General features: G+C 40.5%; 28 protein-coding genes and 1 pseudogene (2 of these 29 cut by a window edge). 17 read left to right on the forward strand and 12 right to left on the reverse strand.

All coding sequences use genetic code 11. From position 1 onward, the window contains the following. The 6 genes from F580_RS0102290 to fucP all read right to left on the reverse strand — a co-directional run. A protein-coding gene (locus tag F580_RS0102290; protein ID WP_019026080.1) for a UxaA family hydrolase crosses the window boundary here: on the reverse strand, window positions 1–713 show its start. Its footprint begins 802 nt before the window's first position; only the first 713 of its 1,515 coding nucleotides appear in the window; it begins with the start codon at window positions 711–713; its stop codon lies beyond the left edge, outside the window. Window positions 714–843: 130 nt separating this feature from the next. Further along, a complete protein-coding gene (locus tag F580_RS0102295) occupies window positions 844–1,674 on the reverse strand; it encodes an amidohydrolase family protein (protein ID WP_019026081.1) in 831 nt (276 codons plus the stop codon). Window positions 1,675–1,771: 97 nt separating this feature from the next. Further along, window positions 1,772–2,788 (reverse strand): zinc-binding alcohol dehydrogenase family protein, encoded by a 1,017-nt coding sequence (locus F580_RS0102300; RefSeq protein ID WP_019026082.1) that lies wholly within the window; start codon window positions 2,786–2,788, stop codon window positions 1,772–1,774. A 1,089-nt stretch (window positions 2,789–3,877) separates the two neighbouring features. Further along, a complete protein-coding gene (locus F580_RS0102305; RefSeq protein ID WP_019026083.1) occupies window positions 3,878–5,107 on the reverse strand; it encodes a malic enzyme-like NAD(P)-binding protein in 1,230 nt (409 codons plus the stop codon). A gap of 213 nt (window positions 5,108–5,320) precedes the next feature. After that, on the reverse strand, window positions 5,321–6,841 hold the full coding sequence (locus F580_RS0102310) for a sulfatase family protein (protein ID WP_019026084.1): 1,521 nt from the start codon (window positions 6,839–6,841) through the stop codon (window positions 5,321–5,323). A 240-nt stretch (window positions 6,842–7,081) separates the two neighbouring features. Then, window positions 7,082–8,512 carry an L-fucose:H+ symporter permease gene (gene fucP / locus F580_RS0102315; protein ID WP_019026085.1) on the reverse strand — a complete coding sequence of 477 codons (1,431 nt, stop codon included), beginning with the start codon at window positions 8,510–8,512 and terminating at the stop codon, window positions 7,082–7,084. A gap of 943 nt (window positions 8,513–9,455) precedes the next feature. On the opposite strand from fucP, the gene F580_RS0102320 reads away from it, so the two are divergent. The 6 genes and pseudogenes from F580_RS0102320 (at window position 9,456) to F580_RS0102355 (ending at window position 18,049) form a co-directional block, all read left to right on the forward strand. Next, on the forward strand, window positions 9,456–11,159 hold the full coding sequence (locus F580_RS0102320; protein ID WP_019026086.1) for an alpha-L-fucosidase: 1,704 nt from the start codon (window positions 9,456–9,458) through the stop codon (window positions 11,157–11,159). Window positions 11,160–11,392: 233 nt separating this feature from the next. Further along, window positions 11,393–12,310, forward strand: coding sequence for an endonuclease/exonuclease/phosphatase family protein (locus F580_RS0102325; protein ID WP_019026087.1), 918 nt, complete (start codon window positions 11,393–11,395; stop codon window positions 12,308–12,310). A gap of 194 nt (window positions 12,311–12,504) precedes the next feature. Further along, entirely contained in the window at window positions 12,505–14,031 is a 1,527-nt protein-coding gene (locus F580_RS0102330) for a tetratricopeptide repeat protein (RefSeq protein WP_019026088.1), read from the forward strand. 417 nt (window positions 14,032–14,448) lie between these two features. Then, window positions 14,449–16,035, forward strand: coding sequence for an alpha-L-fucosidase (locus F580_RS0102335; protein WP_019026089.1), 1,587 nt, complete (start codon window positions 14,449–14,451; stop codon window positions 16,033–16,035). 295 nt (window positions 16,036–16,330) lie between these two features. Continuing rightward, a pseudogene (locus F580_RS26790) lies at window positions 16,331–17,266 on the forward strand (alpha-L-fucosidase). Between the two features lie 6 nt (window positions 17,267–17,272). After that, window positions 17,273–18,049: an alpha-L-fucosidase gene (locus F580_RS0102355; protein ID WP_019026092.1), complete on the forward strand. Its 777-nt coding sequence runs from the start codon at window positions 17,273–17,275 to the stop codon at window positions 18,047–18,049. 937 nt (window positions 18,050–18,986) lie between these two features. On the opposite strand, the gene F580_RS23800 is transcribed toward F580_RS0102355, so the two are convergent. After that, entirely contained in the window at window positions 18,987–20,621 is a 1,635-nt protein-coding gene (locus F580_RS23800; RefSeq protein WP_019026094.1) for an alpha-L-fucosidase, read from the reverse strand. Between the two features lie 206 nt (window positions 20,622–20,827). Continuing rightward, window positions 20,828–27,013, reverse strand: a complete 6,186-nt coding sequence (locus tag F580_RS0102370) for a DUF5011 domain-containing protein (RefSeq protein ID WP_019026095.1) — start codon at window positions 27,011–27,013, stop codon at window positions 20,828–20,830. A gap of 742 nt (window positions 27,014–27,755) precedes the next feature. Between F580_RS0102370 and F580_RS0102375 the strand changes: the two genes are divergently transcribed. The 5 genes from F580_RS0102375 to F580_RS0102395 all read left to right on the forward strand — a co-directional run bounded on the left by F580_RS0102375 (window position 27,756) and on the right by F580_RS0102395 (window position 36,617). Beyond that, on the forward strand, window positions 27,756–29,324 hold the full coding sequence (locus F580_RS0102375; protein WP_019026096.1) for a sulfatase family protein: 1,569 nt from the start codon (window positions 27,756–27,758) through the stop codon (window positions 29,322–29,324). 45 nt (window positions 29,325–29,369) lie between these two features. Further along, window positions 29,370–31,055 (forward strand): sulfatase family protein, encoded by a 1,686-nt coding sequence (locus F580_RS0102380; protein ID WP_019026097.1) that lies wholly within the window; start codon window positions 29,370–29,372, stop codon window positions 31,053–31,055. Window positions 31,056–31,191: 136 nt separating this feature from the next. Then, window positions 31,192–33,351, forward strand: coding sequence for a hypothetical protein (locus tag F580_RS0102385; protein ID WP_019026098.1), 2,160 nt, complete (start codon window positions 31,192–31,194; stop codon window positions 33,349–33,351). 97 nt (window positions 33,352–33,448) lie between these two features. Next, window positions 33,449–35,806, forward strand: coding sequence for a right-handed parallel beta-helix repeat-containing protein (locus tag F580_RS0102390; RefSeq protein ID WP_019026099.1), 2,358 nt, complete (start codon window positions 33,449–33,451; stop codon window positions 35,804–35,806). 538 nt (window positions 35,807–36,344) lie between these two features. Further along, window positions 36,345–36,617, forward strand: coding sequence for a hypothetical protein (locus F580_RS0102395; RefSeq protein WP_019026100.1), 273 nt, complete (start codon window positions 36,345–36,347; stop codon window positions 36,615–36,617). Window positions 36,618–36,875: 258 nt separating this feature from the next. Here F580_RS0102395 and F580_RS23805 read toward each other — a convergent pair whose 3' ends face one another. Beyond that, complete coding sequence (locus F580_RS23805) at window positions 36,876–38,459, reverse strand: sulfatase family protein (RefSeq protein WP_019026101.1); 1,584 nt, start codon at window positions 38,457–38,459, stop codon at window positions 36,876–36,878. A 336-nt stretch (window positions 38,460–38,795) separates the two neighbouring features. Between F580_RS23805 and F580_RS25320 the strand changes: the two genes are divergently transcribed. The 5 genes from F580_RS25320 (at window position 38,796) to F580_RS0102425 (ending at window position 52,554) form a co-directional block, all read left to right on the forward strand. Continuing rightward, on the forward strand, window positions 38,796–42,425 hold the full coding sequence (locus F580_RS25320) for a CBM96 family carbohydrate-binding protein (RefSeq protein ID WP_019026102.1): 3,630 nt from the start codon (window positions 38,796–38,798) through the stop codon (window positions 42,423–42,425). A gap of 594 nt (window positions 42,426–43,019) precedes the next feature. Beyond that, window positions 43,020–45,824, forward strand: coding sequence for a PKD domain-containing protein (locus F580_RS0102410; RefSeq protein ID WP_019026103.1), 2,805 nt, complete (start codon window positions 43,020–43,022; stop codon window positions 45,822–45,824). After that, complete coding sequence (locus tag F580_RS0102415) at window positions 45,824–48,688, forward strand: TonB-dependent receptor (protein ID WP_019026104.1); 2,865 nt, start codon at window positions 45,824–45,826, stop codon at window positions 48,686–48,688. The genes F580_RS0102410 and F580_RS0102415 overlap by 1 nt, the downstream gene beginning before the upstream one ends. A 294-nt stretch (window positions 48,689–48,982) precedes the next feature. Continuing rightward, window positions 48,983–50,602: a sulfatase family protein gene (locus F580_RS0102420; protein WP_019026105.1), complete on the forward strand. Its 1,620-nt coding sequence runs from the start codon at window positions 48,983–48,985 to the stop codon at window positions 50,600–50,602. A 107-nt stretch (window positions 50,603–50,709) separates the two neighbouring features. Continuing rightward, window positions 50,710–52,554: an arylsulfatase gene (locus F580_RS0102425; protein WP_019026106.1), complete on the forward strand. Its 1,845-nt coding sequence runs from the start codon at window positions 50,710–50,712 to the stop codon at window positions 52,552–52,554. 4 nt (window positions 52,555–52,558) lie between these two features. On the opposite strand, the gene F580_RS27075 is transcribed toward F580_RS0102425, so the two are convergent. Continuing rightward, window positions 52,559–52,693 (reverse strand): hypothetical protein, encoded by a 135-nt coding sequence (locus F580_RS27075; protein ID WP_019026107.1) that lies wholly within the window; start codon window positions 52,691–52,693, stop codon window positions 52,559–52,561. Between the two features lie 168 nt (window positions 52,694–52,861). Between F580_RS27075 and F580_RS0102435 the strand changes: the two genes are divergently transcribed. Then, complete coding sequence (locus F580_RS0102435) at window positions 52,862–53,899, forward strand: glycosyl hydrolase family 18 protein (protein ID WP_019026108.1); 1,038 nt, start codon at window positions 52,862–52,864, stop codon at window positions 53,897–53,899. A gap of 903 nt (window positions 53,900–54,802) precedes the next feature. Here the strand turns inward: F580_RS0102435 and F580_RS0102445 are convergent. Together F580_RS0102445 and F580_RS0102450 are read right to left on the reverse strand one after the other, a co-directional pair. Continuing rightward, window positions 54,803–56,635: an arylsulfatase gene (locus F580_RS0102445; protein WP_019026110.1), complete on the reverse strand. Its 1,833-nt coding sequence runs from the start codon at window positions 56,633–56,635 to the stop codon at window positions 54,803–54,805. A gap of 223 nt (window positions 56,636–56,858) precedes the next feature. Next, a protein-coding gene (locus tag F580_RS0102450) for a BatD family protein (RefSeq protein ID WP_019026111.1) crosses the window boundary here: on the reverse strand, window positions 56,859–57,671 show its end. It continues 1,995 nt past the right edge of the window; the window shows 813 of its 2,808 coding nt (coding positions 1,996–2,808); its start codon lies off the right edge, out of view; the stop codon is at window positions 56,859–56,861.

The following is a 57,671-nucleotide window of genomic DNA, read 5'->3' on the forward strand; positions in this document are numbered from 1 at the left end:
TCTTCATCATCAACTTCTTGGGCGTTGAAGTAAGATATACGTTCGCTCATTTCGCTGGGTAAATCGGCAACCAGGGCAGATAATTGATTGTTTTCACAGCCTAAACCTAAAAACAAAACGGCACCGGCATTGGGGTTTGACGCCAGTGATGCTAGTAGGTTTTTGGTTTGTGCTAAGTCATCGCCTAATTGCGAGCAGCCAAAAGGGTGGGTAACCGCGAGAAAATCATCGGCTAGTTCACTAAATTGCGCTTTACACTGGCGTACTAATGCTTGTGCTAGGCTGTTAACACAGCCAACACTGTTGATTATCCATAATTCATTACGAATACCTACTAAGCCGTTACTGCGTGGGTAGCCCATAAAGGTCGGCATATCTTCACTAGCATTAGCCAGAACATGATTCGCTGGTTGGTAAGAAAATTTATCGTCATCACTTAGCAACGTTTTTAAGTTGTGACTATGTACCCAATCACCGGCTTGAATAGCTGATGTCAGATAGCCAATTGAATAACCATATTTGATGATTTGGTCATTTTCCAGTTGATTGCTTAACGCAATTTTGTGGCCACGACCTATGTCTTCATTCAAGGTGATATCTTGATTGTTTATTGAAATAACCGAGCCTTTCGCTAAGTCCTCAAGCGCCACGGCAACAGTATCTTTACTATGGACTTGAATAAAACGTCTTACTTGTGGCTGTTCTATGCTCATGATGTGTTCTCTTAACTTATTTCTTAACTTTCTAGCTTTCTAATTTGTAGCGTTATTAGACTGGCTAAAGCATGTTGTTAAAAGCGCTACCTTCAGAGGTTAGGCTTTAAATTTGGCAATATAGTTTGATCTACAACTGGTAAAATTCTTGGGCGTTTTTCCCTAAAATTAAGTCTTTAGCGTGAGGGGAATTATTGTTGATAAAATCAAGTACTAGCGTTTTCACTTGGCTATACTCAGCTGCGACTAAACATACTGGCCAGTCAGAGCCAAACATAATTCTGTTTTGGCCGAATAAGTCCAAAACAGTTTGCATAAAGGGATGAAAGTCATCACTGTGCCAGTTAAGCCAGTCAGCTTCGGTAACCATGCCTGAGAGCTTGCAGTAACACTTTGCATTGTGAGCAAGTACCGCCATATCTTGTTGCCAGCTATTAAAGTCATTTCTTGATTTGATGTTTGGTTTGGCAATATGGTCGATGACTACGTGTAAATTTGGTACTTGTTCGAGCATTTCTGCTGCGGCAGGTAATTGTGAGGCTAAAATTAATAAATCATAGCGGTAGCCTCTATCGGCGATCATTTTTAAGCCACGAATAAAGTCTGGGTTTTGCATGAACTTCGGATCAGCTTCCCCTTGAAGAACATGACGAAAACCGACCAATTTTTTGTGCTTGGCAAGTTCATCTAATTGTTGTGCTAAGGTATCACTTTGTAGATCTATCCAACCAACAACGCCTTTAATCAGTTCTGTTTGCTCAGCAAGCGTTAATAACCACAGAGTTTCTTCCATAGACTGGCGTGCTTGCACGACAATACTGGAGGAAAAGCCATTTAGGTGTAGGGCTTTCTCAAGATCTTTGATAAGAAAGTCTTTCTTCAAAACAGCCATAGAGTCATCAATCCAGTCATATTCAACGGGATCATAATTCCATAAATGGTGATGGGCATCGATATACATACAGACCTCTGAGAGCTTATTATCCGCTTAAACAAGTTGAGATTAATAATGTTAATCTCAACTAATTTAAGCTAAATTCAATTAGTATTAACTAATTTTAGTTAATTTCAATAACTGCTTTAACAACACCTGATTCGGGTTTTACCCACTCAGGGAATATAGCAGGGAAGTTATCAAAGCTGGTTTTGTGAGTAACCATAGCGGTTGATTTTGCCGTGCCGTTACTTAAACAAGCAACTACGTGTTCAAAATCTTCTTTAGTGGCATTACGACTGCCTTTCAGGGTGGTTTCACGTTTGTGGAACTCAGGATCATTAAAGGTAATATCGGCTTTAACAACACTAACAAAGACCAAAGTACCGCCATGTGCCAACCAACCAAAGGTTGACTGCATTGCTGCCGGATTACCCGTACAGTCAATAATAACTGTGGGGAAGTCGCCATCAGTAAGCGCTGCAAGTTGTGCTTTAACATCGTCTTTACAATCAACGGTAGCATCAATGTTTAATTCACGTTTTGCAAAGGCTAAGCGATCATCGTTGACATCAGCAACAAAGACTTTAGCTCCGGCAACTTTAGCAAATTGAGCAGCACCTAAGCCAATAGGGCCAGCGCCTAATACCAGTACGGTATCGTTTTTAGAGACTTCACCACGGCGAACCGAGTGAGCGCCAATGGCTAAACATTCAACTATAGCTAATTGATCAAAAGGTACACCTTCAGTAATCACCACGTGAGATGCAGGTAAACATAAGTATTCACACATACCACCGTCACGATGCACACCAATGACTTCAATATCAGTACAACAGTTAGTTTTACCAGCGCGACAAGCAACACATTTGCCACATTCTAAATAAGGAATAACATAAGCGGCTTTGCCTAGCGGTAGATCAACACCTTCACCTAACGCTTCAATTTCACCTGAAAGTTCATGACCAAGTACGCGTGGGTAAGTAAAAAATGGCTGATTACCACCATAGGCATGGATATCAGTACCACAAACGCCAATAGCGCGAATTTTAAGTAATACTTCACCTGCTTTCGGTTGTGGTTTTTTACTTGTTTGAAAATTAAGCTCGCCGGGTTGTTGGCAAACGATCGACTTCATCATAATTATTCCTCTTGGCAGCTATAAGAATCAGTATATTTATAGCTTTAGTAAATCACTGTTGTGTCCTTTAGATATAATATACACCTCATTTTTGTTTTAATAAAGAGGTTTTTGAGGTTTTTAAGTGCTATTAAGTCAATGAAAGTCTTTAAATTATAAGAGAACCAAGTCGCTGCTATATTTTATAGTATTGATTTTAATTAGGTTATCAATACAATTCGACAGTTTAAAAGGTAGCAAGATGGTTCTATAAGTGTGCTTTATATGTAAATGACACTTATATCATGACATCATAAATCTACACCTTATAAGTCTTAATCAGCGGGAGGGGACTCAGTAACTGCACTAACACTGCCTTTTGAATTACAAAACTGTTAATTACAAAGTATGTTTTCATAGGAGCTTAACTATTAAAATCAGCGTTTATAAAGTGGCACTGTATTAAAATTGACTATATTTTGAGCATGCTTGATATAATCGTACGCCTTCAGGCTTTGAGCAGACTATTAAATCGTTATTCACAGAGTTATCCACAATAAATGTGGAAAGCCTGCGGCAAACCACTGTTCAACCAGTGAACAATAAATGAGTGAAAAATAGGCGAACAGTTACTTATTTATCGAATTATTTAATATTTTCTTGAAAAAACAGTAAAGTGTACTAAATTTTATCAATTGATTTTCTGCTTACTTTAGCTTTTCTTATTTCAAAAAACTTTTCCACAACACTTAGCTCACACTATCTAGCCAGATAAAGACACACTGAATAAACTGGCCAATTGATACAATCCGTCTTCTTTCTGAATAATCAATTTGCTTTTATAGGGCTTTGAATGGCAGCGGAATTTACTTAAATGGAAAAGTGAAGTTATAGCGGAATAAGCACCAGTAATTACCTACCTTGTGCAATTCAGGGATACTTGGGCTTTGATATATTTTAACTAAGCAGGGCGGCTAAGCTATTTTAGTAGTTATTGAAGAGGTAGTGAGGTGATTGGCCGTTAGTGGCATAGATGAACAGAATTCTGCATAGAAACTTATTTACAGCTCTTTTATTAGAGACAGTAACAGAATACTGTTCATTCAATGGTTAACTTTTAGCTGGCAGCCTAGCAACACCTGAGTCTATGGCAGCTTTGGCAACGGCTTTGGCAACACGTTGACAAAGACGAGGATCCATAGGTTTAGGGATAATATAACCCCTACCAAAGCTTAATTCTTCATCACCACACGCTGCTAATACTTCCTTTGGCACCGGCTCTTTAGCAATTGCACTAATGGCATATACTGCAGCAATTTTCATTTCATCGTTAATGGTACTGGCTCTAACATCTAACGCGCCACGGAAAATAAACGGGAAACACAAAACATTGTTTACTTGGTTTGGATAATCTGAGCGACCTGTTGCCATAATTAAGTCATCACGCACTGAATGGGCAAGCTCTGGTCTTATTTCAGGATCAGGGTTTGAACAAGCAAATACGATTGGTTTGTCTGCCATAGTTGTTAGCAGTTCAGGGCTAAGTAGGTTAGGCCCGGAAACACCAATAAAAATATCAGCGCCATCCATAACATCGGCCAAGGTACGTAAATCTGTATTGTTAGCAAATAGCTTTTTATATTCGTTTAAATCATCACGGCGAGTATGAATAACTCCTTTGGTATCTAACATGTATATTTTTTCACGCTGAGCGCCACATTTGATCAGTAGCTCCATGCAAGAAATTGCCGCAGCACCAGCGCCTAAGCAGACAATTTTAGCTTGTTTGAGCTCTTTTCCTTGTACTTCTAAGGCGTTGATAAGACCTGCGGCTGTTACGATGGCTGTACCATGTTGGTCATCATGAAATACCGGAATGTTACAACGCTCTATTAGCGCTTTTTCAATGACAAAACATTCCGGTGCTTTAATATCCTCCAAGTTAATACCACCAAAACTATCAGCAATGTTAGCCACAGTGTTAATAAACTCTTCTACGGTTTTATGTGTTACTTCAATGTCGAAAGAGTCGATATTGGCAAAGCGTTTAAAAAGCAGTGCTTTACCTTCCATCACCGGCTTTGAAGCCATAGGTCCAAGGTTACCAAGACCTAAAACGGCGGTACCGTTACTGATCACCGCAACCGTATTACCTTTACCGGTATATTTATAAACTGCGTCAGGGTCCTTAGCTATTTCTCGACATGGCTCGGCCACCCCTGGGCTGTAAGCAAGTGACAAATCATGGCTTGTTTCAGCGGGTTTGGTGATGGTAATACCAATTTTTCCTGGGGTAGGGTAAGCATGGTAATCAAGCGCCTGTTGACGAATATCTTTCATGTTAATGTCCAAAAAATCAATTAATGGGGGAGCAATGCTCTTTGTATTTTTAAATAAAAACAGCGCAGGTATTTTTATTTAAAAATGCAAAGCTTCTGTGTTGAGGGGTTGGGTATATACCTTGATAAGGCGTTGTAAAAAAGTGCTTACCCAGCTAATGGTTGGGACCTACGGGTAAGCACTGGTAAATTTTCGTGTCAGTTATTGCTCAGCTTAATGTTCAGTGAAGACCGTTTGCTTAATACCAATTTTGTCTTTTTGAAAGCCAGGTCTAATTTTGCCGGTAAACGGCTGATAGCTGTTAGCTGGATCATCATTGTTTAGCGGATCGCCTACTTCAACTTTCAATTCTTCCAATTTAGCGGTTAACTTTTTAATGATAATATCGCTGCCTTCTTGCCCTGAGATGTCGTGCATTTCTCCTGGATCATTGCTTAAATCAAATAATACATTACGTTTAAGTAGTGGATAATAAACCAACTTGTATCTATGGCTACGTGCCATACGTTGAAAGTGACGGTAACTGCCGTAGATATAATCATTCATCACTGTTTTTTCACCACGAACAATGGGCATGATACTTGGACCTTGTACCGAATCAGGTATGTCGATACCCGCTAACTCAGCTGTGGTGGCAAAAATACTGTTTAAATAAAACATCCCCTTAGCGCGGCTATTCGCAGGAATACCGTCACCCACCATGATAAATGGGGCGCGAATACTGTGATCATAAACATTTTGCTTGCCAGCTAGGCCATGTTTACCGACAGCTAAACCGTGATCTGAGGTGAAAATGATATACGTGTTTTTAGCGTAAGGTGATTTTTCAAGGCTGTCTAGAATTCGACCGATCTGAGTATCCATATGCTCAACCATGGCGTAGTATTCACCAATGAACTCTTTAGTTTGTTTTTCAGTGCGTGGGAAGGTCATTAACGCTTCATCACGAATGTTATAATCTCCCGCATCTATTTCAGGCATAGGTACAAAACTTGCTGGTAATATCATGCTTTCGGCAGGGTACTTATCTACATAGGACTGCGGAGATTGACGCGGATCATGTGGGGCTGTAAATGCCACATACATCATAAATGGCTTGTCGTTTCTTTTTTCTTTTGTTTCGATGTAGCTAATGGCTGCATCGGCAAAGGCTTCACTGGTATGTTGATTCTTTTGCTTTTTAGCCCATTTAATATTCTCGCCAAAATCAGTTAACCAAGGCTGCCATTGACCACCTTTGCTGATAGGCGCCATACCGCCTTCATGTACGGCACGGCCAATATTAAAAGAGCGCTTTAATGCGTCGTTACCAACATGCCATTTACCTGTGATAAAGGTTTCGTAACCTGCGTCTCTAAAGGTTTCGCCCATTAACGGGTGCGTTGTTTTGTTGGACTTAGGAGAAAAACCAGTCATATGCAAATTACGACCGGTATTAATCATTTGACGGCTTGGCGCACAAACAGCGCCAGACCATGAGCCCTGATTAAATACATGGGTAAATGCCATGCCTGAATGTGCAAGTCGATCAATATTAGGTGTGTGAATTTTTTCATTGCCGAGGGCATGAATGGTATCAATAGATTGGTCATCAGTAATGATCAATAAAATATTAGGGCGTTTAGTTTCATTGGCATGGCTAGTTGAGATGGCCACTGTGCTAATTGCGCATGCTAGCACAAAACAATGCTTTACAAACTTGAGGGATAACCAAATGCTTGAATGGATTTTCATAGTAAACCTTCTTATAGTTGATGGTTTATTATAAATAAAAGCCAGTCAATGGCAACAGTTAAAACAAATTTATTGGAAAGTTTAGGCTAGATTTTTGTTTTCTCTTTTCAACATAGGGCATTTTATAATTCAGTGTATATAAATTTGATGTAAAAAAACGAACCAATTGGCTCGTTTTATATTCAGGTTTATCGCTTGTCGCTCGATAAAGATGCGACAGGTTTACGATTTAAAAAGCGATTAGGTATTATGTATTTTATGCGCTCTATAGCCAAAAATAGCAATCACTACAAAACAAATCATTGGCAATACAAAAGATGTTTGCACCGATGGAATACCAGCAATAAGTGCTCCACCATCAATCAAGATACCTTGCAGTGGTGGCATTAGCGCGCCACCGACAATGGCCATAACTAAACCAGCAGACGCTAAACTGGCATCGTTACCGGTATCTTTAAGTGCGATACCATAGATAGTTGGAAACATTAATGACATACAAGCAGATGTGGCCACTAAGCAATACAGACCTGTCATACCGCCGATGAATATAGTACCAAAGGATAGAGTAATACCACCGAGTGCTAGCAACAATAATAATCGCCCAGGACGAATAAGCCCTAGCAATAAGGTACAAATAAAGCGACTGGCAAGGAAAATACCCATAGCGAGCATATTATATTGTTGTGCTTCTGCCGCTGTTAAACCAACAGATGTCATGCCGTAGTGGATAATAAAGGTCCAAGACATAATTTGGGCACCCACGTAAAATGCTTGGGCAATAACGCCTTCACGGTAACGGGCATTTGAAATTAAACGAATAAAGGTTTCTTTTAACACTTTACTTGTTAGCGGTTCATCATGAGCAACTGTGTCTGGTAATTTGCGGAATAAAAAGAATACAAATAACAGCGCGACAACAGAAGCAATAGCTATGTATGGCCCACGAACGGTGATTAAATCGGCCGCTTGCATTGCTTGGTGAGCAACAGGGTCGGCAACCGAGAAGTCGACTAATGCTTGGGTTAACTTACCGTCAACCACCGACGGCAACATGTCGGCATATTCAGGGTGAGCTAATTTTTCTGTAGCGCGAAACTCTTCAACTTTTAGCTCACTAAGAATGTAGTTTGAGGCAACAAACATTCCACCTAATGAGCCAATAGGATTAAAAGCTTGCGCTAAATTTAAACGCTGTGTTGAAGTCTCTGGTGAACCCATTGATAACACATAAGGGTTAGCTGTGGTTTCTAATAAGGCTAAGCCACAAGTAATTACGCAAAGCGCTAATAAGAAAGCATTAAATTCGGCGGTCATACTGGCGGGTAAAAATAATAACGCGCCAATGGCATAAAGCGCTAAGCCTAATAATATTCCTGCCTTATAAGAGAAACGACGGATAAAAATTGCTGCTGGAATTGCCATAATTCCGTAACCGAGATAAAAGGCAAATTGCACCATAGAGCTTTGGGCATTCGAGATTAAAAAGATATCTTTAAAAGCTTTTACCAACGGGTTAGTAATATCATTAGCAAAGCCCCATAACGGGAAAAGTGCCGCAACCATCATAAAGGGAATAATATATTCTTTTGCCAAAATAGGCGTTTTTGCCTCGCCCTTGGCTTGGGTTGGTTGATTTGTAATTTCAACGCTTTCTTCAATTGCTGTTGTCATGTTGACCTCTTTATACTGTATTCCACTTTTTAATTATTGTAATAAATACTTTTTTGTGGATATTATAGGTAAAGGGCACATTACTGGTTGGCGTTGTTTGTGTCAATAATAGTTTGTTAAAAAGTCGATAATAACTTATCACCTATCAGGGGGAGTTGCAGGTTGGGCGATGGTAGAGATAATTTTAGCAGACTTAATTATCCTAAGATTGTTCGTTGTCTTGCTCATAATCATAGTCACATAAGTAACTATTTTATCTGCTAATAGTACTCACCATCAACCAGGTGAGAAATACCCTAATGGTTGTATTCAGCTCAGATAAACTTAATCACTAATCTATCACTTAGAAACTAGCTTTTACCGAAGTGTAGAATCCCTGACAAAACCCTTGTCGCGTGGATATTAACGCTAATGGCTATCATTGCCTAACTAGCATTATTTCTCCGTTTATTAGCTAGGTTGCTTATTATTTTAGCATCGCTCTAACGCAAGTTTCCCGTAAGTCATCACCTTATGACCAAAAAGTACTCATTTCTTATATCATTTTGAATACTTTCCTCGAAGCTTCACACAAACTTGTACTATTTTTGTTGTAATTTATTATAAGGTGTCTACTATATTGAAAGTACAGTCGCTTAAGGCGTTTGTTCTAAACTTGGACTCCCAACCAAGTTTATTGTCAGGCCTTAGGGCCTGGCATTTCCTCTGGGGACAACAGGAAATAAAAATAATCATACTTGTTGTTTAACCTATTGTACTCGGAATTTTCTCGTTTCCAAAGGGGAGGGGGGTATTTAGTTGCATCGAGGTGAGCAATGGCAATAGCTAGTTCACTCTTCAACCTACATTTTATACTTAACGCTATTTCTTGACCCTAGTTAAAGCTCATATTAATATGAAGTGATTAAAATTAATAAAAACCACGATAGAGTGAGTATCAAACATGAAAATAAACACCAAGTTTTCACCGTTAATGTTAGCTGTAGTGGCTGCAACAAGCTTAACTGCTTGTAGCGAGTCGAGCCAAATTACCGCTGAAGAAAACACTAACAAAACAGTTATCACCAAAGCAGTTACAGATAAAAATAAATATGAGGCAACTTGGGAGTCATTAAGTACTGCACCTGTACCTGAATGGTTAAAAGATGCAAAATTTGGTGTTTATACTCATTGGGGTTTGTATTCTGTCCCCGCACATTTAACCAATGTTTATGGTGACTTTATGTACCGTAAAGAAGGTAATGACCGTGGAGTACGTGCATATCATGAAAAAAATTATGGGCCAATAGAAGAGTTTGGCTATAAAGACTTCTTGCCTCTGTTCACCGCACCTAAATTTAATGCCGATGAATGGGTTGCCGTGATGGAAGATGCGGGCGCAAAATATGCTGGTATTCATGTAGTACACCATGATGGCTATTGTCTTTGGGACAGTGAATATACAAAATTTGATAGTATGGATACTGGGCCTAAAAAAGACATTTTTGGTGAGATCGCTGAGTCCGTTAGAAAAAGTGATATGAAGCTGGTGGCAACTTTCCATCATGCACGTACTTATGGATTTGGTTTTAAAGATGCGGATAAATATACCGAGGAAGAAAAGTCAAAATTAGATCTTTTTGATCCTAAATACGATTATATTTATCGTAACCCTGAAACGGTGAGTATTGAAGAATTCAGTAATGAATGGCATAACAAAATTGATGAAGTGATTGAAAAGTACCAACCAGATTTATTATGGTTTGATGGCCTAGCTAAAGCGAAAAAAAATGGCATTGTTAATGAGAAACGCTTATTAAAAACATTTGCAGACTTTTTAAATAATGGTAATGACTATACCGATGAAACCTACTTGTTTAATAAGCTTCCAGCTTCAATGCGCTGGAATTTTCCGATGGGCTTTGGTTATAGAACTTATGAAAATGGTCGTGATATGGAAGTTGATGTCCGAGGTGATTGGAACATTGATCGCTCTATTGGTTACCCTTGGACTTGGGTAAAAGATAAAGAATATCCCCACAGTCATGATTATCATATCCTCAGCTTAGTTGATATTGTTGCCCGTGGCGGTAGTTTCTTACTTTCTTTAACACCTAAAGGTGATGGCTCTATACCCGAAAGAGAAAAAGAAATTATGGCTGGTATCGGCCGTTGGTTGCGTATCAATGGTGATGCAATCTATAAAACCCGTCCTTGGAAATCAGTTGGTGAAGGATTAGATGCTGATGTACTTCGTGTTGATGCTTTTCGAATGAACGGCGAGCCGAAAACAAATTGGGATTACACCATCCTAAGCCAAGCGAAAGGCGATGTGGTCAGGTTTACTAAAAATGGTAACGACCTTTATGCGATTGTTATGGGCGAGCCTGCATCAGGTGAAATTACTATTCCTACGCTTGCTTTAGGTAATGTTGAAAAGTCAGGAAAAGGTATTTCATCGATTAGCTTATTGGGTAGTGATGAAGTGATTGATTGGCAGCAAACAAAGGCAGGGTTAACGTTGAAATTCCCTAAACAGTTACCCGGTGAAATAGCTTATAGTTTCAAAATTAAGGTTAAAGGTGAGCTTGATCAAAGCGTGAGACCAACCTTTGATGATGGCATTGGTCGCAATGGTAACTGGCCAATCTATAAGACAAAGATCTAGTTAACTCGCACTTGTTCCTTTAATACGCTATTTGCTCGAGCGTCTTGAAGGAATAAGCTGGCCTACTCAGGCTTACCATTCAGTTTAGTTGTAAGTACTTTTGGCATTAGCGCGGTTAATTACCTAAAGCTATTGCCGCAAAAGTAGAATGAATAATTGATAAGAATAAGCAAGATAAATAATCAACAAAAATAAGCACAAATAAATACAGACAATAGCATGGAATATTCGTTATGAAATACAGTTTATCTCGATTGACTCGACAACTCTATATCGTGCTTATGTTACTGATTATTTCGCTAACAGGTACGGCGCAAGCTATCACACTCAAAGTGATGTCTTACAATGTTCTCTATGGTTTTAATCACGGTAAGCAGCTAGCCGCTGGATCTGAATGGATTGCTAGTCAGCAACCTGATTTTCTTGCCTTGCAAGAAATGAAAGGCTTTAGTTCTGAGCGTCTGAGCGAGGTCGCCAAACGCTGGGGGCACAAGCACAGTTATTTTTACCAACGCAAGCCCGGCCTACCACTTGCCTTTACTTCACGCTTGCCAATTAGTCAGATTGAGCATTTGGATAAGCGGATTAAACGTGGCTTCTTGCACTTAGAAAGTGGCGGTATAAATTTTATTGTGGTACACATGACCTCGCAAAAACTAACCGCTCGGCAAGCTGAAACGGCGTATATCAGTGGCATAATTAAACAACTCATCACCGATGGAAAAAAGCTTATTGTGCTGGGTGATTTTAATGCCATGAGCCCGCTAGATGTTAAACGAATTGTTAGTTTACAACCCTTACTAAAAGAAATGCGCGACAGTGTGAAAAAACGCCGCAACTTAAATAACAATCAATTTGATACTTCGATTTTACAGAGTTACTACGACCTAGGGCTACATGACAGTAGCTACCACCAACTCAGGGGAACAGACAAAGCACATAAGTTAATGGGTACTTTTCCAACCCTTGTCGCTAAAAAATCTACCGATCGTCAAGTCCAAAAGCAGCGTCTACAACGTATTGATTATATTCTCTCGAGTCCTAATCTCGCCAATAAAATTTTTGCTGCAGATATCGTAAATTGGCATGACGCTAAAATACTGGATCAGATTTCAGATCATTATCCAGTGGTGATGGTGTTAGATTTATAGGTTTTTAATTAACGCTAATGGTATGTCCAATTTTGGCAGTACGGGCAAAGTCCCGTGGAAAAACAGCAACCACGATTGCTTATCAAAGCTATTTTGTCAGTTCTTTATGTCGAGTAATATAGTGTAAAGATGTTAGACATAAGGCAATTTCAAGTGATATTTTCATCACCTATAAATAAAAAGAAGGGGGTCTTGTGATCCTAAGTAAAGCAAAATTTAAATTTAAGCAATTGATAATTATTTTACTGCTTATAATTACCCTTCCTACATGGGCAGGAAATATTTTTGATGGCGATAACTATTTCTTACAAAAACAGTATGACTTAGCATTGAAAGAGTATATGACTGCGGCCGAGGTAGGTAATCCAAGAGCATGTTATCAACTGGGTGTCATTTATTACCATGGTTTAGGCACTAAAATAGATAACTTTAAAGCGTTGATTTGGTTTTCTTTAGCCGCAGATCATTCTTATGAAAATGCTACTGAAATTGTTGATGAAATATTGGCTAATGTGCCGGCAGAGAAAAAAGAAAAAGTTATCAAATTAGTAAAAACTTTTCAAAAATCTTTTGGGAAAAAAAGTATCGATAGCAAATATTACCCAGAATTATTGACAAAAAATATAAACCATAAAATTAATTTTGGCGATAAAAAAGACCTTGAGAAAGTTGACGTTTCAATTGATGATTATTTTGATATGGACTTGTCAACGGCTGAAAACCTTGATGAAGATAGTTTTGACGACCCTTTTGTTGATGATGATTTAGAAGGTAGTCCGAAACTTCAAGATAACTCCAATCAAGACAACTATAATCGTTTACTTAATGGACCATATTTTTTGATCGCTGATTATGATATTGCTCCCGATGGCTCAATTCGTAATATCAGCCCTATTCAAAGCTTAGGTATGCCTGAAAGAGCTCTCTATAATTTAGCGATGACATCGCTACCCAAACCTCAGTTTCTCAATAGGGGTGTTCATTTTGTTAACCGCTCTTACTTGGGAGTAGCAAGTTATGATAAATTTAGAGTAAGAAAGGAGCATAAGCGCTTATATTTCCGTATCAGGCGCATGGCAGATAAATTAGCAAAAAGCGACTTACCTCAAGATGATTATAAACGTGCCATGCTCTTGATGAATTTCCCTTGGTTAAGCCAAGAAACTGGCGAGGTTGACAAGTTATTAAAAAATGCCGCTGAGCAAGGGCATAATTTAGCTAAATACGAATATGGTTTGAAGCTTTATCGTGAGCAGCAAGATATCAAACAAGCAATTTATTGGCTTTCAGCTGCAACTAAGCAAGGCAACAGTCAGGCTCAGTATCGTTTAGCGCGTATTTTACTTGATAGCCCTTGGGTTGTGAATGATGATGAAAAAGCCTTATTTTGGTTAGAAGCCGCAACAAAGCAAAAACATCAGCATGCAAAATTAAAATTGGCGGAAATAAGGTTGCTTGCTAAAAATCACAAATTACATGATGTAGACAATGCAGTGCGCTACCTTAATGAGTTAAGCCATGAGCTAGAAAACAATCCTCAGTATCATTATTTACAAGCTATGGCTCATGTGAAAATGGAGCCGAGGAAACTTTCTGAAGCGGTTAATTATATTCGTGCAGCAATTGAACTAGGTGAAGATTATCATTGGGATGTAATCCCTTGGCAGCAGCAATTAAAAAAGTGGACTTCAGGTGGCACTGTAACCATCCAGGAATTATAATTTTTCGATAATAAATGAAAGGCCAGCTTAGTTATAGGCTGGCCTTTCCATATCACATCTGCGCTGCAGATAAGCGAACTTTGCCAACATCGCTACTATGTTTAATTTCACCTTGTTACAAACATCTTATCCAAAACTCTTATCCAAAGTTCAGGTTATTTAGCAAACACTATTGTCCGTAGTAGCCAGTTATCCCTCATTTTTTTATCACTGCATTCTTGAGTGATAACTTAACGATAATGTTACCTTTTTAGCAATGTTTAAACTATGAGAAAACAGATAGTAAGGGCGAAAACAAAAATAGCCAGTGTAAATTAATGTAAAGAAGGTCATTTGATGTTTATTATTTAAAATGTACATGCTAGATTGTGTTTAATAAATAATTACTCGTGAAATAAACCGTTAAGTAGGTATAAGATGAAAAAAACATGTTTAAGTTCTTATCTGAGCTTGGTACTAGCCGCAGGCGCTTTCAGTCAATCAGCTCAAGCGATTGAACAACACAAGTTTGAAGCAGATTGGGATTCTATTGCAACTAAGCAAATTCCTGAATGGTTAATTGATGCCAAATTTGGTGTTTATACCCATTGGGGAATATTTTCTGTGCCTGCTCACGGTGGTCCTGATTATCTTCGTCAGATGTATTCACCAGAAAACAAAAAAGGTGTTAATGCCTACCACACTAAAAAGTATGGTTCGTTGGAAGACTTCGGCTATACCGATTTTATCCCACAGTTTACCGCGCCTAAATTTAATGCTAGCGAATGGGTTGGCTTAATGAATGAGGCCGGTGCTAAATTTGGTGGTATTTCACTGGTACATCACGATGGTTTCTTATTATGGGATTCTAAATATAGCCGCTGGAATGCTAAAAATATGGGCCCCAAAAAAGATATTTATGGCGAAATTTCTGCGGAAGTTGCTAAATACCCAGACATGAAACTTGTGGCAACATTTCACCATGGCAGAACATTCAATTACGCTTATGGCGAGTTACCTGGCAAAGGAAAAGATGCATCGAAAATTAATAAAAATTGGGAGCTTTCGGATCCTGAACTGGGTGATTTTTTCTGGAAAACAGGACGTGACTCTCCTGAGAAATTTAATTCTGATTGGTATGGGAAAATTACTGAAGTTGTTGATAATTACAAACCTGATTTTATTTGGTTTGATGGTTTAACCACATCGATGAAAGGTGGTCATCCGACGGAACAAACCGTAAAAGATGCCATTTCTTATTTTTATAATGAATCGACAGCACGTGGTCAAGATGTTGTGGTAGCGAATAAATTAGCGGCCAACTTTAACTTTCCTGAACATGTTGGTTTAAAAAGTTATGAAAACGGCCGGGATATGCCTGAGCACCAAAAAGGTTACTGGTTAGCTGACCGAGCGATTGGTTACCCATGGAGTTGGGTAAACAATAAAAAGTATCGTGACGGACCAAATTATCAAGTAGATAGTATTATCGACTTTACTAGCCGTGGCGGCATTATGTTTTTATCCTTAACGCCAAAAGGTGATGGCTCAATTGCTGATGCAGAAATTGCTATCATGAAAGGTATTGGTCGGTGGATGAAAGTCAATGGTGAGTCAATTTATGGCACTCGCCGATTCAGTGTCTTTGGCGAAGGTCCTACAAAAGTTACCAGAAATGTAAAAATTAAAGGCAAAATGAAAGTTAAATGGGATCACCGTAAATTAGGTGCTGAAGATATTCGTTTTACCCAAAAAGATAACATGCTTTATGCGATTGCTTTAGGTTGGCCGAAAAATGGTAAACTAACAATTAATACTTTAGACAGTAACTACGCTATCTCTTCAAAAGGTAAAATTGATAATATTTCATTATTAGGCAGTGATGAAAAATTAACTTGGACCCGTGATGAAAAAGGCTTACATGTACAGTTTCCAAAAGAACAATTTGGTGAATTTGCTTATGCACTTAAAATTGATGTGGCAGGTGACTTAATTGTAACTGAGCCTGATGCTGCTAATTTATAGTCATTATATACTTTGAAGATATACTTTGAAGGTATGCTTTAAAGTCATAATGAAATAGCACTCTTAAAGAACCCGGCATGTCCGGGTTTTTTTATGTTCACTGTAAACTGGTAAGTCCAAACTTTGCTGAACTTTCGAAATGATTTTTTTTGAATTTTCGGTGGGGGGGATACAAGGCTGGGCCTTTGCAACCTTGCGAGTTACAGGCACTCATTTCAAACAAGTAATACTTGCGTGATGCGTGGTTTTATTATATAAAAGACACAAGAAGAGTATCTAGCAGTAAGGTCATTAAATGAAGTTTAATTCAATAGTCAAAGCATTAGCCATCGCCTCTGTTGTTGGTCTGGCAACAGCCCCGGCAATCGCAGCTAAAGAAAAGAGAAATACCCATCCTGATCCTGAAGTGGGTAGTCAATTAGTTAAAGCAGAAGCGGATTACGTTGCGACCTTAGATGGAAAATACAGAAACCCTCACTTTAAAGAAGCAGGTAAAGGCTTTGAAGATGACTGGAAAGAAATTGCCGCACACGGTATTCCTGAATGGCTAATCGATGCTAAATTCGGTTTATATACCCACTGGGGTTTATATTCTCAGGCTCAGTTTATTGGTAATACTTATTTCCAACATATGTATAACCCCAAAGACAAAAAAGCTATTCGTGGTAAAAATAAAGAAACTCACTACGACTATCATCGCCGTGTTTTTGGACCTCAAGAAGAGTTTGGTTATTCAAAATTAGCCGAAACGTTTACCGCTAAAGGCTATGATGCTGAATAATATGTTGATGTGATGATAGATGCCAGCGCCAAATTTGGTGGCCTGGGTGTTGTGCATCACGAAGGTTTTTTAATGTGGTCAAGTAAACTTAACCGTTAGAACGTAGGTCAAACAGGACCTAAACGTGATATTTACGGTGAATTTATTGATGCAGCAAATAAGAAAGATTTTAAAACCGTTGCGACATTTCATCATGCCCGTTCATACGATTACGCGCTTAAATCCCTACGGAACAAGGGCAAAGAAAAGCAACTTGCCGCGATTGTAAATAACAAGAATTTAGATATTGCTAACCCAGAATACGATGATTTGTTTTTCCCTGCCGATCGGGTAACACCGCCAGAATTTGCCAAACAGTGGCATGCTAAAATTGTTGAAGTTATTGATAACTACTCACCAGATTTTTTATGGTTTGATGGCATAGGTATAGTAAATGGTAACTCACCTTAATATCTTGTGGTTGATTTCCTAAAACGTTTTTACGACAACGCTGAAAAACAAGGTAAAGAAGTTGCCCTAGTAAACAAACTTCCGGGCGCTGATAAATCAGGCCTTGCGCGCTTTAACTTCCCACAAGGTACGGGCATGCGAGGTTATGAAAATAGCCGAAATATGCCACCAAATAATGACGGCTACTGGTTATGGGATCGCGCAATCAGCTATCCTTGGTCTTATGTATTAAACAAAGACTATAACTTAACCAGTACTAACCATCTTCATAGCCTTATTGACATTGTTGCTCGTGGTGGGGTGTTCTTCTTGTCGCTCACACCTAAAGGTGACGGCACTATTCCTGCCGAAGAAAAACGTATTTTGGCTGAAATGGGCGACTGGTTAGCCGTGAATGGTGAAGCTATTTATTCAACGCGCCGTTGGGATATTCCTGGGGAAGGCGGTAACTATGAAAAATTTTCCCCGTATAAGTACCGTGAAGCACGTAAAGGCTTATGGTGGGACTATAAGAAAACTGATCCAAACCGTATCAGTTTTACCCGTAGTAAAGACAACAAAACCTTATACGCGATGATTTTTGGCTGGCCTAAATCAGGTAAGTTAATCATAGAAAGTCTTAAACAAGGCTCTCAGTATATGGCTGATGATATCAACAATGTTGAATTGTTAGGCAGCAAAGAAAAAATTGAATATAAACGTACCAGCAAGGGCTTGGAAATTACCTTTCCTAAGCAAAAGTCCTGTGAGGTAGCTTGTTCAATTAAAATTAGCCATGGCTAAGCTAGCGATATGCTAATTATATAATATACAAATAATCCCTCGTTAAACTTTTTGTTTACGGGGGATTTTTTTTAATTAAAAAATTATTCAAGGAGTAAAAATGCAGGTTTTGAAACACAGTTCAAAATTATATTTTTTCTCTTGCTCAGCGCATGCTCAAGTTATGACTTAGCTAATGTTCCTGAGTTTAATTTAACTGATGAAGAAGTAGAAGTTCATCGTTTAAACTTTAAAAAATCTAGCTACACCATTTATTATCTTCTAATGATAGATAAGGAAGGCAAGGTTGTTAGAGTTAAAATAATTGATAAAGATTCCAGTTTCGCATCCAATTCAATAGCAGGGAGACTTGGATTAAAAATGATAGGAAAAAAAGCAACTGTATATAAACTTTCTGAAAATGAAAGTAAAGCTGACTACGTGATAAAGCCTTATGGCGTTAGGTATTATAAACGTACAAAGCGTTAACTAAATAGTTGGGTCATAAGTAATATTTTGATTGTATTGTTATCAGTACTTATAATTTGTCTGGAACTGAAATCGTGACATTATACCATTTCGTATAAAGAAGTGATCACTTAGAACGGTATGGGCGACATTAGAACAATCAAAATAGGCGTAGTTATAGTTACTCTACATCAAGCCTATTTTGTGACGTTATCATGGTGCTCCATGTGTTCCCAAAGGGCGAGTTTTAAAGGCTTATATACTGCGTTATTGATTTTGCTAAGGGAACAACCATTAGCTGCATTCAATGCCTTGCCTATAAACCTTTAAATTCTCGCCAAGTGATCACTTTCTTATACGAATTGGTATTAGATCCCTGTAAATAAAAAGGTGCAAGCATTGTTTGCACCTTTACCATTCACATCTTCACACTTCAGATTATCCCTACAATAAACGTTGTCAGCTAGTAGCAAGATTGAAAACGTTTAGATTAATCGGAGATAACCACTTTGATTTCATCTTCTGCTTCTAGGGTGAATTTGTTCAATCTTTCGAGCTTTAATCTATTTTCAACATCTGGCTCGTTGACAATTAATTTACCGGCCACCTTAATTCTGAAGGCATGAGCAAACTCACCTTGGTAACCTTTTGGGAATTTAATGTGCAAGCCGTCTTTGTCTCGGCTCCAGGCAATTATTTCATCACTGTCTAGCAATTCAATACTGGTGATTTTATTTTCACTAGAGATATCATAATCACTGTTGAGTGTTTTGATAGTTAATATACGGCTTTTGGGCATACCTAATACAATGGTGTATAAGTTATTTTGCTTTTGGGTGAAACGAATATCATCAGCGCCTAAGTTACGATAATCCCATGCATAAATGGTTTTATTTTTCTTAAGCTTTTTATAAATTAAATGTTTACCTTCACCATAGACTGAGTATCTCCGGGTGCCATAAATAGCTTCGCCGTTGGCGCTTAACCAACGACCAATACCTTGAGTAATTTCGAGTTCACCTGCGGGAATAGAACCGTCACCTTTAGGTGTCAGAGACATTAAATAAATGCCGCCACGAGAGACGTTATCCACTAAAAAACCGACATGAAAGCGAGCACCATCGCTATAGGTTTTATTATTAACATAAGACCAAGGGTAACCGATAGCGCGGTCAGTGAGGTAGTAACCTTTAATATGCTCTGGCATGTCGCGACCGCCTTCATAAGAGCGTAAACCTACCTCTTTAGGGAAGTTAAAATTACCGGCATGTTTGTTGGCTAATACAACTTCTTGGTTTCTTTTGTCTGCTTCATTAAAGTAATAACTGAGGGTCTCTAATACCGTTTTTTCTGAAGGGTGGCTTTTTTTCATTGCTTGTCTTAAACCATCAAACCATAATAAATCGGGTTGATAATTATCGATAATTTCGTAAACTTTCTTTTGCCAATCTTGTTCGAATTTCTTAATTACGGCGGGATCATTTTTGTCCCAGAAAAAATCATTGAATTCAGGATTATTCATATCCCATTTTTTTGCTTCATCTCGTGAGTCTTTAGGTAAAAATTTGCTTTTCCAACCCGGAGAACGACCGTGATGCATAGTCGCCACTAGCTTCATGTCATTAGCACGTACTGCTTTGGCTATTTCACCGTAAATATCACGTTTAGGTCCCATTTGTTTCGCATTCCAACGGCTTACTTTTGAGTCCCAAAGCAAGAATCCATCATGATGAACAACACTGATGCCGGCAAACTTGGCTCCCGCGTTATGCATTACCCCCGCCCAATCATCGGCATTGAATTTTGGCGCGGTAAATTTTTTAACTAGATCGGTATAACCCACTTTATCTAAATCACCATATTTTTCTTTGTGGTATGAGTAGACACCTTTGACGTCCCTTTTATGGCTGTATAAATTAGGCGCATAATCAGGGCCACCGTGCGCGGGCACAGAATAAACACCCCAGTGGGTATAAATACCAAACTTAGCATCAACTATCCACTCAGGTAAGACTTGTGTTGATAGCGAGTCCCAACTAGCTTCATATTTGTCAGCGCTAGCATTCAGTGAGGTGATACTGGCGGTTATTAATAAACTCACTAGCGTTAATTTTGAAAATTTCATTTTGTGTTTTCCTTAGATATTGATAAAGAAGCTAATACCAAGTCCATTAAGTTCGTTTTGTTCTTATTAGGCTTCTTATGTTACTGCTTAATCTTTCTGGCTTGCGCTAACTGTCTTAAACGCATGGGTATAAATAAAAATACCTGACAGTGATTAACTGTCAGGTATGATATTTTTAGATGTGTTTTCTAGATTCTAGAAATTGATTACTTCTTGAAAAATCTACGGCGTGCTAAACCGGCAAGACCCATTAAGCTAAGTAACCAACCAAAAGAGCCACCGCTGTCATCATTCTGAGGGCTGCTGTAAAGGTTATAAGGCGCTTGGTAAACCACTACTTCAACCGTTTGAGACGATGTGTCGGTACCATTACTTGCTAACACCTCAAAAGTTAATGTCGTTTGATGTTGTACTTCAGGAGCAGTGAAGCTTATCGTGCTTGAGCTTGCTCCGCTTAGTTCAACGTCTGGACCCGATAATTGCAGCCAGGTATAGCTAACATCGTCGCCTTCATAATCAGTTGTTAACGCGCTAAGAGTCACCTGTGATGTACTAAAGGTAGATAAATTGTTGAGTGTTATCTCTGGCAAAGTATTTACATGATCAACAGCAAGCACACCCGGATCTGCTATCTCACCGTTAACTAAGCCGTCACCATCATTAGCACCGCCATCTTCAATAGTTAACTGGATACAGCCGTGACCAAAAGTTAAGCCTGGCGTGTATTTGCTTGATGAGGGGGCAGGACAGTTACCGCTAAAGTGTCTGACTGCCGAACTTAGGCTGTTGTTTTCATCTTCAACAAAGTTAAACCAACTTTTTGACTCGGTAAACTTACGATAGACAGCACCTTTTGGAATAATTAAGCCTTGTGCTAATGGCAATACCACCTGCACAGACTCACCACTGACATTTAAACCTTTGATATTAAAGTTTGTAATAGATGAAACAGAGTCAAATTCAACATCAGCCATCAGCGCATCTGCAGCAATACTTGCGAAATCAAGGCCTCGAGCATGTTCACCTAATACCAATTTTAAACCCGCTTGTACTTGCAGTGGTTGTTCATCTACTGCCACAGGTAAGCGAGAGGTATCACTGTCAGTGTCTATTGAATCAGGTATACCATCTTGATCGCTATCGGCAACAATCTCGGTTAGTGCTTCATCAATATACAAGGAGGTGAACACTTCAGTACTCAATAGATCAACACTATTGGTTTCAGTCACAGTAACTTTTACCTGATATGTACCGGTAGCCAAATTGGCGGGGTCAAAAGTGAAGCTATTGAGTAACTCACCAGAAACCTCACCACTAAAGGCACTATCAACCACTTCGAAACTAACACTGTGTTCATCACTGCTATTTATATCGCTAATGTCAGCGGTAATTGAAACTAAGCCTGATGTTGGCGACACCGTACTAATATTTTGTTCCGCTTGTTTAACACTAATATCAACCGTAGGCGCAAAATTATCGGCGCTAACTTTAACGGTTAAGGCCATCGCTTCAGGAATAGCCGCGTTCATAAGGTACGGTTTATCAGCAAAGCTATCAGCAAAGCTGTCAATAACTATTTCATCACCCGCTTGTGCTTCGCTGTCAATGACCAACACCAATTCAGTGGCTAGACTATCTTCTTCGAAGGTAACTTGTCCCGTCGTACTGCCTGTTGGTGTATTGATAAGGTAATCAATTATCACAGGATACTCAGGTGCCGGGCCACTTAACTTAACCGGTATACGTAAAGTACTACCGGCTTCAGCGATAACATCTGTACCTAGTGAAACCAATGGTCGTATACGATACGATATTTCTTTCGTAGCCGTATTGCCAGCGGCATCGGTGGCACTAAAGGTAATTATATGTAGACCAGACGGTAGCAGTAAATTTTCTGTCTCTAATACCGGGGTAATTGGGCCGTCGAAGGCATCGGTTACGGAAACAGTATGGCCAATTTTATTGCCGTCAATCAATCCCTCTACTATCCCTGATATATCCGTTAATATCCCGTGAGCATTTGACGTGACAGTGACATTTTTGTCAGTAAATACCGGCGGTAAAACATCCGTTATATCAGTATCGATATTATCACCAATACCATCACCATCAATATCTACTGTTTCACTGGCATCATTTGGAAAGGCATCACTGTTGTCACCCACACCATCACCATCACTATCTACCGTTTCAGTAGCATCAGTTGGAAAGGCATCACTGTTGTCACCGACACCATCTTCATCGGTATCAGTTGTTTCATTCGGATCTTCAGGGAATGCATCGTCAATATCAACAACGCCATCGCCATCAGTATCGGTATCGGCATTAGCAACAATACGTACTAATAAGGCCGCGGCGTGATTTTGGTTGAGATTAAAACCAGTAACCGCTACAACATCAGCGAATTTTTCTTGCTCTACGGCATATTTCAGCATGGGCGCTTCAACCGTTTCATCTACTACATTGGTATCTTTTGTTGCCACTGTCCATTTTGAATCTTTACCTTCTTTTACCCAAGTCGACCATTGCTCGCCATTTAACGTTAAGAAAGCAGTAATGTTCTCAGGTGATTCATCAGCATCAAAGAAGCCATGTATGGCAGTGAACTGCTCAGGTGTAGACCATTGCCACTCTGGGTTATCCGCCAACCAGGCTTCAACATGGGAGAAGTCTGCAATGCCAACTTCATCTTCTGCTGTTAAAGTTAAGCTAGCACTTACAGGCAGACGCATAACATCGAGACGTTCGCCTAAAATGTCGTAGGCAGTCCAATAATCTTGTTCAGCACTATTTTTATAAGAATCGGTGTTTGACAATTTTGAACCGGTTAGAACTACATCAGCAGCCAGTACAACTACTTGACGAGTTACTTGAATGGCCGCATTACTAGCCGTATCGGTTACATTGTAAGTAAGCTGATAAGTACCAGCGGTTGTAGTATCAAGCGTATCTGAAACCATCACATTAGCTGTGACATCACCATCAACATTATCCATGGCAGTAAAGCCAGGTTCTAGATAACTATCACCAACTTGTAGCTCAACTGCAGCATCTATAAGCGTGATAACGGGAACACTTTGATCTGCTATGGTAACCGTAGCTTGAGTGCTACCAGTATTTTCAGCACTATCTGTTGCCGAGAATGTGACCGTAGTAACACCGATTGGAAACACATTCGGTGCATCATCAGTAATACTAACATTACCATCTACCGCATCATTGGCAGTGGCAGCAGCTAAGAAGGCACTAATTGCACTGTCTGAAATCGCTGTACCATCGCTGTCAGTTGCGGCAACAGTAATATTGGCTGGTGCAGTTAGTACTGGCGCACTGGCATCTTGTACGGTAACCACTCGAGTTACTGGTTCTGCATGGTTGCCTTCGTTATCAACTGCGGTATACGTTAGGGTATAAGTCGCTTGTACCGAGGTATCAACCGTATCACCACCAATGACAACAGTAACGTTTGCATCAACAATATCTGTTGCTGTCGCCCCGGGTTCAGTATATTCACTGTTCGGTGCTAGTGTTATTGCGCTCTCGCCATTCAAGGTGATAACGGGGACCGTCGTGTCCACAACGGTTATTGTCGCTTCGCTAGTACCGGTATAGCTTTCACTATCTGTCGATTCGAAAGTAACTGGTGTATCACCTAAGGCAAAGAATTCAGGTACATCAACAGCACTAGGGATAAGCGTGCCATCCACAGCATCTTCAGCCGTGGCAGCAAGTAAGAACGCGACTATGCTTGCATCGCTATTTTCAGTACCTGCAGGGCTAGTCGCCTCAACAGTGATACTTTCTGGCGCGATAACGACTGGCGCTGCAGCATCTTGAACTGTGACGGTACGGCTGGCTGTTCCTACAAGGCCTTTTTTATCAGACACGGTATAAGTAACGGTATAAGTACCCTCGGTAGTGATATCAACCCCACTTTCATCTATTTCTATATCACCGGTGACATCACCATCAACATTATCCAGTGCTGTAGCCCCTTCATCCATATAGGTACCATTAAGTGCCACTGTTTGCGTACTCTCACCAATTAAGGTAATAACCGGTGCGGTTTGGTCAGTAATCGTTATGGTTGCTTGCGCTGTTACCGTGTTATTACCAGTGTCTGTGGCAGTAAAGGTTACTAAGGTATCACCAAGCGCAAAGGTATCAGGCGCATCATGGCTTACGGTAATACTACCATCGTCAATATCGCTAGCGCTTGCCGCGGTTAAAAATGCCGCTATAGTTGCATTTGTTTTACTAGTACCGGTACTGTCTAAGGCCGCTACAGTAATATCAACAGGAGCCGTTACAACAGGAGCCGTATCTACGCTTTTACTGGCATTATGTGGGAAGTCATCAGCATTATCACCAACGCCATCTGAATCACTATCGAGAGTTTCAGTGGGATCTGTTGGGAAGGCATCACTGTTATTACCAACGCCATCACCATCAGTATCGGTTGTTTCAGTAGGATCCGTAGGGAATGCATCTAACGCTAAAACTGGCGCTGAGGTTGAATCAACAGCTGATTTACCCTCATTCCAATCATCGGGATAACCGTCGCCGTCAGTATCAACAGAAGCAGCGGCATCATTTATAAAGGCATCTTGTGTATCAATAACGCCATCGCCATCAGTATCGGCATTGGGATCAACAACTACGCGTACTAACAAGGCAGCGGCGTGATCTTTATAGAGTTTAAAATCAGAGACAGCCTCAAAGTCGTCAAAGCGATCATCTTTAACTACTGCATATTTTAGCATGGGGGCACCAGCTGTTTCATCTGCTGAGTTTGTATCTTTCGTTGCCACTGTCCATTTTGAATCATTTGAACTATTTGTCCAAGTAGACCATTGGTTGCCATTTAACGCTAAGAATGCAGCAATATTATCTTGCTCTTTATCTGCAAAAGCATCAAAGAAACCATGAAGGGATCCGAATTGCTCCGGTGTTGCCCATTGCCACTCGGGATTTGCCAACAACCAGGTATCAACATCGGAGTCTTTTGCGGTACCAACATTATCTCCTTCTTTTAAATTTAAGCTGGCACTGACATGAAAACGCATAATATCAAGGCGTTCGCCTAAAATTTCGTATGCGGTCCAATAATCATTATCCTCAATATTTTCATAAGAATCGGATTTTGACAACCTTGAACCGGCTTGAATCACGCCGTCATATTTGTCCTGTGGAGCTGGGTCGGAATTATCGCCTACGCCGTCGCCATCGCTATCTATGCTTTCAGTAGCGTCTTCCGGGAAGGCATCTATCGCTAGCTCTGTGGTTGAATCATCTGCTGACTTACCGTCATTCCAACTATCTGGATAACCGTCGCCATCAGTATCAAGAGAAGCCGCGGCATCAAGTGGGAAGGCATCTTTTAATAGGCCTGAGTTTGAATCATCGGCTGACATCCCCTCATTCCAATCATCGGGATAACCGTCGCCATCAGTATCAAGATAAGCCGCGGCGTCATTTGGAAAGGCATCTATTACTAATACCGGCTCTGAAGTTGAATCTACGGCTGATTTACCGTCATTCCAACTATCAGGGTAACCGTCATTATCGCTGTCTATTGAGGCGGAAATGTCTGCAGGAAAGGCATCATCTTCATCGGAAACATTATCGCCATCGGTATCCGTTTGGCCATTGGTAGGATCATCAAGATGGAGATCTAACACTAATTTTGGCTCTGAAGTTGAATGAGATTGGTCTTTACCATCATTCCAATAATCTGGTAAACCGTCATTATCATCATCAATAGAAGCCGCTGGGTCATCTGGAAAAGCATCTTCTGAATCATTAACACCATCGAGGTCACTATCAACAGCTACCACACGTACTAATAAGGCAGCGACGTGATTAGTTTTGAGAGTTAAACCAGTTTTCGGCGAAACGGTAGCAAATGAACCGCCATCTACGACATATTTCAGCATGGCTAGATTAGCTTCTTGATCAGCGTTGCTGGTATCTTTAGTTGCCACTGTCCATTTACCATTCTTATTCATTGACCATCGATCACCATTAAAACCCAAGAAGGCATCAATATTGTCTTGTAACGCAGGAAGATTGAAGACATTGCGAATGGCATCGAATTGCTCAGGTGTTGCCCATTGCCACTCGGAATTCTCCGGCAACGATAACCAGGTTTCGACATGGCTGTAATCAGCTTTGTCGTCACCTTGTCCTAAAGTTAAGTTTGCACTAATTGGCAGACGCATAACATCGAGACGCTCGTCTAAAATATCAAATGCCGTCCAATGATCATTACCCGCAATATTTTCATAAGAGCTTGGATCTGACAGTAATGTGTCGGCAAAAGCCGAGAAGTTGCTAGTGAGACAAATGATTCCGATTGCTGTAGCAAGTTTGTGTTTGTTAAATTTATTCATGATTCCCTCATAACTGTTTGGCTTTATTGTCTTTGTTATTGCTAAATTTCGACTTGTAATTATTATTGTTTGATGTCTTTAGTTTACAATGGTCTAACTGTTGTTTTTGATAGAAATTATCGCGTCAAAACAACAGTTAAATAATAAATCTCTGTTTTATCAGTCTATTAAAAATAATAAGTATCACGTTTTTTAGTGATAGTTGTAATTTTAACCATCTAAGTTACATTACCGTAAAGTTCTTTGCAACGATCAATGTGTTTTTTTTATATAGTATACATCTATGATGGGTTGGCTTATGGCTTCTAGGTCTTTATGTGTGTGATTTTGTTATATAAAGTTCTTTTAAAGCACTATTACCAGTACTGTAAGTATTTTTAATGGGCTAATGTCTGCCACTAGAACTCGCTAAATTTATTTTTAGACCGCAGGGGAGGGAAGTCACGTTTTGTATAAGATGCTTGGTTAGTATCGGTCCAGCGAAAACTCACCATGGCTAACTTAAACAACAAGTAAATAAACTAGCTTGCAGGGATAAACACAAAATATTTTGTACTTTATTGCATTTAAATCATTGTTGTCAGCAATATATCCGGTTAAATTGCTATGTGTTGGTGTTTATTCTTTACAATACTCACTTGGTGCTGTAATTTTCTTGTTATGGTTATTGGTGGCCTTTAGTTTTAATAAAACTACCAAGGTAATCAATTAGCACTATTTAGATTAAATAAAGGCAATATTAATGAATTCTTTTAAGAATTGTTTAAGCGAGCGTATTTTTAGCGGCAATAAGTTAAGCGGTAATAATATAGCTGCGCTTTCTACTGTTATATTCTCAATAATGATTAGTACACTTATTAGTGGCTGTAGTGAATCAAACGTTACTTCAAAAAGCAACTCAGACACTAATTCAGACATTACAGCAGAAAAGCCTTTAAATGTGCTTTTTATCTTAACCGATGATCAAGCGCCAGATACGGTATCGGCTTTTGGTAATAAACATATAAATACCCCTAATTTAGATAGTTTAGCTAAACAAGGTATGCGATTTTCGCATGTTTTTAATCAAGGTGCCTGGTCTGGTGCGGTTTGTTTACCGAGTCGTCAAATGATTAATACCGGTCGCCATTTATATCGGACAGGCCTTGATGCAAGGGGTGTAAATGACCCTAAGTTTGTTGCTCAACATGCCACTTTTGGCGAAACGTTTAAAAAGTCGGGTTACGATACTTTTCAAACAGGCAAATGGCATTTATCCATGGATGTTTGGCAGCGAAGCTTCAGCCATGGTAAAGCCATCCATAAAAATGGTATGTCTCGTCATGAAAAAGGTGGTCATTGGGATGCCAATTTTACTGACTTTGATGCATCAAAATCTGGTGGTAATGCCTTTACTGATTATAAAGGCGGTAAACATACCAGTGAAGTTGTTGCTGATGCAGCGGTTGATTTTCTTGCACAGCGAAAAGTGAATGATAAACCTTTTATGATGTATGTTGGTTTTCTTGCGCCCCATGATCCATTGCATGCACCTGATGAATATTTAGCGCGTTACCCAGTGCAGAAAATTCCAACGCCAAAAAACTTCTTAAAATATCATCCATTTGATCAAGGTGATTATTACCTTCGTGATGAAGTACTAACGGGCTTTCCTCGCTCAGAAAAGAATATCAAGGCTAAAATTAGTAAATATTACGCCATGATTGAACATACCGATGCGCAAATTGGTCGAATCCTAGCGCAATTAGAACTAAGTGGTCAGGCAGACAATACGGTTGTTATTTATACCTCAGACCACGGCTTAGCTATGGGACGTCATGGTCTTATGGGTAAACAAAATCAATACGATCACAGTGTTCGTGCGCCATTTATTATAAAAGGGCCTAATATTCCTGCCGATAAAACCGCAACGGGCATGTTTTATTTGAACAGTGTTTTCCCGACAGCTGTTGAACTTGCCGGTTTAGCAATACCAGCAAGTGTTGATGCGCCGAGCATAGTGCCGCTTATTAACGGTGAGAAAGATGTGGTCTATGACAATATCTATGGTGGATATCGTCATTTCCAACGCATGGTAAGAAGCCAAGACTTTAAGCTTATTTATTATCCCATGATTAAACGCACCCAGTTGTTTGATATGAAAGCCGATCCATTAGAAATGCATGACTTGAGCGGACAAGCAAAATACCAAGATCAAATTGCAACCATGATGGTGCAATTAAAAGACTGGCAGACGATTGTAGAAGACCCGCTTGACTTAAATAATCCTGAAGAAAGTTACCATGCTTTTTTAACCTTAACGTGGGACTAACCCTTTATCTTCTATGAGACAGCTTGGGAGCTTGGAATAATTATTATGAATTTTAAAAAACTAATTAAACGTACAGTTAATCGCAACGTTATTAATCGAATAGCCATTAAAGGCATAATTAAAAGTGGTCTAAAACTGTCAACATTAACCGCTGTTATTTTCAGTGGTGAAATCGCCGCAGAGGTTAGCGCAAAACAGCCAAATATCGTTTTCATTATGTCTGACGATCACGCGGCTAATGCCGTATCTAGTTATGGAGGTCGTTTATCAACGGTATTTAAAACGCCTAATATCGATAGATTAGCCACTGAAGGCATTCGGTTTAATGGTATGTATGCCAATAACTCTATTTGTACACCAAGTCGTGCAGCGATATTAACCGGACAATATAGTCATACCAATGGCGTTAAAACCCTAGATCAGCCACTGGATCGCAAAAAAGATAATATGGCCAAACAATTACAGGCGGCAGGTTATCAAACAGCCATTGTCGGTAAGTGGCATTTAAAAACCGAGCCGTCTGGTTTTGATTATTACAATGTACTGCCAAACCAAGGTGACTACTTTCAGCCTAAGTTAAAAGAAATTGGTAAAAAATGGAAAAATGGTAATCAAGGTGGAGAGATTTATCCAGGTTATGTTACTGATGTGATCACCGATGAAAGTATTAAATGGTTAGACAATCGTGATGAAGATAAACCTTTTATGTTGATGATTCATCACAAGGCGCCACATGGGTTGTGGGAGCCAGCTAAACGTCATGAAAATTTTCTTGCTGATGTTCATATTCCAGAGCCAGACAGTTTGTATAATCGTGGTAAACATGGTCCAACGGATGCCGTTATTATTGATGGCAAAAAAGGGCAGCAGTTTGGCTCATCGGTATCACGCCGTATCGAAGGTCGTGGTTTAGTGACTCGCATGATGGATGAAAATTGGCCAACGGGAAAACTTAAAGTTGATAGTTATGACTGGAATACGGTTGTATCAGCAGCTTATCAAAAATATTTAAAAGAATACTTACGTACCATTGTCGCCATTGATGAAAATGTTGGCCGAGTACTTGATTACCTTGATGAAAACGGTTTAACCGAAAATACCATTGTTATCTACACGTCTGATCAAGGCATGATGTTAGGTGAACACGATTATTATGATAAACGTTGGATTTATGAAGAATCTATTCAAATGCCCTTTTTAGTACGTTACCCAAAAGCACACGCTGCTGGGAACAAATCGGTAGGAAAGAGCGTGGCAGGTAAAACTACTGATGAACTCTTTATGAACATTGATATTGCACCAAGCCTACTCGACTTAGCCGGTGTGAAAATCCCTAAATCAATGCAAGGTCAAAGCTTTAAGTCAGCACTATTTGACCCAGAACATGCGAAAGGACGTGATGCTATTTATTACCGGTATTGGTTACATATGACGCATCATTATGTTCCTGCGCACTATGGTGTTCGAACTAAAACGCACAAATTGTCATTTTTCTACGGTTTACCTTTAGATTCAAAAGGCGCTATGCCTGCAGCAACACCACCTTATTGGGAAATGTATGACTTAGCCAAGGATCCGTATGAGATGAATAATTTATATCCTAATGAAGCGAGTAAGTCTGTTACAGCGAAGCTGAAGATAATTTTGAGCGACTTAAAGCATGAAATTGGTGATAACGATGAAGATTACCCCAGTTTAATGGCAGTAAAAGCTAAGCATTGGCACCAATAAATAGTCTGTCTCAATAATAAGTTGTAGCATAAACACTGCCAAAACATGTCATTAAAGGCAGCTTTGGCAGCTATTAATTGTTGGCATTTATCAAGTAGTGTTTAGTTAATTTTAATTTAAAGAGTATGAATACCGTATGAAGCAACTGTTGTTATGTTTTCTCATTATATCGGCAATGTCATCGGCTATGGCCACTGAATATTTTGTTGCGCTAAATGGCGACGATAATAATGACGGTTCTTTTGAAAAGCCTTTTCAGCATATTCAGTATGCTGCAGATAAAATGCGAGCGGGCGACATTACCATGATTCGCGCTGGACACTATTTTGAAAAAGTCACCCTTAAGGACTTTAACGGCACAGAAAAGAAACCTTTTATTTTTAAAGCCTTTAATAATGAAAAAGTGGTGTTAGACGGTACTATTGTTATTAAATCTAAATGGAAAAAGTACTCAGGAAATATTTATCAAACCCAATTGTCGCAAGCTATTTGGCAATTATTTGTTAATGATAAAAGCATGACCTCAGCACGTTGGCCAAATGGTAATTGGTACGATGGTTCAATATGGGATAAAAAGAATGCCATGATGTGGCCAGAAAAAGGTGAGTTAGGGTCTTATTACAATAAAGCGTTAACAGCACTTAACTTTGATTTAACCGGTGGCATTATCGTGGTTAATTCAGGGTCTTTTAAAAGCTATCAAACAAGTATTACTCAACATAAAGCCGGTAATGATCACTTCTCTTTTAACACCAAAGGCGTTAAATCTCACTTTAGCTTTGATCAGGGCGTTAAACGGCACGGTTACTTTCTAGAAGGAAAGCTAGGCTTACTTGATGAAGAGAATGAGTGGTTTTTTGATGCCAACACTATGTTGTTGTATTTATGGGCTGAGCAGGGCGTTAATCCTGAAACGCTTGAAATTCGGGGCAAAGTGCAAAGCTATGCGCTTAACATAGATCGTTCTAGCGATGTTCAATTTAAGGGGGTTGATTTTTTTGCCACCACTTTTAATGTTAAAAATAGTCGCTATATCAAGATAGAAGATGTAGAGCTAAATTATCCTTCCTATTCAAAACGTATGTTAGGTGACACTTCTCGTATTGAAGTGACCAAAATGTTAGTCAAAAAAGATAACGATACCGCTAAAAATCATCTGCTTAATTGCAAAATATCTTATACCGATGGTCCTGCTATAGAAATGAATGGTAGCGGAAATGTGGTCGAGAATTGCCTGATGAGCAACATCGATTATAGCTGTACCTATAAAGGTGGCTATACCCTAAATATGGTCAAGTCGAGTGATCTTATTTTCAGGCGCAATACCGTGAAAACGACTGGCTGCTCAGAATTATTTAAAGCAGGTGTTCGTAACCGCATTGAACTCAATGATTTATCTGATTCTGGTCATTTGCAAAATGATGGCTCTTTGATTCAAGTCAGTGTCAAACAACAGCCCGGCAGTATCGTTCGTTATAATTGGCTACATGACAGTGTTAAGCAGGGTATTCGCTTCGACAATAAGAACACACCGAATGCACCTTATGGTCAACAGGGCAATGTTTTTAATAATGTTGCTTGGAACACCGATCGCATTTTTTTCAAAGGTGATAATCATTTCATATTTAATAATGTTAGTTTTGATAATCGTCAAAATGATTTGATTATTAGTAGTAATAAAGCGATTCAAGGTCATAACCACGGCACAATAACCCGTAATAATATTAGCAATAAATTTTCTGGTCATAGAAGTAAGCCAGGTAATAAATACCCAGTGCCTGGTGTTGTTGGTCATAACTGGCATGGCGCCGCTTTAGGATTAGATGTTCGTTCACAACTTCGCGATCCGGATAACTTAGATTTTCGTCCAAAAGCTGACTCAGATCTAGTTGATGCGGGGTTGGCTATTAAAAATAAAACCAGTCATTTTCTTGGCAAAGCACCCGATATTGGTGCTTATGAATTTGGCGCCCGTGATTATTGGATCCCAGGTTTTCAAGCTGAAAAAACATCACAGCCGGTACCTCCGCTTGCCGCAACTAAGGTAAAACATGATGCTGACTTAATGTGGCTTAATGCTTATCAAGCAAGTAGTCACTTGGTATATTTCGGCAACAATGAACAGCAGGTTTTCACGGCAAATAAATCATCCACGCAATATCAAGGGGAGTATCAACATAACATCTTTACTCCCAAGGTATTAACGCCGGGAAAAACCTACTATTGGCGTGTTGATGCCATCAAAGAGGGGCGAGTGATTGAAGGTGATGTTTGGATGTTCACCGTAGCAGACTAAGAGAAATTTAAAACAATTTAACTTGATAGTCGTGTTGGATTTTTATTGCGCTATCAACAATATTAATAACAATTAGAACAGTTAGTTTGGAAAAATCATGATAAAAAAATATTTTAATAAAAGTTCATTTTTACTCGCAACATGTTGCACCTTGGCATTAGCTGCTTGTGGCGGAAATTCAGTTGAATCAAGCAGTACAAAAAGTGCTCAAGCGAGTAGCCAAGCAGCTACTTCACTAGAGCTTTACGTTTCTCCTCAAGGGGAACTTGGTAATGCAGGTAGTAAAGAAGCCCCTTTTGCTACCTTAGCCTCAGCACGTGATGCTATTCGTGCACTTGATGCCAAACAAAGACAGCAAGATATTATTGTTTGGTTACGTGGTGGTACTTATACCTTAACTGATACTTGGGTATTGAATCAACAAGATGGTGGTGTCGGTAATTCATTCGTTCACTACAAAGCCTATGCACAAGAAAAACCTGTTATTTCAAGTGGTAAATTGGTTGATGGCTGGAAAAAATTAACCACTGCAGTCGAAGGTTTACCGAAAGTTGCTCAAGACAATGTTTGGGTTGCCGATGTGACCCGTGAAGAATATGGTCGTTTTACTGCCATGTTTACCAATGATAAACGTTTGCCTAGAGCCCGAAGTGCTCGTTTTGATGGTGTCAAACCAACGGGTTATGAGATTGCTGATTCACGCAACGTGATGCATAAAAAAGATCGTCATTTACTGCGTGAAATTCGATATGTGGAAGGCGCGCCTATTCGTGATTGGCAGAACCTTGATGATATCGAAGTGTTTTTCAACCCAGTACCTTGGGCACTTAATTTCATTCCTCTTGAGTCGATAGATTTAGATGAAAAACTTTTAACGCTTAAATATGAAGCCAATGCTCCTGCATTTTCACAAAATGGTCCTTGGGCAGTAATAGAAAATGCTGTTGATTTCATTGATGAAGCTGGTGAGTGGGCACATAACAGCTTAACCGGTAAACTTTATTACTGGCCACATGATAACCAAAAACCCTCGGACATCACTATTCCTCAACTTAAAGAGTTAGTACGTGTGGAAGGGAAAATAGATTATGACGGCCCAGTTGATCAACCGGTTAGAAACATTAGTTTTGAAGGTTTAACTTTTACCCAAGCCAAACGTGCGACCTGGCATGAAGATCATAAAGGCTGGGGAATACAACATGACTGGGATACCTTTGATACCGGAAATGCCATGTTACGTTTTCGTGGCGCTGAAAACATGCAGGTGCTTAAAAGTCACTTTACCAACTCGGCAGGCTCTGCTATTCGTCTAGATTTACATGCACAAAACATTACCATTAAAGACAACTTAATTGATTATGTTGGTCATATGGGCATTTTATTAGCAGGTTATGGTCCTGGCACCAAAGACGTAAATCACCACAACACTATTACCAATAATATTATTCATCATGTCGGTGAAATAATTTGGCACGGTCATGCTGTTTTTGTTTGGCAAAGTGGTAGTAATACCATTTCTAATAACTGGATCCATCATGTTCCTCGTAAAGCTGTCGGTGTTGCCGGACCTCGTGTACAAATTATGATGAAAAAGCATGAAGATTTTGACGAAGCGGCTAAAACAATTCGTTGGAATGAAATGGACTTAGATGTTGATTGGACTGTTGATGCTCAAGAACACTTTATGCCGTACTTACATGCAAAAAATAACATCATTGAAAATAATAAAGTCACGAAAACGTTATTGCAATTACATGATGGTGCATCAATTAATATTTCAGGTGCGGGTGAAGGTAATATTATCCGTCACAACTACATTTACGATGTTGATTACATAGGCGCGCGTACCGATGATTGGCAACGAGGTACTATTACTACACAAAATATCATTGAAAATGCTGGTACAGGTATTGTCCATAAAGACTACAACCATATTACTAACAATATTTTCATCAATATCAATGGCGAAGCTATCCGCATGCGGGCATTCCCACGCCAGTACTTTAAAGCTGAATCAGTGATCAAGCATAATATCTTTACAGAAGCTCGTCGTCCGCCCTATGGTGCGAGAGATTTATGGAATTCTAAAGAGTTTTTTGCTACCAAGAAGGGCACCAAAAAAATTCCTTATGAGTATTTATTAGATAACAATACCTATGCATTTTCAGGTAGTGAAAAGTTTCTTAAAAAACATAAAGAAAATGGTGTTGAATTGAACTCAGTAACTACAGAGCAGCAACAGTTCGTTGATATTGCCAACAAAGACTTCAGGTTAGTAGATAATGCCCAAGCGTTACAAACAGGCTTTAAACCTTTCGATGTCAGCATGGATTCATTTGGGGTAAGTAAAGACTACCCAAAATATTTGTTAAAGCTTGATCGTGACACCATGCAGTGGGGTGGTGAAACTCTCTTACATGGTGGTATTGAAGTCGTAAAAAAGAATGTTCATTAACCGTTTAGGTTAGCTATTACAAGTAATGGCTTCATCCTAAGATAAAGCTAGTTACGCACTTATTTGTCATTCCCGAGGGGTTAATCGGGAACCCATATGGCTACTAAGAAACAATCTTAAGTAATTTGCTAGCTACGCAAACTAATTTATCGGCTTGTATTAGGGGGTAAAATGAAAAGTAAACCGCCTATTTTTACGATAAAGCTCTTAACTTAGAAAATAAATTTAATTTAATAGCTTGTTCTAATTAGAATTTAAACAAAGATAATAATAATGTTGTTATCAGTGATGTGATAAGCAGTAAAAAATAAAGAATATTAAGCAAACGGCTAAAGCATTAGTCGCCAGCTAAAATATTTTATAATAAACAAAAATCCAGCGTTGAAAGGCGCTGGATTTTTTTGTGATTTTACATTGCTGCCTGTTAATAAAGGGCATGATGGTTACAATACTCCACTAAGCTGTTTCAAAGTCGTAACAACTTAGCAATAGATAATACGTTAATATTTATACAGATTTTTCAATAAGGGTATAGATTATGAACGATATTAACACCAATAAAAGTATAAATAGTTTAAATGTTGATACACAACGCACACCGGTTGAACTTCTTTCTATAGTGGGAAAATCAACCAAGTCGGTAACCATTGATACATCATTTAAGTCGGTTGAAGGAATTAATATTGTTGAATTAAGGAACATCTTAAATCAACTAAATGATAAAGCGTTATCTTCGGCGCTCTTTTATGATTTTTTACAAGCTAAAACCAATGATGAGATGAATTGGGATCATAATATTACCGCTTTCTAATGTAGTTAATACCATTCCGTATAAAGAAGCGATCACTTACTTATGCAGATTGGTATAATCTTTAAACGAATTTTATCGCCAAGCCAAGTTAAAATTCAGGGTTAAGCTGGAATTATAAAGGTTTTATACTGCAGGCTATGTCGAACGCTTTGTCTCACATAAAAACCGTTACACCGGCCAAAGTAACGGCTTATTGTTAAGTTATTAGCCACTGACCGCTAGTCTGTCTAGTCTGTCTAGTCTTTATGCCTAGTGTTGTCAGTGCTGTTGGTCTTTGTTTTTCTTCTTGTACTTACGTTTTTTCTTCGTTTTGTTACCCGCTTTAGCCACCTTAGGCGCTTTGGGCAACATTTTTTCGGTCAAGCCTACCGCCGTCAGTTCACTTTGCAGGGCGACTTCCAGCTTAGCCATCTGTCTTGCATACTCAGGATTAGTGCCCAAATTGTCCATCTGATCGGGATCATTTTTTCGGTCATACAATTCAGGCGGGAAACCTGGAACATGTACAAAAGTGTAACGGTCATTGCGCACCCCATAGTGATTTGGCCCTGACGAGTAGGTGTAAAGCGTTTGTGTACGCCAGTCACTTGGCGCGTCTTCACCTTTGAGCATTGGCAAGAAGCTGCGACCTTCCATCGCCACAGGAACCGGCACACCCACCATATCTAGTAGAGTTGGCGCGATATCGATATTCATCACCATATCCGCATTTACAGAGCCAGCCTTGATCAACTTAGGGTAACGGATCAGGAAGGGCGTTTTTACCGAGCTTTCAAATATCAACCGCTTGTCATAGAAACCATGCTGACCCAACCAGTAACCTTGATCCGACATATAAACCACAATGGTATTGTCCAGCTCGCCTTCGGCTTCTAGGTAGTCCATCACACGCTTGAAGTTATCATCGTTCCCGGCAACTGCGCGCGAATACTTGCGCACCATCTGCTGGTAGGTAGCACCGATTTTGGATTCTTCATTATTGGCGTCGTGTTCAGGCATGGCATTGGGAGCTTTCGCCTTTAACCCCTTGAGATAACGGGGCTCACGAACACCACCATATTCGGCACCGCCGTAAACTAAATTGTGCTTACGAAGGCGTGACCACTCGCGTTTGAGGTTAGAGTTGGACTCATGTACACGCTCGTACAGAGACGCAGGCTCAGGAAAGGTCACATCCGCATTTAAATTGTCATAACGGGCATGATGCTCAAAACCTTCGTGAGGTGCTTTAAACTGCAGCCCCATTAAAAAGGGTCTTTTCTTGTCGCGCTCTGCCAACCATTCCAAGGCAATATCGGCGTAAACATCGGTGGAGTAACCTTCACGCTGCCATTCACCTTCTGAGCCTTTAAAGGTTGGGTTAAAATACTTACCCTGGCCTTTTACCATCATGTGCTTGTCGTAACCTTTAGGAGTAGAGCCCAAGTGCCATTTACCTATCAGCCAGGTTTGGTAGCCGGCTTTTTGTAGTGCATGTGAATAACGCGGTGAATCGTCGTTAATGCCATTGTTATTACCAGTCACGCCGTTACTGTGCGGGTATTGGCCAGTGTAAGTGGCAGCACGGGCAGGCGAGCAGATTGAGGTGGTTACCGACATATTGGTAAAACGCATGCCCTCATTGGCAACACGGTCGATATTTGGGGTTTTTATCGTGTCCTTAAGATGCGATTCATAGGCGGAAATGGCTTCAAAGGCGTGGTCATCTACTAACACCATCAGAATGTTTGGTTTTTTATCCGCCGCTATGACCGGCAGACTTAACGCGGGTGACAATAAGGCGGTAGCCAAAATACCTTTTAGGGTATTGATGACCCTTATTAAATTTATTTTATTGGTCATAAGCACTCCTTGTTTAGTATTTAATGTTTCATATTAATTTATTGAGAGACCTTGTGTCCTTTATGTATAATACTCAAAAAATGGTGTGAGGCAATACATTAAGGGTTCAAAGCGTCAATTTTACTGTGTCCAGTATGTTTTATGGGGTTTGTTATTCCGAAATGAAATTTATTATTTAAGTGGAGCCTGGCCGTAACCTATTTTGTACCCCGTACTATTAAGTACTTATTGTAAATAATAATCACTAACGTATAATCGTTATACATAAAACCTTGATGGTTTGCTAATAAGTAAACTCTCGATCACATTCTCTCATTACAACAGTGGTATTAATAAATGAGTCAGTCATTCAAAATAACTAAACTTGCTGCTTGCACGGTATTGCTATTGGCTTGCGCTAATGTCTTTGCAACGCAGTGGTTTGTTGATCCTAACGGTAGCGATGAGAACCTTGGTAGCCTAGAGGCACCTTTTGGTAGTATTCAAAAAGCCGTAGATGTTGTACAGCCAGGTGATACCATTTATTTGCGCGGCGGCAATTACCATGAGGAAGTCAATGCCACTAACCTTCAGGGAACACAAAACGCGCCGATTAAAATTACCAACTGGAATGGTGAGTCCGTTCGACTGGACGGCTCTAGTAATCTAAACAGTTTAGGTAGTAATGGCTGGACGTTAATGGGGGAGGGCGAAGGCCATCCCAATTGTGCCAACAACTGTTATAAAACCACCATTAATCAGGACATTTGGCAGCTGTGGGTCGACGACCGTATGCAAGTAGTGGCGCGCTGGCCTAATGTTACTGTAGGCCATCCAACTGACCCCATTCATTTAAAGGCTGATAAAATTACTCCGGCTGATGGTAGTTGGTTTGATAAGGCCGGCACTTGGGGGCATATGGCCAATAGCTGGAACTACGATTCGGGTTCAAACACCAGTACAGTAGAAAATAATGTGCTGTTTAATAGTTTATCGACCGGTAATGATGCGCAAGTCAGTTTTACCGGCGGCTCCATTATCCTCAATTACCATTCTGAATCTCAGTTCTCCCGGGTGATTACCAACCATACACCGGGCAGTAATTCTATTAGCCACGACGGCGTGATTAACCCGAAGGATAAAGGCTCAGGTCACTTTTTAGTGGAAGCTAGGGATGCGCTGGATATGCCAGGTGAATGGTATTACGACCTTGATAGCGGAGAAGTTTGGTTGTGGCCAGAAGATGGTCAAGACCCAAGCGGAAAAGAGGTACACGGTAAAACCCAATCCTATGCCTTTGATTTTAGTGGCAGTAGTTATCTGACCATTGAGGGGTTGGAGTTTTTTGGTACTACCATTATCTCACTAAAAAGTAATGATTCTGATCATCTCACCATCAATGACAATAGATTCCTCTATCCATCTTGGTATCGACGTATATTGCGCGAGCATACTATCTTTTCTAAAACGGTTGATGGTGCCTTGCAACACACTGGCGGTAGCGATGTCGGGGCGACTATTCTAACCGGTGATTCATTGTTGATCAGTAATAACGAGTTTGCCTATGGTGATGCCACCATTGATTTGAGTGAAGGCAATCAGAAAGTCGATAATGTGGTGACCAATAACTTGTTTCATCACTGGGGCTTGACCGGCATGGCCGGGCCGATTCTGGATATGAACTCCAATAAGGGAAATTCAGAGCAGTCATACAATACTTTTCACACCCATGGTGGTCAGTTAATGTTTAAAGGCTCCTATGTCAAGGTTAACTGGTCACGCGCTTCTTACTGGGGGTACTTTAAGCAAGATGGTGTCGCTTTTCAGTGTGGCGGTAAAGGCTCTGTCGGCAATGTTCGTCATCACATCTGGGTACATAATGCCTTTAAAGGCGGGGTGCGCTGGGATGGTGAAGACGGCGGTATAGCTGATCAACAGGGTGGTCTTGATCATCACCTAGCCGGAGCCAACCTGCCGAGTATTGCCAAAATCAAGGGCGATTATCATCAGGTTTATCATATGAGTGGTGCCTTGCCGCTGAATGGCAGTGCTTCAATGATCAATATTGATAATATTACACGCGGCGGTAATTCGGCAGAGCCCAGTGACCAGCGCAACCAGAACACTAGTACCTACAACAATCTTGCTGCCGGTATTTCGGGCGATCCTAACAAGTTTGAAGCACTTAATGGTGAGAATAGTAATAACTGGAACGGTCTATTACATACCGATTTAGGAGATACCGCTGCCGCTCAGTTGCGCGACGCCAATAATCTCGACTTTCGACCTGTTGATGGCAGTGCTGTGATTGATGCCGGTATCGTATTACCCGGTATTAACGATAACTACATTGGCAGTGCGCCAGATATTGGCGCCTATGAGCACGGTGATAGCAATTACTGGATCCCAGGTTACCGCGCAAAAAACAAAGCCAACAGCCCGGTACCTATAGATAAAACCCTGACGGCTAAGAGTGATGCCGACTTGATGTTTTTAGCTGCGCGCAATGCCGCGAGCAACAAAATTTATTTTGGCATCAACCCTAACAGCTTGGACTTGTTAGCCGACAATGTTGAGAATAATAATAACATTGTCGAGCCGGGTGAGTTGACAGCCAACACTACCTATTACTGGCGAGTAGACACTGTGCTGAGTGATGACAGTGTAATAACTGGCGATGTCTGGTCGTTTACCGTCGGGCAAACTATCCAGAGCATGACGATTATCGTCAGTGAGGATGTTGACGTTCGCTCAGACAATCCTGATACCAATTACGAAGGCAACTCAACGCTTTCTTTTCGTACCCCCAGTGATGGCTTAGAAGATCGCCGTGCCTACCTAAAGTTTAATGTCGATGTAGAGGGGGACATTATCAGTGCCACCTTGCGTATGCACAGCTCGGGGAGCAAGGTAGTTGATATAGAAGTATATGCTGTTAGTGATACCGACTGGATCCCAACAGAGGTGACTTGGAATCAACGACCTATTATTGATGGTCCAGTCGTTGCCACTGGTAGTGTTGAAAGTGATCAATGGGGAGAGTTCGATGTCACCAGTGCCATCAGCAATGGCACAGTATCACTCGCGCTTAATCGTTTACCACATACCAACAGGAAGAACCTTCATGCACTTGAATCCGGTTTTGGGGCAGAGCTGGTTATTATTTACACCTCGGGCAATACTGATCTCGTGCCTTTCTCCCTCAGCGGTGTCACTGCTGAGGATGAACTAAAATCCATTTTTGTCAGTTGGAATGCCAGTGTCGAGCAAGATGTGGTGGGCTATAAAGTCTATCGCCGTGAGCACGATGAAGATTTTTTCGATAGCGCCATTCATCCTGGGTTGTTGACACAGAGCAACTATGAAGATACCAATCTGGTGTTAGGACAGTCATACCAGTATGTCGTGCGCGCCGTTGATGCAGCAGGGCTGCAATCGGATAATTCAGCGATAGCAAACGCTACTTTGTCCGATAACGATCAAGATGGCATGAGCGATAATTGGGAGTTGGCTAATGGCTTAGATATAACGGTTGATGACAGTGCCGGTGATTTAGATAACGATGGCATAACCAATATTGAAGCATATTTAGCCTATAGCGACCCAGTGGTAGACGATGGCACAGGTGACGATGGCACCGGCGATGACGGCACCGGCGATGACGGCACAGGTGATGATGGCACAGGTGATGACGGCACAGGTGATGACGGCACAGGTGATGACGGCACAGGTGATGACGGCACAGGTGATGACGGCACAGGTGATGACGGCACAGGTGACGACGGCACAGGTGATGATGGCACAGGTGATGATGGCACAGGTGATGATGGCACCGGCGATGATGGCACAGGTGACGATGGCACCGGTGATAGCAATCTAGAGCCTGAAGATACTCAAGCTAAAAAAAGTGGTGGCGCTATTGATTACTGGATACTGCTTCTATTCGCTTTATGGCTACTAGTACCGGTAAAGCGCGGTAGTAGATAAAATTCATTTTTAATTCAATTAAAAATCAGTTAAAGGTCGCTAACAACAAGTGTTTTGTTATCGACCTTAAAACACTCTGCTCTTCAGTTCTTCCTTTATAAACAATCCTAAACCCTCCACATAATGCTCTTAGCAGAAAGACTATGCTTTCATTCGCACCAGTCAGTGGTTTCCTGCTCTGGCTACATTTAACTTGGCTGTTCTTATTGGTTGCCTTAGCTTGTTGCTTAATGTAAAGATTTTGTGAGGTTATGTAAGGTATTGTTTATTTATAGTTGACTGAGGTTAGTTTATATACTATCGTGGTTTTTGTAAGTAATAAACACTAAAAAGGTCTTTCAAGACAACGGAGAGATGTTTTAGTCTTTAGCTTTGGTGATGATATAGTAATGAAGATTAGTTTGGGTATGTATTGTGTAGGTTGGGCGGCAAGTTGGTATTGGCTTTGATGTATGCATATTGGCGATTTTAACAGGCAAGCTGACAATAAATCTTTACGGATATTGTAAACTAAAGACATTAAATAAAAATAATTACAAGTAGAATATTTTAAATAACAATGACAAAAACAAGCGAAAATGTTATGGGGACAGCATGAATAAATTTAACAAACACAAACTTGCCACGGCAATCGGAATCATTTGTTTATCGAGCAATTTCTCGGCTATGGCCGCGACTAATTTAGTGACCAATGGTGATTTTGAGTCACCTTTATTACTAGATGGCACGGTTTGGCTACCTGCGGTTAAAAACCCAGTAGTTGCACGTTTCTTGGATCCGGATTTATCAAGTCAAGTGGCACACATATCAAGTCGTAAAAAGTATTCTAGTACCATAAAACAAATAGTAGCTTTAGAGCCTGGTAAGACATATAACCTTTCAGGCAAAGCGAAATCTACTGAATTCGTTGGTTTTACCTGGTCATATCAACCAGTTGGCGGTGGTAATACCGCAATCTCGCTCGAGCTAGTTAACTCAGGTGGTGCCTGGGTAGATATAAATTCTACCTTTACTGTTCCTTTAGATGATGTTGACCCTTCAGGTGATTTTAAGATATGGGTATTAACTGGCCAGAAAGATGCTGATGGCAATAACCTTCCTGTAAATGATTTATTCTTTGATAATATCGTGCTAGTTGAGGTTTTCGATGACGATAGCGATGGTGTTATTAACGATGATGATGCCTTCCCAAATGACGCCTCAGCTTCTCTTGATAGTGATAGCGACGGTTATCCAGATAGTTGGAATGAAGGTAAATCAGCAGCTGATTCCACCTCATTGCCGGCACTAGTCAAAGATGCCTTTCCAACGGATGCCGCGGCTTATCTAGATACTGATGGTGATGGTAGACCAAATAGTTGGAATGAGGGTAAAAGCCAAGCGGACTCTACCTCAGAGCCAGTATTAGAGTTAGATCTCTTTCCCGATGATGCAACCAATGGTCAAACCGACAGCGACTTAGATGGCGTTGCCGATTTAGACGATGCCTTTCCTAATGATATTTCGGCATCAATAGACAGCGATAATGATGGTTACCCAGACAGTTGGACTGAGGGTAAAAGCCAAGCTGATTCAACCTCAGAGCCAGTATTAGCGTTAGATGCCTTCGCGCAAGATGCTGCGGCTTATCTTGATACTGACGGTGATGGTTACCCCGACAGTTGGAATGACGGTAAGTCAGTAGCTGATTCAACCTCAGAGCCGGTCTTAGCGTTAGATGCCTTTGCGCAAGATGCTGCGGCTTATCTTGATACAGACGGTGACGGTTACCCAGATAGTTGGAATGAAGGTAAGTCAGCAGATGATTCAACCTCAGAGCCGGTATTAGTGATAGATAACTTCCCGGAAGACGCAACTGAAAACATAGATACTGATGGCGACGGTGTAGGTGATAATGCCGACCCCTTTCCAAACGACAAATATGATGGTGTCATTCAACCCGGTTCAAAACTATCTAAAGCTGACTCTTATGAAAATAGAGCGGTGAAAGATTATTGGACTGCGTACGATATTTTAGGCGAACGCCTCGATATTATGCGCTTTCATGTCAGTGCTAGCTTAAATTTAACACCAGAAGATGAAGCTGGTAGAGCAGATTATCCTGATGTTGATGCCTGGTTGGCAGTTAATCCTGACTGGAAATGGTCAACACCTGAGCAATTTACAGCCCTGCACGGTTTTTATGATGCTGCAGAATTACAAGATAACATTGATGCTTTCTTAATGTTAACGGGTGACCAATGGTCGACTTGGTCAAGACCAGGTAAACCGTCGAAATGGTTAGTGCTAACTAAAGACACCAGCGTAGCGAATCAGAGTAATTTGCCGGTACTGAAATATACCGTAACCGAAGAAGTTTTTAATGAAGTTGCCACAGGCACTGAATTTAAACTGGGAAATAGTGTTAACGCGGCAGCTTTATTAGTACGCGTTGTTAATTTTGATCCCAATGCCGATGATGATGATGACGGCGTTAAAAATGGTGATGATCATTTTCCAAACGATCCCCTTGAATGGCAAGACAGTGATGGTGATGGCGTCGGTGATAACGGCGATGTATTCCCTAACGATCCTAATGAGAGTGGCGATGCCGATGGTGATGGCATTGGCGACAACGCTGATACTGATGCAGACAATGACGGTATCCCTAATGAACTAGACGCCTTCCCAATCGACAGTGAGCAAAGTCTTGCGGTTAATATTGTTGGCCTTGAGGATACCACTGAAGGTGAATCGTTAACTATCGACGCCAGTGGTACTGCTATGGGCGATGAACAATTAACCTATAGTTGGCAGCAAATCTCAGGCTCGGATCTTAGTGTCGGCGAAAGTGGTGCTATCTTAGTTTTTGATGCCTTACCTAATGTTATGGTAGATGAAGAAATTGTACTTAAATTGACGGTGAGCAATGGCGTACATACCGTTACTGAAAATGTGTCATTTATGATTAAAGCGATTCCTTCCTTTGTCACAGTACAAGCAAGCTTAATTGGTGGTGAGCAAGTTGAAGACGCTTCAGGTGCGATGAAAACTATGCTTAAACCAGGCACGACTATCGAGTTAGACGGTAGTGCCAGCGACAGTTTAGATGCTAATTTAACCTACCAATGGCGACAAACACGTGGACCTGTAATCAAGCTCATAAATGCTAATCAAGCTAAAGCAAGTTTTGTTGTGCCAAGCAAAAGCAGTGATAGCAAAGTAGGCTTTAAACTGGTTGTCTCTAATGGTCAGAGTCATGAAGAGGCGACAGCCGTTGCTGTAGTGTCTGCTGAAATTGAAACACGGAGTGATAGCGGTGGTTCATTCGGTTTATGGTCATTGTTGTTGGTTGGCGTAGCATTGTTTAAGAAAAAAACTATAAAAATAATAAATACCAGAGTTAGGGGGAGCAAATAATGAAGTCATTTAAACTCGCTAAGTTGAGCAACGCATGTCGCATTGCGCTGCTAGGCACATCATCAATGTTAATGTGTAGTCCTGCCGTTTTTGCTGCAGAAGAGAGCCAAGAAAACGATACCGTCAAAGACAAAACTGAAGTTATCGAGGTTACCGGTTACCGGGCATCAGAACTAAAATCGAGAGATCTTAAAAGAGAAGCAGTAGGGGTTGTTGATGCTATCGTTGCTGAAGATATTGGTAAAATGCCCGATGAAAATGTTGCTGAAGCCTTACAACGTATAACAGGTATTTCAATTACCAGAGAAAATGGTGAAGGCTCACAAGTCAGTGTTCGCGGTATGGCGCCGAATCTCAACAGAATTACCATTAATGGTAAAACCTTAACCTCTGCAGGGGATGATCAATCCGTAGGCTTAGAGGCATTCTCTTCAGGGCTGCTTGAGCGTGTAGAAGTATTTAAAACTCCAGGAGCAAACCAAGTAGAAGGCTCTTTAGGGGGCAGCATTAACCTGAAAACGCGTCGTGCATTAGATTCGAAGCGCAGAAAAATAGTTGTTGGCGCCCACGCGGATTACTCAGACCTATCTCAAGAACTCGACCCTAAGTTGCAATTTACCTATATCGATCAATTTTTTGATAAGAAATTTGGTTTTGCCGGTAATTTGAATTACGAAAAGCGTCATAGTCGACAAGATGGTTTAGAGGTCTCTGGTTATATTATGCCGACCTCAATGACTGGCGGTAAAAAAAGGGCCGGTGATCTTATTACCGACCCCGCCGAGGGCTTGCTACATAGCTTACCTGAAGGTCATCCTGATCGAATGTTTAATGGCGAAGATTTAGGTCAATTTGGTGCCGCTCGTCCAAATAAGTTTAACTTCCGTCAGTACCAGGAAGTGCGCGAGCGCATAGGTGGCTCTGCCAGTTTTGAATATCGTCCCGATGATTCCACCGAATTTGTCCTTGATTTCGGTGTTTCAGCGTATGAAATACAAAAAGATCGTTTTCAATTAACCTTAGGTCCTGATTATGTTAATCCAGACACCATGATTTTAAATGATAACAATACGGTAACTTATGGTGATACGTATTTAACCACTGCCGATGGACTGCCTGATTATGACAAGATGGGCAACATGACCAGTAACAACTCATTTTCTACCAGAGAGCAAATAAACTATATTGGTGGCTTAGAGGCGACGAAACACTTTGACCGACTTTCAATCAAAGGCTCTATAGGCTATTCGTATACCGAATTAGAAACACCAGAGGCATTCACCTTTACTTTTAATACCAGTCATGCTGGTGTTCGTACACCTTATAGTTACGATTTAAGGCTAGGAGATATGCCGTCAATGCTGTTTGCTGTGCCTGGCGCTGAAAACGATGCATCCCGATATACCATACAAGCGGTTAGATCAGGTACTGATACGACTGTAGATGATGAAGTGGCTGTCCAATTTGACTTAGATTACGAACTCGATTTTCACTGGATTCAAACCCTAGAATTTGGCGTACGTGCAACTCATCGAAATAAGGATAGGTTTAATGATTCACCACGTATCACTTCAAGTGACGAAGGTGTAAATGGTTACAATTGGGAAATGACCATGGCTGATGAGGGTGTTCAAGCAGAATTCCCGGTAGATGATTTTTATGACGGTGTTTCAGGAAATACTATTTCGAGTTGGCCTGTTGCTGATATCGATGGCACCTTAGCCGCTTTTGGCATAACCAAAGAAGAGTTTCGAAACCTTAACGCGGCAAAACCGAGTCTACTGCAAAGCTTCAATATAGCAGATTACACCGAAGCCATTTATGTTATGGCAAATTTCGAAAATGACTCTGGCGCACTGGTAGGTAATTTTGGTGTCCGCTATGTTATGACCCAAACCACAAGTACTGGTGGTGTAAAAGAAGGTGATAATGTTGTTATCACCGATTTTGAGCACGATTATAACAATATCTTACCGTCATTAACTGTACGTTATTCGTTGAACGACGATACCATTTTAAGGTTTGCGGCGGGTCGTGTTATGGCACGTCCATCATTCGCAGATATAGCACCTAAATTAACCATTTCTACGTCAAGTGGTAAAGTAAAAGGTGGTAATCCTTATCTGGACCCCTATATTTCAGACCAAGCCGATCTCAGCCTAGAGTATTATGCGGGTAAAACGGGTATGGCTTCGATTGGACTATTCTATAAGAATATTGAAGATTACATACAAAAATCAACAATTTCTGCACCTATTTCTGATGGTAACGGCGGTTGTATCACTGGCGGAACTGACACGAATGACGCTGGCTGTGAAATATTCGAAATAACCCGTCCATTAAATGGTCCCTCCTCAGACGTTTTTGGTGTAGAGGTAAACTTGTATAAAGATTTAGATTTTTTACCGAGTTATTGGTCTAATTTCTCTGTTAAATTTAATTATACTTACAATGATAGTACCGCGGTAATTATTGACCCTAATACCGGTGAAGTAGTAGAAGGCACTGACTTACCGTTAGAGGGCATGTCACAACATACCACCAACTCAACCTTGTCTTATGAAACCGAAACCATTGGTATCCGTTTATCACATAACTATCGTTCAGAGTATTTAAAATCGGCTTTTGGTTCGCAAAGTAATGCTCAATATGTGAATGCTTATCAACAATTTGATTTATCGGCCTCGTACCAAATTACCGAGAACGTTAAATTTGTCGTTAAAGTTAACAATCTAACCGATGAAGCAAAAACAGCTTACTTTGATCAATTACCCTACTGGGAACAAATTGGCTCTACAGAGCGACTTAAATATTACAACACTAACGGACGTCGATACTCACTAGGCTTAACCGCGAGGTTCTAATAGCAATAAGCTAACAGCTGAAAACCTTTTCTAAATGAAATAACCCTCTTCGCTAATGCGAGGAGGGGGAGTTTCACTTCAATGTATATTCTAAACTGAATGTAAAGCTATGTAAATTACCCCTCCTTAATATAGACTTTAAATAACTTATAGTTCAAGGTGGGTTTTATAGGTAAAGGTCACGTATTGGATCTGCTGATATTCTTTTAGAATTATTATTAAGTTTCCCAATACTCTTTTAATTTATGCATTCAAATTTATTAAAGTCTCTAATAAAAAATATAAGGTATTAAAATGAGCCCAACTAATTTTAATCAAAAAAAGTCTAACGCAAAAACTTTAATGATATCCGGCCTGCTTAGTATAAGTGCAGTAACCACAGGTGTTTATTCTGCAGAAATATATGCCGCAGAGCAGCCAAATATTATCTATATTCTGGCGGACGATATGGGTCAGGGTGATACTACTGTTTATAATCCAGCCAGTAAAATAGCAACGCCTAGCCTAGACCGCTTAGCCAAAGAAGGCATGACTTTTAGTAATATGCACTCTAATTCTAGTGTCTGTACACCGACTCGCTATGGTGTGATCACCGGGCGTTATGCTTGGCGCACAGAGCTTAAAAATGGCGTACTTGGCGGTTATAGCCGTCATCTGATTGATCCCAATCGTGAAACAGTACCTTCGCTATTAAAAAAGCAGGGTTACGATACGGCCATGTTTGGTAAGTGGCACCTGGGCATGGATATGGCCAGTACCGATGGTAAAAAAATCAAGGGCCACGAGGGTAAAAACGCCGACTTGTCTCAAGCTATTAAAAATGGTCCCAATGTCAACGGCTTTGATTATTATTTTGGCATAGCTGCTTCGCTTAACCATTCCCCACACGCCTTTATCGAGAATGACCGCGTGTTAGGAGAGTTACACTTTATCGCCAATAAAAAAGAGAAAAAGAAGTTGGGTATCGACGGTAAGATGGGCTGGGCTGCCAAAGGCTGGCGTCAGGATAATGTCCAAAATACCTTTATCGACAAAACTATCGAATGGCTCGAGCAGCACCAGAAAACGGCCAGCGACAAACCCTTCTTTGTTTACTTGCCCCTTAACTCACCACACTCGCCTATCGCGCCTAGTGAGAAGTTTATCGGCAAAAGTGGTTTAAGCCCTCATGGGGATTTCACCATGGAAATGGATTACGAGATTGGCCGCCTGTTGAACAAATTGGATGAATTGAAGATTGCCGATAATACTCTGGTGATTTTCACTTCTGATAATGGCACCTCGCCTAAGGCCAAACTTGAGCCGATGCAGGCACAGGGTCACTATTCTCATATGGGCTACCGCGGTCTGAAAGGCTCGATATATGAAGGTGGCCACCGAGTGCCCTTTATTGTGCGCTGGCCTGATGGTGTTAAAGCAGGAACAAAAACTGATTACCACGGCTCACTGGTGGATTTGATGGCGACCGCTGCCGAACTCACTAATACCAAGCTAGCCGATAATGCTGGTGAAGATAGCGTTAGCTTCTTACCTGTATTAGCAGGTAAAAAAGTCGATGATTCGCTGCGCGGTGTGGTCTATCACTCTGATGCCGGCGCCTATTCTATCCGTCAGGGTAAGTGGAAGCTGATATTACATGAGTCCGGTGGTAGCCGTCGCTCTAACCCCAAGGATAAAAATAACCCTGTAATAGCAGCGGGTGACATTCAACTATTCGATATGGATAACGATCCTACTGAGCGTGTCAGCATTCATAAACAGAACCCTGAGATAGCTACTAATCTGATGAAAGTATTGGAAATCCAAATTAACAGTGGTCGCAGTGCTGGTACGGGACCGGCTGCCAATGATAAAATTGATGCCAAAAGTCAAAGTAAGTGGCAGAAAAAACTTGGCAAACATATTACGTTGTAGTGTTTCGCAGTAGTGATACAAATGTTATTCAAGTTATTCCCGGCAAGCAAAAGTTTGCTTGCCGGGTTTATACCTGAATAGTTTTAGAGTAGACAGCAGGAAGAATAATGAAAAAAGTGACGGTAAAAATCATCAGCCTTTGTATGGTGCTGTTAGTAAGTTTATCTGCCCAAGCCTTTGTGCAGACACAGTCCGATACAGCCACAGCCAAGCGTCCCAATGTTATTGTTATTATGACCGATGACCAGGGCAATAACTTAGGTTACTTGGGCAATCCCTATCTTAAGACCCCAAATATCGATCAATTGGCCGCACAGTCAATTCGCATGACTAACTTCCACCAAGAAAATAAATGTACTACGAGTCGTGCCGCTTTGATGACAGGTAAAGACTCGTTTCGTACTGGCGCATGGCGTACCAGTAAAGGTCGTTCAACCATGCGAGCTGAAGAAGTCACCCTCGCTGAAATGTTTCAGGGGGCGGGTTATAAAACCGGTCACTTTGGAAAGTGGCATTTAGGTGAGGCTTGGCCTACTCGGCCAATCGATCAGGGCTTTGCTGAGTCGGTACAACTGAAAACGGGTGGTATCGGTCAAATTGCCGATTATTGGAATAATGATTATATTGATGATACCTATTATCACAATGGCGTAGCTAAACCTTATAAAGGCTATTGCACCGATGTGTTTTTTGATGAGGCGATGCGTTACATCAAGGAAGTGAAAGACCAGCCTTTCTTTATTTACCTAGCGCCTAATGTCGCTCATGTACCTTTTATTGTTGATGAAAAATATTCTAAGCCCTTTGAAGAGGCTGGCCTTGTTAAAAAGCAGGCGGTATTTTATGGCATGATACAAAATCTTGATGATAACTTTGGTCGCTTAGATGCCTTTCTTAAGGAGCAAGGGCTGAGTGAGAATACCATCATAGTCTATACCACGGATGACGGTGCCTCGGGCACTAGCTTCATCGGTAAAGGCAAGGATGACCATGTCACTAAAGGCTGGAACATGAACATGCGTGGCGGTAAAGGTTCACGTTTTGAAGGCGGACATCGAGTATTTGCCAATATTAAATATCCGCAAAGTGGTTTAACTGGCGACAATAATACCCTCACGGCTATTAAAGATGTCTATCCGACTCTGCTCGATATCGCCGGTATTAGTTACCCTGATGGCGTTAAACTTGATGGTCGTTCATTTGCGCCTTATTTAAAAACCGCACTTGATCCTCAAGATGACGAACGACCTATTTATATTAATTATTATAACCCGAAGCGTTGGGACAGCCGCAAAGACGCTAGTGTTATCTACAAAAACTGGCGCCTAACTAGCGCGACTGAATTGTATGATATAGATAGCGATTGGAGTCAGGTAAATGATATCGCCAAGTTGCATCCAGAGTTGGTGAAAAAACTTAATAGCGGCTACGATGCCTGGGACAAGAAAGCTCAGCAACTTGTTCGAACCGATATCGTGCGCTTTGTGCTTGGTGATAAGCAACATCGTGAGATTATCATGACCGGACAAGATCACTGGACCAACAACGGCTGTAATCCTTTTCGACAAGACTCAGCTCGCGGCTTAGTAAAATGTAACGGACCGCTCAAGGTGAAATTTATCAATAGTGGTAAATACAGCTTTACTCTGTCACGCTATCCGCTTTATACCGCTATCCCATTCTCAACGAGCTTTAAAGAGAGAACAACCGAACCATTAGACAATTATTTCGCGGCACAAAACGCGCGGTTAAAGGTCGGTGAACAGCAGCTTGAAAAGATTATTAGCGGTGACGATAACCAAGTAACTTTTACCATGAATATTGATAAAGGTGAGATGGATATTCAAAGTTGGATAAGTGGCCAGTTGCTTGATACAAAAGGCAGTAGTAATAAGGGTGAGCATAAAGTCGCACCGGCATATTTTGTCACCGTTAACTACCTCAGTGAATAATTGATTAGAATTGCTCTAAATCTTCCTCCTCGCCAACAGGTGGGGAGGTTGATAGTGCCGCCACAATGACTTTACCAGCAAATACATCAAGAACAATAACAGCATAAGACCAACAACTTCCTGTCCAGATATACGTCATACCAAGGCTAATGAGTCGTTATTCATTACAGAAATATCTTTTCAGGGGATAAAAACCGGTTAAAACGGGTTTTATATATAATGATCACTCCAGTGGGCGTTACATCTTCTTTTGTAATGAACTCAGTCGAGTGATTAAAAACTTTACCATTAATGGAGTAAACTCTTTATGAAAGCCAGTAGACTATTTTTAATTGCATTTTTACTTTCTAGTTTTCAAGTACAGGCAGTAAAGCACGATTCATTCTCAATTGCAGCGTATTGGTTCAATGGCGGTTGGGATCATTATGATGCGGAAGCCGCTAAGTATCTCGATGAAGTCATCATTTTCGCGGTTGCTCCAGAGCCTAAAACGGGTGGCATTAACATAGTTTCTGTCGACGAAAAAACAGCTAATGTTAACTATCGTCGTAGTAGTGGTATTGGTCTAACAACAGCAATGATTAATACCTTGGTAGCTGATGCCAAAAAGTACCAAGTAAAAACAACCCTGGGTATTAATGCTATGGGTAAAAAAGAAATTTATTTTGATCAGTTGGTAGAGAATAACAAACAAGATGAATTCGCTAAAAATATCCGTGACTTATGTCTTAAGCATGGTATTTCCGGGGTTGATCTTGATTATGAACACCCTACAAGTGATAAAGATGTTCAAATACTGGCTTCGATTTTTACGGCGTTAAATAAGGTGTTGAAGCCAGAAGGAATAACAGTCTCAGGTGCTTTTGCTTCCAAAAAGAAGTTCTCGCTAAAATTTTTAGAGCAACATCATGGACTGTTGGATCAAATCAACATAATGAATTACAGCAAAAAACCTGAACAGTTTATAAAGGAGCTAAATACCCTGGTTACTAAACATAAGGTGCCAAAAGAAAAACTTTATGGCGGCATTGCTTTTTATGCCAAAGAAGTTGCTAGGCGCAAAGGGCGGGGTAAACATGAAGTAGAGTATCGCGATATAGTAAGTGCTATTGCTGTTACCAATGAAGAGGATGTGTTCAAAATGCCAGCCGCAGATGATGCTAGTTATATGATGACGCTAAAATACAGTAACAATAATAAAAGTCTTAAAGAAAAAATTGAGTTCTTGAAGTCAAACGGTTTTGGCGGGGCAATAATATGGGCGCTTAATCATGACGTTGCTGTGACCAATCCTCATTCTAGAGTACGGTATTTACGTAGCTTAGCTGGCGATAGAGTATTGTAATTTAAAAGCATATAGCAGCCCTCTGTAATGACGATATTTAGGGGGCGTTTTAATTTATATGTCAGCTTAAATTTTTAACTATCTAAACATTCTTCAAAATAAACCACTAACGATAAGCAAAATATCCCACTGATAAATGGGCATAGTCCATTTATCAGTGGCGTTTAATAACCGGTATAAATTAGCCCAGCCTAGCCATACTACTCTCATGAGGGCACGCGGCTATTGTCTTTTTTAGTCCCCTTAGTCTTTGTTAACTTTCGTTAGCTATGTCAGTTTTCTAAATTGACAACTTCAACTTCAACGTCATAGATAACTTCAAAAACTCGTAAAAGATAGAATGACTATATCACCACTCATTCTGCTTGATCTAATGTCACCCATGTCATGCTAAGTGCTCACTTCTTTATACGCAATGGTATATTACCGTACAAACATGTTCTGGATATTCGAAGTAAACCATGGCATTTATACCATTCAAATAAGTTTGTACCCACTTGTGTTCAAGTGCATCAAGGGCTAACTCTGTAGATTCAATCGTTGGCGCAGGTATACAGGTAAATCGGTTTTATTGCCTCTGGAAAACCTATTAAGCCAACTTCTTTCGCTTTGTAATGATACATCAAGCCAAACAGTCAGGTATTGGCTAGCTAGCGGTAGTTGCTGCCAGGCTTTTCATTCAGGGGTAAGCATGTCGGTTAGCATGCCTTTAGCTACATTCATGCAGTACATATCTACGATATGTTCATTAATATCACCATAGCTGCTATCTATACTGAATATGGGTAGGGTGATAACACAAGCAAAAAAAGGCCCGCCATATTACTATGACGGGCCTTTAACGATAAACTTTTTTACCGTTATTAAGCTAGTTTTCTTAACCTATTCGGTTAACTGCTTTGTTTAACCGTTATACTTAACCGTGACAAAATAACCTGGCACAATAAGCTCTTGACCTTCTTTGAATTTCACCTTTTTCTCACCATTAACTAAGAAAGTACCCGTGATCCAGCTCTGTAGGTCCATTTCACCGGATTTTAGCTTCAAGTCAAAGCTCACTGATTTCTCATCACCTTTAAGGGTTTTATTGTATTCCTTATCGCCGATGACTAGACGTGCATGTTTGACGTCAAATTCACTTTTATAGACCTTTTCACCATAGACTTTACGAACATTCACACGCATAGGGATATTAGTATAAAGTGGGTAGCGCGATAGCGTGACGGTATAGCTGCCGCTATTGACAAAATTTACCTTTAGCGGTCCGTTACAGGTTTGTAGCAGACGAGGAGAACCTTGACTAAATGGGTTACAACCTTTGTTGGTCCAGTGATCTTGGCCGGTCATGACAATTTCAGGATGTTGCTTATCACCAAGGATAAAGCGTACTACATCATTACGTACATGTACTTGTGCTACTTTATCCCACTCTTTGTACTCGGCATTAAGTCGCTCCATTAGTTCAGGGTGTTGCTTAGCGATATCATTTTTTTGACCTGGGTCTTTAACAATATCGTAAAACTCAGTACCGCCAACTAAGCGCCAGTTTTTATAGGTAACGCTGGAAAATTTATTACTGTCCCATTTTTTCGGATTATAGTAGTTGATGAAAATCGGACGCTCATCATTTTCTGGGTCTAATGGTTTTTTAATGAAAGGAGCAAAAGAACGACCATCGACCTTAACACCTTTAGGCATATCCACACCGGCAATCTCTAACAGGGTAGGGTAAACATCTTTTACTGCTATTAAGGTATTGTTGTCACCTGTAATACCACTTTGCGGGTATTTCATGTTAGCAAATACTCGATGACCACCTTCATAACGTGAACCTTTACCGCCACGTAGACCCATGTTCCAACCTTCTGTTACATGATGATCTTTGCCCATACCAATGAAGCTTGCACCCGCTGCACCATCATCTGTGGTGTATAAAATAATGGTGTCCTCGGCTAAACCTTGCTTTTCTAAATAGGCAGTTAAACGACCAACGTTATAATCTAGGTTGTGTACCATACCGAAGAATATCGCCTGTTTCTTGTTAACACCGGCATCAATCAAAGGCTGGGAATATTTTTCTTCCACTCTAAAGGGCAAATGTGCCACATTCGGTGCAAGATAGATAAAGAATGGCTTATCAGATTTTGCCGTCGCCTCGTCAATGAAGCGCATGGTTTCGGAGAAGAATACATCGGTACAGTAACCTTTATACTTCTTCGGAACCCCATTGTGGTAATAGGTATCATCCATGGTATCGTTGCCCCAATAATCAGCAATCTGGCCAATACCACCTGTTTTAAGCTGTACGGAATCATCAAAACCCTGATCCATCGGACGAGTCGGCCAGGCTTCACCAAGATGCCACTTACCAAAGTGACCGGTTTGATAACCGCCTGCTTTAAAAGCTTCAGCCAAGGTAACTTCTTCGGTGCGCATGGTAGAACGGCCCTTACTAGTACGCCAAGCACCGGTACGGAATGAATCTTTACCTGTCATCAGCGATGCACGACTGGTGGTACACTTATTTTCCTGATGGAAATTAGTAAAGCGAATGGATTCATTCGCTAACTTATCAATATTTGGTGTTTTTAAGTGTGGGTTGCCTAAATAGCCAAGATTGTTACCTTGGTCATCGGTCATAATAACAATGACATTAGGCTGTTTCTTCGCATGTGCATGACCTACCGTTACGAGCAAAAGTATAACGCTCGTCAGTAAAAAAGTTATTTTATTCATGTTACCGCCTGAGTGAAAAATTTAACTTAATGGGTATAGAGCATGGTAAAATACCGACTAAGCCTTAAGTGTGTTTTGCCTATAATATACATAAGAGGTGTAAAGGCAAATATTTATTACATTTCTTTACAGTTACGCGCCCTAACTGTGTGTCATAACTCATCTACTAGCACTTCTCGGAATGTCATAATATCTGTATTTTAAGGGCTAAAAACATTGTCACTTAAATTACAGTAATCACCCTACTTGGCAACCAACATATCTCGCCATTGGTTAACTTAACCTCACTCCATTGACCATCGGTTTTCAATATGACCAGTTCAGCACCTGCATGTAATGGCGCGGTAAAGGCTGGCGAAAATATCAAGCCAGGCCCTTTTCTACTGACCACTTCTTGGCTTGTTACTACCGCTTCACTTTGTCTGGGTTTATTATTAAATCTGGCGATTTGTGTGACGCTGGCAAAACAGATAAATATTAGAATAAACCACAGCTTTGTATTTTTATTATTTGAGTGGCTAAGATCTTTATGGCTTAAACGGCGCCAAATGATTAACCAAAAGAGACAATAGCCTAACCAAGAAATGGTTAACCAAACGGGTGAACTTATTACGCTATACATCTGACTTAGCCATGGTGGCGCAAAATTATCGGGTAATTGGTCAAGCCGTTTAATTCGCGCTTGGGCTAAATTATGCAGGATAATATCATCATCGGGTGTGAGATTTTGGGCGCGACGTAACCACAGTATACTTTGACCATATCGACCGGCTTGAAACCAACTGGTACCAATATCATAAAACAAACTTGCTTGATTTAAGCTAGGGTCATCGACAAAACTTGCCAACTGCTCGGCAATCTTTCCATGAGCAAGATTGCCTTTATGCGGTGAATCAATACTGAGTTGTAATGCTTGTTGATGAGCATGGTGCAAGTTTTCTATGGTGACTTTTGTATGCAGCTCATTCGGGCCAATACCCTTTGCATATAACTGTTCTGAATGCGTAGCAAATCCGAGCAGTACCATATAGCCAAT

This window comes from Colwellia piezophila ATCC BAA-637, from assembly GCF_000378625.1.
GTDB lineage: Bacteria > Pseudomonadota > Gammaproteobacteria > Enterobacterales > Alteromonadaceae > Colwellia > Colwellia piezophila.

Bases quoted from the DNA above. Each gene is read 5' to 3' on its own strand.
- F580_RS23800 (WP_019026094.1), bottom strand. From the start codon at position 20,621: ATGAAATTTTCAAAATTAACGCTAGTGAGTTTATTAATAACCGCCAGT.
- F580_RS0102375 (WP_019026096.1), top strand. From the start codon at position 27,756: ATGAATTCTTTTAAGAATTGTTTAAGCGAGCGTATTTTTAGCGGCAAT.
- fucP (WP_019026085.1), bottom strand. From the start codon at position 8,512: ATGACAACAGCAATTGAAGAAAGCGTTGAAATTACAAATCAACCAACC.
- F580_RS0102410 (WP_019026103.1), top strand. From the start codon at position 43,020: ATGAATAAATTTAACAAACACAAACTTGCCACGGCAATCGGAATCATT.
- F580_RS0102395 (WP_019026100.1), top strand. From the start codon at position 36,345: ATGAACGATATTAACACCAATAAAAGTATAAATAGTTTAAATGTTGAT.
- F580_RS0102320 (WP_019026086.1), top strand. From the start codon at position 9,456: ATGAAAATAAACACCAAGTTTTCACCGTTAATGTTAGCTGTAGTGGCT.
- F580_RS0102385 (WP_019026098.1), top strand. From the start codon at position 31,192: ATGAAGCAACTGTTGTTATGTTTTCTCATTATATCGGCAATGTCATCG.
- F580_RS25320 (WP_019026102.1), top strand. From the start codon at position 38,796: ATGAGTCAGTCATTCAAAATAACTAAACTTGCTGCTTGCACGGTATTG.
- F580_RS0102420 (WP_019026105.1), top strand. From the start codon at position 48,983: ATGAGCCCAACTAATTTTAATCAAAAAAAGTCTAACGCAAAAACTTTA.
- F580_RS27075 (WP_019026107.1), bottom strand. From the start codon at position 52,693: ATGACGTATATCTGGACAGGAAGTTGTTGGTCTTATGCTGTTATTGTT.
- F580_RS0102425 (WP_019026106.1), top strand. From the start codon at position 50,710: ATGAAAAAAGTGACGGTAAAAATCATCAGCCTTTGTATGGTGCTGTTA.
- F580_RS0102390 (WP_019026099.1), top strand. From the start codon at position 33,449: ATGATAAAAAAATATTTTAATAAAAGTTCATTTTTACTCGCAACATGT.
- F580_RS0102370 (WP_019026095.1), bottom strand. From the start codon at position 27,013: ATGAATAAATTTAACAAACACAAACTTGCTACAGCAATCGGAATCATT.
- F580_RS0102335 (WP_019026089.1), top strand. From the start codon at position 14,449: ATGAAAAAAACATGTTTAAGTTCTTATCTGAGCTTGGTACTAGCCGCA.
- F580_RS0102310 (WP_019026084.1), bottom strand. From the start codon at position 6,841: ATGAAAATCCATTCAAGCATTTGGTTATCCCTCAAGTTTGTAAAGCAT.
- F580_RS0102435 (WP_019026108.1), top strand. From the start codon at position 52,862: ATGAAAGCCAGTAGACTATTTTTAATTGCATTTTTACTTTCTAGTTTT.
- F580_RS0102415 (WP_019026104.1), top strand. From the start codon at position 45,824: ATGAAGTCATTTAAACTCGCTAAGTTGAGCAACGCATGTCGCATTGCG.
- F580_RS23805 (WP_019026101.1), bottom strand. From the start codon at position 38,459: ATGACCAATAAAATAAATTTAATAAGGGTCATCAATACCCTAAAAGGT.
- F580_RS0102325 (WP_019026087.1), top strand. From the start codon at position 11,393: ATGAAATACAGTTTATCTCGATTGACTCGACAACTCTATATCGTGCTT.
- F580_RS0102445 (WP_019026110.1), bottom strand. From the start codon at position 56,635: ATGAATAAAATAACTTTTTTACTGACGAGCGTTATACTTTTGCTCGTA.
- F580_RS0102305 (WP_019026083.1), bottom strand. From the start codon at position 5,107: ATGAAAGATATTCGTCAACAGGCGCTTGATTACCATGCTTACCCTACC.
- F580_RS0102295 (WP_019026081.1), bottom strand. From the start codon at position 1,674: ATGTATATCGATGCCCATCACCATTTATGGAATTATGATCCCGTTGAA.
- F580_RS0102300 (WP_019026082.1), bottom strand. From the start codon at position 2,788: ATGATGAAGTCGATCGTTTGCCAACAACCCGGCGAGCTTAATTTTCAA.
- F580_RS0102380 (WP_019026097.1), top strand. From the start codon at position 29,370: ATGAATTTTAAAAAACTAATTAAACGTACAGTTAATCGCAACGTTATT.